Source organism: Streptomonospora wellingtoniae, assembly GCF_031845375.1.
Taxonomy (GTDB): domain Bacteria; phylum Actinomycetota; class Actinomycetes; order Streptosporangiales; family Streptosporangiaceae; genus Streptomonospora; species Streptomonospora wellingtoniae.
This window is the reverse complement of record NZ_JAVREK010000023.1, coordinates 57,672-114,481: the sequence shown is the minus strand read 5'-3', so window position 1 is coordinate 114,481 and position 56,810 is coordinate 57,672. Positions and strand designations below refer to the sequence as shown.

The window sequence follows — 56,810 nt, the reverse complement described above, 5'->3', positions numbered from 1 at the left end:
TGGGCCCAAGGCCGCCTGACCCCGCTGGTGGAACGGGCCGTGGAGGTCGAGCTGGTGTCGGTGGCCACCGCCACCCGCCTGGAGGCCTTCGACGACTCCGACTGGTGCGACCAGCTGCACCGCGCCCGCACCCTGGGCACCTACGAGGCCGGGCGCATCACCGGCTATGCCGCCGACATCGCCACCGAACTCATCAGCCTGCTGGCCGTGGCCACCGTCGTCACCGTGCTGCACCCCGTGCTGCTGCCGCTGCTGGTGCTGACCGTGGCCCCCGTCGGCTGGGCCGCGATCCGCTCGGCCCGCATGCGCTATGAGCGGATGCGGGCGCTGAGCACCTCCAACCGGCTGCTGTACATGTACACCCACGCTATGACCGAACGCGACAGTGCCGCCGAGCTGCGCGCCTATGCGATGCGGCCCATGCTGCTGGCCGAGTTCTCCCGCATCTCCGACCATGTGCGCGATTCGCTGTTGGCGGTGGTGGGCGACCAGACCCGCACCCGCGCCCTGGGCGACGTGCTGGGCGGCATCGCGACCCTGGCCACCTACACTGCCCTGATCGCACTCCTTTTGGCCGGACTCATGCCGCTGGCGGTGGCCGGCGCCGCCTACGTGGCCCTGGGCCAGGGCAAGGCCGCCCTGGACCGGCTGATGAGCGCCATCAACTCCTGCTATGAGTCCGGGCTGTATCTGTCCGACCTGCTGGAGGCCTTCACCGAGGCCCGCCGCCGCACCCCGCCCGCCACCAGCGGCACAACCCCAGGGCCGCTGCAGGAGCTGCGCGTGCAGGGCGTGGACTTCGCCTACCCCGGCGCGGCCACCAACGCGCTCACCGACGTCAGCATCACCGTCGAACGCGGCCAGGTGGTGGCCCTGGTCGGCGAGAACGGCTCGGGCAAGTCCACCCTGGCCACCCTCATCTCCGGGCTCTACTCCCCGGATGCCGGGGCCATCCGCTGGAACGGCACCGCCATCACCGACCTCGACCAGGAGCAACTGCACGCCCGGATCGGGCTGATCCGCCAGCAGTACCAGCAGTGGCCCTTCTCCGCCGAACGCAACATCACCATGGCCGCCGCCGAGGCCACCGATGCGGGCCGGCTGGAACGGGCGCTGCGCCTGTCCGGCGCCGACGCGGTGGTCCACGAACTCGGCCACGGGCTGGCCACCCCGCTGGACACCCGGTTCAAAGACGGCGAGGACCTCTCCGGCGGGCAGCGCCAGCGCATCGCCGCCGCCCGCGGCCTCTACCCCCACGCCGACCTGGTGATCGCCGATGAGCCCACCGCCGCGCTGGACGCCCGCGCCGAGGAGCGGCTGTTCGCCACGTTCCAGGCCGCCGCGCAGGGGGCGGCGGTCCTGCTGATCACCCACCGGCTGGCCAGCACCCGCACCGCCGACTGGATCTACGTGCTCGACCACGGCCGCGTGGTCGAGCAGGGCACCCACACCGATCTGATCTCCCGCGGCGGGCTGTATGCGGAGCTGTACGGCATCCAAGCCGCCGCCTACAACGGGGGCCCGGTCTCGCCGGTCCGAGCGACGGGAGATTCGTAGGCGGGCCAACGAGCCGTTCAAAGGAACCGGTCATCCACGGGAGAAAGCACCACCGGAATGCTGATCATCCGAGATAGGGGTACTCCCCGCGCAGGTACAGGCCGATCTGCTGGCGCATACTCGTGTGGATGTCGAAGTCGTCCAGGTGATCCGGCAGAACCCACTCGACCCCATCAGACTCGTCGTTGACGCGCGGTGCGCCACCGATGGGGTGGCCGATGTAGGCGACTTCGAACTGCTGGCGAATCTCGCCGTCGGTGTAGGCAACGATGTGCCGGGGATCGGAGAAAACACCGAGGAAGCCCGTGACCTCCGCTATGACGCCGGTCTCCTCTTCGCACTCACGTATGGCGCACTGGGCCGGGGACTCGCCGATGTCCTGGGCACCGCCCGGCAGCGCCCACTGACCGGTATCGCGGCGGCGCTGGAGCAGGATCGCGCCCCGGTCGTCGGCCACCAGCAGGTTGCTGGCGGGAATGAGCGTATTCGCCTTCGGCGCGCTCGGGTCGTGGTAGTACTCGGTCCTGCCCATACCGTGGCGCTCCTCCCGCTCTGGGGAAATTCGACCTTCAATGGGATCAATGGAGGGCGGGCCATGCGCTCGTTGTCGAGCGGCCGTGTTGCGCAACCTCGGTGTGTGCTCCGGCATTGGAAACACTTCCAAAGGTGACTTCGATCATTCTATTGACGGGATCCTTGCACAATGCGAGATTCGTAGTCGTGCAACGCATGCAACACTAGTCAGGAGGAGACCATGGCCCTGCAGTTCATCGGCAAGGACCCGCAGTCCGGTAAGGACGGGTCGCCGGCGGTGTTCGTCGACCAAGCGAACGGTGACCTGGTGGTCCAGGGATGGATCGCCGATAGCCGGACCCGGGCCGACTGCCTGGAAGCCGGTCCCATCCCCGATCATGAGACGGTTGTGCGGATGCCGTCCCGTATGGTCGCGATGATGAGGGAGGCCTGTGATGCAGCCGAACGTGCCGACGTTCATTGACATGCTGGCCGACTGCCATAAGTCGGCACTTCATCTGGAGATGCGGGACGCCTATGCCGTGGCCGACGAAGCCGAGGACTTCGAAGCCTGGAAGCGCGGCCACCGCACCGACTGGGATGACCGGGAGTCCTGGTGGCATCCCTACTACCAGGCCGTCGCCGACGCCGTCGCCCGCGGTGTCTCCGTATGCCGGGCGCGTGTCGTCTCCGAGCCGCTCAGCGACTACATCCGCTACGAGCACTACATCACCGAGGCCAACATCCGCGCCGGTGAGCAGGTGCGCTGGCTGCCGCGCCGCCGGGCCACCGACATCGCCCTGCCCGGCAATGACATCTGGCTGTTCGACGACCGCCTGGTGCGTATCTACCACTTCAGCGGTGACGGGGTGCTCCTCGATCAAGAGGTGAGCGAGGATCCCGACCTCGTGCGTCTGTGCGGCTCGGCCTTCGCCGAGGTGTGGGACCGGGCGGTCCCCCATGGCGAGTACACCGTCGATCCCTCCTGACTGTTCCGACCGCCCCCGATGCCGACTTTCCCGTCCTCCAGCGCGCAGGCCGCCCGCGCCGCCGTCGCCGCACGGCTGCGGGAGCTGCGCCTGGAGGCAGGACTCACCGGTGTCGAGCTGGCGCAGCGCTGCGGCTGGCACAAGGCCAAGTCCTCGCGCATCGAGAACGCGCGGACTCCGCCCTCCGACACCGACATCCGCGCCTGGTGCGCGGCCTGCGGCGCTGAACGGCACACCGAGGACCTCATCGCCTCCTCGCGCAACGCCGAGTCGATGTTCGTGGAATGGCAGCGCAAGCAGCGGACCGGGCTGCGTCGGCTCCAGGACTCCTACGTTGAGCGCTATCGCGAAACGACGCACTTCCGCGTCTACTCACCGGACATCGTCCCCGGTTTCGTCCAGACCCCCGCCTATGCGGCGGCGCTGCTTTCTTCCATCACCGACTTCCGCCGGATTCCCGACGACGTCTCCGAGGCGGTGGCCGCCCGCACCCGGCGCTCGCAGATCATCCACGACGGTCACCGCCGCTTCGCCCTGATCGTCGAGGAGGCGGTGCTCCGCTACCGCATCGCAGACGCCGCGACGATGGCGGGCCAGTTGGGGCACCTGCTGTCGATCATGTCGCTGCCCACGGTGTCTCTCGGGATCATCCCCTTCACCGCACCCCGGCCGATGTGGCCGCTGGAAGCCTGCTACATCTTCGACGACCGGCTCGTGCAGGTGGAGTTGCTGACGACTGACGTGACGCTGCGTGCCCCCACGGAGATCGCGACCTATCTCGCAGCCTTCGCGGAACTGCACAAACTCGCGGTCCACGGGGATGATGCGCGCGATTTGATCACATCGGCCATCGCTTCACTGAAGGACTCCTAGCGCAACTTCATGCAACTTGATTGAGCGCGTCTGGACCGTCTGACTACGTTAGCCGCGCAGCCATCGAGGCGTTTCCCGCTGCGATAGCGCTGCGAACACGGCGACCCCGAAGGAGATGGCGTGAACGCTCAATCCGCTGCGGCCGCAAAGCCCGCGGCACCGTCCACCATGTCCCAGCTGACCGAAGTCATGACTCGGACCCTGCCGCAGGGCGGGATCGACCGCATGACCGATGAACGCATCGAGGAGATCCTCGCCGTTCCCGCGCTCACCGCCCACCTGTAGGCCGCATCCCAACAGAATCCGGGGGTCAGGGAATGGAGACAGGGATGCACGACTGGAACGCGAGGGTCACCCTTTTGTTCAGCGCCGGCGCGCGGCCGCTGAAACCGGCGCCGGAACTAACGCTGGCGGAGCTGCTGCTGGCCAACCGCCTCCCGCCGTCGCTGTTTCAAGCCTACGAAGTGCCCGGCGACGGATCGCTGAAGCCCATTCCCATGACCCTGACCCCCGGGCAGGTCCCCCAGCACCACACGGTCCTTCTGCAGTGCATGCGCAACACCGACATCGACGCGCTGCGCCCCGCTGAGATCGAGACCGTGCGCCATGCCGACGAGCCGACCACGGCGCTGCTGGACTTCCACTACGCCGACGACGGCAAGAGTCCACAACATCGGGCGCACCTCGTCGACGACACCGCCATGCGCGAGATCGTCTTCACCAAGATCGCCGACTTCCTCGCCCGCCATGAGATCCCTGTGCCCCTTGTCGCGGGTATCTCCGGTGGCGGCGACAGCAGCAGCCTCGTGCAGGGTGTGGTCCGCTACACGGCTGAACACGGCCTGGATCCGTCGGCGGTCACCTGCTTCACGCTGGTGATGGATCCGCTCTGGCCGGAGTCCGCGGCTCAGCGGGCCCGTGCGCTGTGTGCCGACGCGGGGTTCGAGCACGTCGTGCTCCATCCCGAAGACACGACAGCGCTCGTGGGGATGAGCGGCTCACCCCGCGCGCTGTGGGCACGCTTCGAGCAGGCCTACGGCGCCGACTCCTCCCACTTCTTCGGCACGTTCTTCGTCAATCTGGTGGGGCGCGCGCTCTGCGCGGAGCGCGCCGCCGGCCACCTGCTGGTGGGATACCAGCGCGAGGACGTGATGGCCGAGTTGCTCTTCCTGCTGATGAACGGCCGTCGGCCGCTGCCGTTCCCACGCCGCCGGACCGGTGAGGTGGAGGTGCTGATGCCGGTGTGGGATGTGCCCAAGAGTCTGCTGGACGCCTGCTATCCCAGTGTCAGCGAGAGCAACTACGCCGAACGGGTCGATTCCACCGCGGTACGGCGCTCGTCCATCTACTACCTGGCGCACTGCCTGGACGCGCTGGTGCCGCAGATGTCGCTCTCTCTGATGAGCGGAATCAAGTCGCTGATGGACGAGACGGGAGGTTGGCAGGAGCTTTCGCACGTGGGCACGACGCCGTTGCTGCATACCGGCTACGCGACCACCCCCGAGCAGTCGGCGATGGTCGAGCTGCTTCTCGAGCACTTTCCGCAATGGCATTCGCCCACCACGCACCCCCAGTAGGCTTGTCGCCGATCACGCAGCGCAACGCAGGAGGCCACACCCATGGGCCAGGCCGCCCAAGCACCGTCCGGCACGCGCGACTTCCTCGCCGATGAACTGCGCCGCCGCAAGTCGGCGATCGCCGCCGTCTCCGATGTCTTCGAACGCTACGGATTCGACCCGCTGGAGACCCCGGCCTTCGAACGGCTCGACGTCGTCACCGGAAAATACGGCGAGGAAGCCGCCAGCCTCCTGTTCAAGATCCTTCGGCGCGGCGTCCACGAGACCAGCGGCCAAGCCGACCTTGCGCTTCGCTACGACCACACCGTGCCGCTGGCACGCGTGATCGGCACCCACGGCTCCAAGCTGCCCTCCCCGTTCAAGCGCTACGCCATCGGCCCCGTGTGGCGGGCCGACCGTCCCCAGGAAGGCCGCTTCCGCGAGTTCGTCCAGTGCGACGTGGACACCGTCGGCTCCCACTCGCCACTGGCCGACGCCGAGATCGTCTACGCCGTCGCCCACGCTCTTGAAGCACTGGGTATCGCCGACTTCCGTTTCCTGGTCAACAGCCGTGAAGCGCTTCGCGGTCTGCTCGAGGTCTACGGCGTCGAGGCCGCGCTGGGCGACGGAGTCCTGGCCACCTTGGACAAACTCGACAAGGTCGGCACCGAAGCCGTCGTCGCCGAACTGGCCGAGCGCGGTGTGTCCGCCGCAACCGCCGAGAGCATGATCGCCGACATCGCGGCCGACAGCCCGGACCGCATCCGCGCCAAGTTGGAGGCCAACCCGCGCGGCAAACAAGGGCTCGCCGAAGTCGACCGGCTACTGGAGTTGACCAGTGGCCTGCAAGGGCGCACCGCCTTCGCCCCGCGCATGGTGCGCGGCCTGGACTACTACACGGGCGCCATCTGGGAGGTCGAGGCCGCCGGCTACCCCGGGGCCGTCGCCGCCGGCGGCCGCTACGACCGGCTGGTCGCCGCGCTCGGCGGGCCGGATGTGCCCGCCGTCGGCGGATCGGTGGGCATCGAACGCATCCTCGCCATGCGCGAGCCGGCGCCAGAAGACGAGCCGGGCCTCGATGTGGCGCTGACCGTGCTCGACGGCGGCGAGGCCGACCTCATGCGGCTGGCCCACGAGCTGCGCCGCAGCGGCCTGCGCGTGGGAACCTATCTGGGCTCCTCCAGCAAACTCGCACGCCAGCTCAAGTGGGCCAACGACCGCAACGCCCGCCTCGCCGTCATCCGCGGCGCCGGCGAACAGGCGGCCGGTGAGATGGCAGTGCGCGACATGGCCTCCGGTGAGCAGCAGCGGGTGCCCGACGCGGACGCGGTTGCCGGCATCCAGCGTCTCCTTCGAGGCTGACCCCTCCGACGTGCCGGGCCCGCCCTTGGGCGGCCCGTTCTCTCCACCGGTGCGCGGGCTCCCCCGCAACAGCTCCTATTTGCCCGGTCGGACGGCGCCCATGAACCGTGGGCCGTAGAAGTCGTCGCGCACGGGCTGGATTCGCACGCTCTGACCGGTGGAGGGTGCGTTGACCATTTCCCCGTCGCCGATGTACATCGTGACGTGGCTGGGGGCGGGGCCGGGCGAGCCGACGTCGGTGGTGTCGTAGAACAGCAGGTCGCCCGGCTTTAGTTCGCTGCGGTCCACGCGGGTACCGGCCCCGTACTGGTCGGTGGTCACCCGGGGGATGTCCACTCCGGCGGCCTGCCAGGCGCGCATGACCAGCCCGGAGCAGTCGAACCCGCCTGGCCCGACTCCGCCCCACACGTAGGGCTTGCCGACTTGGTCCAGCGCCCAGGCCACCGCGGCCTGGCCCTGGTCGCTGGCAGGGTCGCCGCCGAGGTCGGGGGCGGCCTGGTCGAACCGGTCGATGGCCACCAGCACGTCGGCGACGTATCGGTCGCTGTGGTTGTAGCGGAACAAGGCCGACGACAATTCCTCCCGATCGGTGAAGTTGGTGCCAGAATCCCCGCCGCTGAAGCACAGCTCCCGACCGGAGGCCAGGGCGGAGTCGTCGGCGTTGTGCGGGTCGGCGACCCCGTCGTTGTTGCCGTCGGCGCCGTAGTCGTCCCACCCGGAGGGAAGGTGCTGGTTGGGGCCGACCGCGCGGTCGTAGGTGGTGTCGCGGTCCCAGCGCCCGTGGTCGGTGTCGTAGTGCGGGGTGGTGTTGCCGCCGGTGCCGGAGCCGTCGAGGCGGGGGCCGATGATGGGCGGGGTGATGTCGCCGTTGGCGTCGATGTCGTGCCCGGCGGCGAGGTCGGATTCGATCTGGCCGATGCCGGCGAGGATCTGCCAGCGCATCCCGTCGCATTTGCCGGTGGCGGCAAGTTCGGCGGCCGCGCTGGTGTAGGCCTGCAGCAGCCGGTCGGGTATCCCGTCGACGTGGGCGGGGGCCTGGGAGGGGCTGCCGGTGGCGATGGCGCCCAGCAGCACGGGCAGGGCGATCAGGGCGGCGACGGCGGCGATGAGGAGCTTGAGCACCCGGCTCTCCCTACGTCTGGGCGGCGGGGCGGTGCAGGTCGGTGAGGCTGCGGTGCGGGCCGTCGCGGAGGGGCCGCCAGACGGGCTCGGCGGGTCCGGGATCGAGGAGTTGGGCCGCGGTGGTCAGCCACACCGGTACGTGGGGGGCCGGCTCCTCGGCGAGGCGCTCGGCCAGGTTGGTCTCGCGGGTGGCGGCGGTGGTGGTGAGGAGCAGCGGGGTGGTGATGCGGGTGGCCTCGGCCAGGTGCTCATAGCCCGGCAGCTTGGCCGCGACCCGGGCGAGGGGTTCGGTGCCGGTGTCGTACTCGAGGAAGGCGTCGACGGCTCCGCCGGGGTGGCGGTAGCGCAGGAAGGCGTCGGGGCGGATGTAGGTGCCCCATTCCTGGGCGCAGCGGGCCTCGTCCCACCAGATCTCCAGGCGGTGCCCCTCGTCGGTGCGGGCGGCCAGGGTGGCGGCGACCAGGACCTCGCGCACGCCGATGTGGTGGTGCAGCCGGGCCGAGTGGGCCAGTGCGAGGGCGCGCTCAGCCCGCGGCGCGAGCTCGGCGGCGGGCTGGTCGCGGTGGCGGGCGAGCAGGTGCACCCCGGCCGAGGCCAGCACCCAGCACCAGGGGGCCGACCCGGGGGCGGTGTGGGGGCGGAAGCGCTCCAGCACGCCCAGGCGGTGCAGGGTGAGCAGCCGGGTGCGGGCCCGCCGGGAGGAACGGCGGCCGAAGAACAGGGCGGCCACCTGTTGGGTGGTGAGCAGACGCTGATCGTGGAGGGCCTGTAGGAGGGTGTAGTCGCGGGGGGTGAGGCGGTGGGCCAGCGCGGTGAGCAGGCCCGGGCTCAGGCGGGGCGGCACGGGAGGGCTCCTCCTTCCTCTGCTGGTGTCGCGCGGGGGTCACAGGCGGGTGCGGACGTCGGGCAGGGCCGGGGCGTGCTGCGCCGCGGGCGGGTGCGGGGTGTGGTGGCGGGCGGCCTTGCGCACCGCGGTGGCCCTCCCGGGCACCGGCGGGGGCAGGGGGCGGGTGCGCAGCGTGGCGACGGGGCGCTCAACGGCGCCGACCAGCAGGCGGGCGGCCACCTGGTACTCGCCGAGGTGGGTGAGGTCGTGGGCGCCCAGCCCGGGCAGGGTGTGGGCCTCCAGGGCTGCGGCGTCCTCCGGTGAGCAGGTGAAGTAGATCTTGGAGCGGGCGTTGGCGGCCAGCGCCTTGCGCAGCTCGGTAGGGAGCTGGCCCAGTTCCTGGTGGGCCAGGGTCAGCGAGAGGCGATAGCCCCGGGCTTCGGCGAGCATGTCGGCCAGCGAGCCGGGCTGGAGCAGGAAGTTGTGGGCCTCGTCGATGAAAGCGCCCACATCCGGGCGCTCATGCTCGGGCTTGCTGACGCGGGCGGTGACGGTCTGCCAGGTGGCGGCCAACCCCAGTGCTCCGACGAGGGAGCTGGTGTCTTCGCCGAGGACGCCCTTGGGCAGGCGCAGCAGCACGAGCCGGCCGGTGTCGAACGCTGAGGCGAGGTCGACGGTGGAGGGTCCGGAGGCGATGACCTGGCGCACCCAGGGCCGCAGCAGAGCGGTGCGCAGTTTGTTGAGGACGGGGCCGGTGGCCGCGGCCCGGGCGCCCGAGGAGAGCTGTTCGTACCAGTCCCAGAACCCGGCCAGGACCGGGTCGCGCACGCGGGCGGTGATGGACCGGCGGTAGTTCTCGTCGGTGAGTAGCGGCGGGATCTCCCCCAGGGTGAGAGTGGGGTCGCCGGTGCGGGCGAGGGTGAGGGTGGCCGCGCGCAGGATGTCGTCGGTGCGCGGTCCCCACGAGTGGGCATAGATCCGGCGGAAGATGCCCACGACGGTGTCGGAGACGAAGTCCGCGTCGGCGCCGTGCAGGAGGTTGAGGCGCGGGGGCGGGGCATTGTCGTCGGGGTCGAACAGGATGGTCTTGTCGGCGGCGTGTTCGGGCAGGCGGGCGAGGATGTCGGTGATCAGGTCGCCGCGGGGGTCGATGACCAGGGCGGCCCGGCCCGCCTTGGCGTCTTGCAGGGCGAGGTTGGCGAGCAGGGTGGATTTGCCTTTGCCGGTGGCGCCGATGATGTGGGTGTGCTGACGGGCCTCGGGTACGCCGAGGGCGACGGGCCGGGTGGGGCCAGCGTCGGCGTCGCCTACCACCCGGGCGGGCTCGGCCTCGCCCGTGGGCACGGCGGGCACCGGGGGGATGCTGCGGGCACCGGCCCGTGCCAGCCCGGGCACCGCCGCGTCGGTGGGCAGGTGGGCCAGGGCGGCCAGTTCCAGGGTGCTGAGCAGGTAGCCGCGGGCCAAATAGCGCCGGTGGGCCCACACCCGTGGGGCCCACATGCGCCCCATAAGGAGGCCGCGGCGCAGGTGGTTGGGCCCGGAGAAGACCGCCAGGGCGCCGGCCACGGCTGCGGCGCGCCCGCGCATCCGCTCACCGGCCTCGGAGTCGGAGAGGGTGGTAGCCAGGTGGTAGGAGACCTGGCAGGCCAGCCGCGGGGACTGGGCCTTGGTCAAGATCGCGCGGACGTTCTCGCTCACGTCGGGCGGCAGCACGCCGCGCCGCCCCGACCGTCCGGGGTCGAACGCGTCGGCCCACAACGCGGTGTGTGCGCCGCGCAGGCGGGCCGCGACGGCACGGGCGCGGGCCAGCCGCGGCCCGGTGACGGGGCGGGCGCACACGCGCACACACACGTACTGCCCGGGTTCCAGACCGGAGAGGGCGCCCAGCAGCCCGCGCAGCGGGTCCTCATGGAAGCGGGTGCGCAGCGGGTATTCATCGCCGCGGGCCAGGCGCATCCACCCGCCCGTCGCCTTCTGCCCAGCGGGGACCGCGGGGGCAGCGGGGCGGGTGGTGGTGGTCGCCCCGGGCCAGGCCGCGGCGGCCGCGCGGGCCACCAGCCCGGGCGGGATGGTGCCGGGCACCCACACGCGGATGCTGATCCCGGCCGCTGCGGCGGTGTATTCCCAAGCCAGGTGAGGTTGGGCGAGCATCCGGGACCAGCGGGGGCGCAGCAGCCCGGGCATCTGGGACCAGAACGCCTCGGCCCCCTCCAGGGTGGCGGTGGGCGGCGGGTGGATCTCCACCAGGCGGGCGCCCTGGGCGGCCAGGCGGTAGCGGAGCCACCGCAGGACGGCCACCGCCACCAGGGCCGCCGCACCCGTGGCGGCGGCCAGCCCGATGGCGGGGCCGGCGTGGGCAATTGCCGTGTCGATCCCGGAGGTCCTCATGCCCCGTCCTCCTCTGGGCCGGCCGCGCGGCCCGAGGGCGCGGCCGTGAACTCTGGGGAAGTTGTGATCAGGGCGTCCTCGTGCGGGGCGGCCAGGGCGTGCACCCCCACCCGCTGGTGGCCGGCCAACAGCAGCGCGTCCCCGCGCGGGGCCGCGGCCACGATCTGGCGCTCGCCGTGGGAAAGTTGAAAGGCCGAGGTCACCGCGTCGAGGTTCTGCGGGGCCTGGCGCAGCAGGACCTGGGTGGCGGCGTTGGCCGCTACCGCCCGTCCCATGTCGGTGGCCAGCACGTCGCCCACGTCCTGGGTGATCAGGGTCAGCCCGGCGGCGTGTTTGCGGGCGGCTTTGGCCATGCGCTGCAGGTACTTCGCGGCCACCGGGTTCTGCAGCAGCAGCCACGCCTCGTCGACCGTCACCAGCCGCGGGCGCACGTGGGCGGTGTCGGTGATGCGGCGCCAGAGGCGGTCGAGGACCAGCAGCATGCCCACGTCAGAGGCTTCCTCGGGCAGGTGGCGCAGCGAGCACACCACCAGGTGGCCCGCGAGCGGCAGGCTGGTGGGGCCGTCGAACAGGGCCTTGTAGGCGCCGTGGGTGTAGGGGTGCAGCCGGTCGGCCAACCGCGCCCCCTCGGCCTCGCCTTGTTCACGCAGGGCGTGGGCGAGGTCAGCCAGAACCGGGGGCTTCCGTGCCCAGGTGCGGGTATCGGCGGTGATGCCGGCGCCGGTGTAGGCGGCGAGGATGGCCTTGTCGAGCACGGCTGCGGTGGTCGCGTCCAGGTCGCCGACCATGGTGGCGATGAGGGTGTGGATGAACAGGGCGCGGCGCGTCAGCCCCTGGTCCGCCTCCTGGTCGCCGTCTCCTTCTGCGGCGGGGGCGGGCAGGTCGAAGGGGTTGATCCGCCCGGCGGGGGTGCCCACCGCCACTCGGGTGCCGCCCACCGCTTCGGCCAGGGCGGCGTATTCGTCCTCGGGGTCGATGACGGCGGCCTCGATGCCGGCTATGAGCGAGCGCAGGAGTTCGAGCTTGGCGAGGTAGGACTTTCCGGCCCCCGACCGGGCGAGGATCACCATGTTGTGGTTGTCGATTCCGGGGGTGAAGCGGTCCCACAGCACCAGCCCGGCCGAGTGGGTGTTGGTGCCCCACACCACCGTCGTCTGCCCCAACTCGGCGGTGTCCAGATCCGGGGAGGTGATCGGCAGCAGGGCGGCCACGGCGTCGGTGTCCATGCTGCGGGCCTGACCCAGGGCGTCGGTGCCCAGCGGCAGGGTGGAGATCCACCCCGCCAGGGGGCGGAAGGTGGCCGGTGCGGTGTCGATCAGCAGCGACGCGGCTAGCGACCGCAGGTGGTCGGTCTCGGCCGCCAGTTCGGGCGCGGTGTCGGCGTAGACGGTGATGTAGAGCGCGAGGCGGAACAGTTTGCCGCGGCCGGTGGCCAGGCGCTCGGCCAGCGCGGCGGCGTCTTCGGCGGCCGTCCCGGCTTGGACGTCCTCGACCCGGCCGTGGGCGGTCTCGTGGCGCCAGGCCGACTCCAGCCGGGCGCGGCGCCGCCGCAACCGGTGGGCGGCCACCTCGGGGGCGACGGGTTCGATGTGGGCGGCCACCGCGCAGCGGCCCGGGTAGCCCAGCAGGGGGTCGGCCCACCCGGCGCTGACATCGCGCGGGTAGCCGGTGACGATGAGGGTCTGGGCCCAGGTGTCCTCGACGATGAGGCGGCGCGGGGTGGTCGCGATGGCGGGCCCGCCCAGGCGGGTGGAGCCGCCGGGGCGGGCCAGGCGTTGCAGCAACCTCAACGTTCCTCCTCCTCGGTAGCGGTGGATTCGGGTGCCGCGGGTTCGGCAGGGTCCGTGGCCGGGTGGAGGCTGTCGTGCAGGTAAGCCCAGGCCGCCTCCCCGTCGCACACGCGGGCGCGCAGGCCCAGGGCGGCCAGTTGGGTGACCACGTCCTCGGCGCGTTCCCGCAGCCCGCCGGCGGCGGTGGTGGTGAGCACGAGCAGCAGGTGGCGCTGCAGCAGGTCGCGTCCGGCCTGCAACTCGGCGAGCCAGGCGGCGTGGTCGAGCGCGGCCTGCTCCAGGTCGGGGTGGGCCAGCGCCGGAGCCCGCTCCTGCAAGAGGTGTATGAGCGGGGTGAGGTCGTGGCGGCGGGCGCGCACCAGGATCTGGGCGGGCTCGGTCAGGGTGTGCAGGATGCCGGCGAAGGCGCCGACGGCCGCGTCCTGCTCCCCGGTCGAGGCGAGGGCGAGGTTGAGGGTGGAGCATTCCACCATCACCGCCTGCCGATCGCCCAGGTCGAGGGTGCCGTCGTCGCCGATTGCGCGGGCGGGCAGCCGCAGCGGCGCCAGCGCGGGCTGGCGCGGGGCGGTTGGTGCCCAGGCCGGCAGCGGGCGGATGCCGCCGGGCGCGCCCACACGGCGTTTGGGGGCGCGCAGCCACCGCACTCCGGCCCAGGCCAGGGCGTCCAGGCTCATGCCGTCGCGGCGCCCGGCAACCACCGCCACCCCCGCCCCTACCAGCGGGGCAAGGGCCAGGCCCAGGGCCCACAGCGGCAGATACGGGCGCAGCAGGCCCACCGCCGCCCACGCCGCAAGAACCAGCGGGGCCAGCAGCAGGAGTTGGCGGGCACTGAGCCCAGCGATGATCGGATCGGGTTTGTCGATGTCGGCGGGGATCTGTGTGCGCCACCGCGTTCCGGTCTCACTCGTGCTCATCGGGCGTCGTCCTTTCACCGGAAGACTGACCGCGGTTTCGGTTGGGGCCGCCGCGGGGGTTGGGTGCGGGGCGCGCGGGTGCGTCCGGGCGCGGCTGCTCCGACGGGCGGCTGGACTCCCTGCGGGGCGCAGGCTCTGTGGGCGGAGTGGGGCGCTGGGGATTAGCGAACAGCGGTCGCTGGCCGCGGCCGGGGCGCCGGGGCTCCTGCTCCAGCGGGGTGGGGGCCGCGTCCCTCCACCGCTGGGCGATGCGCCGACTCGGGAGGTTGGGCGGGGGCTCGGCGGCGCGCGGCCGCCCCGACTGCGGTGATCGCCGGCCGGTAGGGCGGGTACGCGGAGTGGGGAACAGGGCTTGCTGGCCCGCCCCAGGCTGCGGGGCCGGGCGTTCCCGGGCGGGGGCCGCGTCGGGATCGCGCAGCCGCTGGGTGGCGCGCCGCCCGGGCACGCGGGTGGGCGGCGGGGTGGGCAGTACGCCCTGGCGCCAGCGCCGCGGACGGGCGAACAGCGACATCTGCCGGCCTTCGGACGGCTCGGGTGGGGCCACACGACCTCCCTGGGTGGTTGCGTCAGAAGGAGAAACACCGTCCCGACCGCTGCCGGCACGGATGGGGCGGGTGCGCGGCCCAGGTGACGGCCGCGAGCGCCCGCCCGCGGCCGGACCGGCCGATCCGCTGCTGGAGGAGCCGGATGTGCGGGGGCCCGCACCGGCGCGCCGACCGGCCCTGCCGCCTCCGGTCGAGCCACCGCCGCCGGGGGCCGCACCGGACCGGGTGCCTGCCCCGCCGGGTCCGCGCCCCACCGGGCTCGCCCCACCACCGCCACGTCGGGTCGCACCCGCCGCCGCGGCGCCGCGGCCCGGCAGGACCTTGCGGAAGACCAGCGCCATCACCGCGGTGCGCACCGCCGCCGCCAACGGGGAGGACCCGGGATTGTCGCGCCAGACCAGCCGCATGATCCAAAACGGCACCCGGATCTGGATGTAGAGCACCGTCAGCAGCAGCGACAGGTTGACCAGCCAGTCCTCGTTGCTCTCGTCGATGACGTGGATCTCGCCCTGGAAGGCGACACGCACCAGCGCCGTAAACGCCAGCGACTGGGCGATCGGCATCGCCAGCACCCCGGCCATGCACCGCCACCACAGCGCGGCCAGCCGCTGGGTGTGGGGCAGGGCGTGGAAGGCCAGCAGCAAGGGGGCGGCGATGATGAGGGTGATGGTCGCGGCGATGCGCACCGCCTCCATCACGCACCACACCACCAGCAGCACCACCACGACCACCAGCATCAGAACGACGAAGATGGTCGCGTCCATCAGCAGGGTGTCCAGCCGGTCGCGGAAGCGGGTGGCGGCACGGCCGGCATCGACCCCTATGGCGGAGATGCCGGCGGCGATGCCGTTGGCGCCGCGGATCATCTCGGTGGCGATCCACAAGGACGTGTGGGCGGCCACGAACCCCACAACGAGCCGCGGCAGGATCTCGCGGGCCGAGTAGCGCTGCTGCAGGCTCTGGTGGCCTGTCACGATCACGCCGCCGGCCAGGATCGCCAGCACATACAGCACGCTGGTCGCCTGCAGGGTCGCCTCCCACACAGACTCCACACCGCCGGAGGGCAGCGGGGTGTGGAAGGCGCGCGAGCCCAACCAGCCCATCAGCGGGTCCAGCGCCCCGGTGACCAGGTCGAAGAACCAGTTGGAGACATGGCAGGAGACTTCCAGGGCGCCGCAGTCGGTGAGCTCCTCCGGCAGGTGCGCGTCCGATCCGCCGCCGTCACCGCCACCGCCCGAACCTCCGCCATCGGGTTCCTCGGGTGGCGGGGGCGCCGGCGAGGGCTCGGGCGAGGGGCTGGGCTCAGGGCTGGGCGGCGGGGACGGTTCGGCACCGGGCTCGGGTTCGGGCGGGCGCGGCTGGACCGGATGCAGCACGGGGGCTCACCCGCCCCCGGCGTCGCCCACGATGAACTCGAGCACGTCGAGCAGCACCGTGGCCAAAAGCGCGATCACATAGCCCAGCGCGGCGCCCATCAGCGAGCGGCGGGCCTTATCGACCTCGCCCGGGTCGCCCCCGGCCAACAGCCACCGCAGCCCGCCGACGGTCAGCAGCAGGGTCGCCAACGCGGCCAGCAGCGCGATGATGACCTCGCGGATGCGGCCGATGACGTTGACCAGCTCGTCGGTGCCCTGGCCACCACCTCCCTGGGCCAGCGCCTGGGCGGCGGGCACCGCCAGCAGTGCTGCGGCCGTGCAGCCGATGACGGCGAGACGCCGGAGGCGGCGCCCGCGGCGGCGGGGGCGGGTTCGGGTCCGGGTCACATTGCACCTCCGCAGAAACGGTGAGGGGCGGGTGAGGTGGGTCCGGCGCCGCCCGTGCGGGCCTCCTCCCTTCTACGAAGCGGGATCGGGCGGGCGTGTCCTGTCAGGGCAAACAGAGCAGCAACCCCGGTGGGCGGCGCCGAACTCACTTCAGAAACCTCGCCACCGCCGCCCGCAGAATCGACACCCCGGGGACGGACGGGGCGATACGCGGCGTCAGGACAGGGCAGGGGCTTCAGGCGGGCCGCCGCCGGGTGCGGGGGTGCTGATGCGGGTGCCGATGTCGCCGGCCTCGATGGCGGCGACCAGCCGGGCCTCGGCGCGGTGGCGGCGCTTGTGCACGGTCTTGTAGCCCAGGCCGAGGTCGGCGGCGAACTGGTGCAGGGTGGTGGCGGCCAAGCGAGTCTCGCCGATCAGCTGCGCCTCCGCCGGTGTGATCACCCCGGCGGCCACGGCGTCGGCCAGCACCAGGTCGGGATGGCCCCACGGCGGCCGCGGCGCGGCCGACTCGCACAGCTGGTCGCCCACGCGGGGCTGGCGGTCCTCGCGGTGGCGGGCGCGGATCCCGGCGCGCTGGGCGCGGCACCGCAGCCGCCACACCAACCGGGTCCACGACAGGTCGACCGCGCCGACGGCGGTGACGAACGCGGCTAGGATCTCGGCTTCGACGTCGGCGGCCGCCGCCTCATCGAGGCCGCGGGTCGCACGCCGGGCCGCGGCGCGCAGCCCGGGCATGGCCAACCCGATCGCGGCCACCATCCACTCCTCGTCGGCGCGGGCGCGGGCGATGACGCGGCGCCAGGTCCGGTCGCGGTCGCGGTGACTGGTGGCCGGCTCCAGCAGCCACGTCCGGACCCGGTGCAGGTCCATGGTTGTGGGTGGGACGCATCCGCCTGCGTCCGGACTCTCGGACGCGATCTCGGGGAACAGCCACAGCTCCTCGGCCAGGCGGGCGAAGGCGTGCTCGGCCGCGCGCAGCGGCGCGGAAGCAGACGTCGGGACGGGGACGGTGTCCATGGCAGCGGACCTTTCGCATCGCGGTTTCGTTGACCACGACCCACCGCAAGAGATCCGGCGGACACACCGCCGACACGACGCGAACCACCGGGCGACACCCCACCCACCCGCCGCGGACAGACTGGCGACACACCTCACTCAGGTCCCGGCGGGGTACTCGCATCCCAAGGATGCTGAACTGCGCTGACACCGCCGGGCTGGTCATGGGATCCCTAAGCCGGCCACCCGTGGAAAATCTTCGCGCGAAGGGCGGACAGAGTCCGGCCACGGTCCCGGACCGCGCGAACGCCGCGACGGGGGGCCTCAGACGCGGAGGCATCCGGCCACGGGCGCCGCGTCGCCGAGCGTCCGCCCCGTATCTCGCTTCGCGGACGATGCAATGACCCGCCCTCGGGGCGGCATGTCCGCCGCGTCGCCGAATGCTCCTCGCTGGGGCGTCCGGACACGCGACGGCGCTGCGCCCCGCCCGCAATCGGACGCTCCAACGACGGCGCAGAGGACAGCGAGGAGACCTCACGTGTCCGGACGAATGGGCGGAGCCACCGGTCCGGTGGCCGGTGGCTCCGCCACGGTCAGGCGGCCCCAGCAGGGCGGCGGTGGCATGAGGACCGTCCCGGAACGGGGCGAAGGCTGCCATGAACGTCTTCGGCCCCGTCCCGCTCGCCGACCTGAGTCGTTTCGGGCGAGGACGCGCCTCAGCCCGTCGGACCCGGCGCCGAGGCGTAGTAGCGCCGGGACGGCGGCACCAGCAGCAGGGCGAACAGGATCAGGCCCGGCGCCAGGCCCACCACCGCCAGCATCACCGTTCCCGATGAGACCGCCGCGCAGGCCGCCCCCGCCCCCGCCAGAACGACGAAGGCGGCCAGACTGCCCCACGGCACCGCCGAGGACCGCCGGCCCCCGATCCCGCCGATGACGAAATACAGCACCGCCGCCGCGAGCATGGCCAGCGCCCCCATACCGATCTCGTTGGAGACCCGCTCGGCCTCAGCGCCCATACCCGAGTCGAAGCGGGCGCCCAGCGCGGCGAGCCCGAAGGCGAGCGCAAACAGCACAGTGAAGCCGCCGAAGACGAAGGCGCAGATGCGGGCGGCGATCACCGCGCCGGGCTGGCCGGACTTGGCGGGCCGGGGCGCATAGGGGTGAGCGGGGCCGAGGCCGTAGGGCGCCGGGTAGCCGCCTCCGGCCGCCGGATAGGCCGGGCCGACAGGAAAACCGCCGCCCGGGGGGTGGGGGTGCCCCGCTGACGGGCCGGGCGGGTACCAGCCGCCCGGCGGGGGCTGCTGGTGGCCCGGCCCGTACTGCTGCCCCGGGCCGCTGGGAGCCGGCGGCGGACCCGAGGGGCGGGCGGGGCCGTGGTCGGGGGTGTGCACAGGGGGATTCCTCCGTTGGGCGTTCGCGCAATCGGACCAACGTATCGGGGCGCGCCGAGGGACACGAGCACGGTCGGCAACCGGCGCGCCAGCGGCACTTCGCCGAGGCAATAGGGGCGCGGGCAGACCGGCTCCGCGCCCAGACCAGTCTGCGGAACTCCGCCGCCGCGGGCGACACCCTGGCCGCGGGGGTGACAGATCGCCGACACTTCGCGGACACAGCGGTGACACACCCGGCGCGCATCGGGCGCATTTCATGTCGGTACCGTCTGCTGGACCGCTTGCTTGAGCAGCAGGTCCACGGCGGCCTCGATCTCCTCAGCCAGGATCTGCACCCGCCGCCCGAGTCCGTCGCGCCAGGACAGCACCCCGCCGCGGCACCACACCGTCGCCTGGGGCGTGGAGACCACCGACACCCGCGGATCGGCCACCCCATAGACCCGGCGCTGCCCCCGCGCCCGCAACGCGCGAGCCAGCGTCCGCGCGCTGGACGCCGCGTCCGGCGATGCGGACACCGTGGCGGTAGGCGGCGGTGCCGCACCCCGCGGTCGGGGCGTCGGGGCCGCCGCGTGCGCGCCGCGCGCGGTCCGATCCGGGGCGGGGGTGCGGCGCAGCAGTCCCATCACCGCCGACCACCTCCCGTAGCGAAGCGCGCCCACACGGCGACCCACCCATCGGCCGGGGCCCACCCCCAGTCGTCGGCCACCGCGGCCACCAGCGCCAGACCGCGGCCGTGCTCGGCCTCAAGTGCGGGGCAGCGGGGCGCGGGCACCGTCGCCTTTGACCGCCGGCTCCACACCTGCACCACGTGCGCGGTCGCGGTCTCTTCCACGGCGAGCATCGCGACCATGTCGCCAGCGCGGCGGGGCCTGGGCGCATGCTGCAGGGCGTTGGTCAGAAGTTCGTCGGCGGCTAGGACGACGTCGTCGATACGGTCGGCGGGTGCGAGCGTGTGGGCGATCCAACCCCGAGCCGCAGGCACCTCCGCGGGTTCGGTAGAGAACACCGGGCGGCGCTGCGTTCGCCGCCGGGCGGTCGTCGGCGGCGGTGTCGGGCAGTACGGCATGGCGGCTGATCCTCCTCGCGTTGTGCTGTTGATGCGGCCGCCATCCAGGCGCACCTTCTATGCGCTGGTCAACGTGTTCCCCTGAGTTTTCTCCGCACCCGTCGGCCGTCCCCGGAAGCAGCGGTCGGAAAGGCTCGGACGTAGACGGGTCGGGCCCGCCCACAGCTCCTCGCGCGACGGCGGCGGGCCCCGCGGAGTAGGGATGGCAGAGGGCTGCGATGCCCGCACGTGAGGCCCCCACGCGACGGGCGGCCGTGCTTCGGGATGGCCCTGGAGGAGCACGGCCAGACGCGCGTCGACCCCCGCCCCGGACGCAGATGCAGGGCGGGAAGTGGAGCTGACGCAACCGAAAAGAGTCCACTGCTAAGGAGGTCCACCTGGGCAACGACGGCCGTCGTCAGCAGCGCCTGCTACACACGACAGCGTCGCTTCCCCACCACAACCGCCCCGAGGAGAACACCCCCATGCCGACCGAGTTCCACCGGCCCGGGCTCCCCGACGACCTCGCCCACCCCGACCTCCTGTGGGCCCGCGCCGGCATGCTCGCAGTGGTCTGCGCCGCCATCGGCGGACACTGGACCGGGTTCTACGGCGTCGACGCCTCCGGCCTGCACCACGACGACGGCGGCGGCAACTGGTGGCGGCTCTGCCGCGTCGGCACCGAGCACACCGTGCTGGTCGGTTTCGACCACGAGGGCAGCCACACCTACGACCTCGACCCCCACCCCATCGACCTGCTGGCCGGCGGCCCCGACTGGCTGCCGTGGTCGTGGCTGGCCGGCATGGAGGAGGCCTACCCGATCGGGCTGGTCTACTGGTGGGACGGCGCCGCGTGGGCACGCGCCCCCTACCCCGCCGACGTGGGTGACGACGGGCTCGGCCTGCTACTCAAGGATGTCGCCGACGCTGAGCGGGCCCTGGACCAGGCCGAAGACCTCCTGGAGGAAGCGGGACCGGCCGCCGAGGGCGAGGGGCGGCCGCTTGCGCACCTTCTGGAGCACGCCTCCCAGCACCGGCTCGACGCCGCCGCTCTGCGCACCGGCCTGGCACCGTGGTCCGAGCACAGGCTCGACCTCGCCGCAGCCGAGCACACCGCCCGGCGACTGGGGCTGGCCCCCGCAACGCGGCCCCAGCCGGTGCTGCCCGCCGGCGAGGGGCCGCCGCCCGACCGCCGCGTCCCCGCGATCAGCGGCCGCCAGTGGGGACGACTGGTCGCCGCCGCGATGCGCGAAGAGGTGGAGATGGACCGGCCCGCCCCCGAGCCCACACCGCTGCTCGACGTCGTCGTGGAGGCGGTGCGTGAGCAGGCCCGCCGCAACGGGGGCAGCGCGCGCCTCACCGTGCACGCGGCCGGGCGCGCCATGAGCATGGGCTCCGACGACGACTCCAACGCGCTCTCCCGACAGATCCTGGAGCGCTCCTGGGCGGTACTGCCCTCCCGGCCCGGCCGCATGCCCGGCCTGTTCGAACTGCGCCGCCAGGAGGCCCACCCCGCACAGGGGAGCTGGTCATTCCTGCGGGTGCAAGCCAGTCGGGAGGGTGTGGACATCGAGCGGGTCTACGACCACTGGCCGAGCTGGTGGCAACCGTCCTACGGCGACGACGTCGCACCCATCGGCGACCTGCGCGAGGAGATGGCGCGGCGCGCACCGCAGTGGCACCCAACCTGGGCGCGCCTACTCCACGACGACATCCCCTACAACCCGCCCCAGCTCCCAAACTGATCCCACCCGACCGCACCGGCACACCGGCGCCGTGCTCGTGGAGACCGGGCGGATCCCCGCGGGCAGGCCCGCCCGCGGGTCACCCAGCGGCGGTTCGAATAGACCCGAGCCGGAGGGCCTAGCAAAACCCATCGGGCAGATCGCGAAGGAACGCGCGCCACTCCTCGGCAGGAAAGGAGAGGCGGCCCGCCTCGCGGTGCTGGCTGTCGCGGACCTCGGCCGTCTGCGCGCTTTCGCGGACCTCCACGCAGTTGGCCCCGTTGGCGCTGTAGGTGCTCGTGTGCCAGTCGGTGATCATGGGAGGTTCCTCAAAGCGTCCAAGGAGAGTGGGCCCGGAAGTGATGCCGCCAGAGCCGACGTGAACCACGACGCGATCCGGTCATGAGTGTCGGTGTCGTGGACAACGTTACCGTCGGCGTGATCGCTGACGACCGCCCGTTCCCCGGATGCCAGAGTGAAGATCATCAGCGGCGCCGTGGGCACCAGCAGCGCGGTGCCCTCGGGAACGAGATGGACGGCGACGCGCCCGGTGCCAGCCCATTTCAGCAGGTGGCCGACCTGGCTTCGGCGCACCCCGTCTGCAACCCCGGATACGGCCGAGACGGGAAAAACCGCAGTGACCCGGAGATCTTCGAGTTCCATCAGGCGCCCGCACCGCAGGTGCACCAGCCGGTCGATCTCCTCGCTCTTGGCCAAGGGGTGGCCCGCCTGGAACAGGGCGCGGGCGTACTCCTCGCACTGAAGGTAGCCGGGAACCAGGGCCGGCGTGGCGATGGACAACTGCCGGGCGCCGCGTTCGATGGCCTCCAGGTCGCGCGCCCATTCGGGCAGGGCGGATCCGGTCGCCGAGCGGCGCCAGGCCGACAGAAGCTCCCCGTTGGCCCCCAAGTGCGCGTCCAGGCGCTCGGCGTTGTCCCGCTTGGGCAGCGACCCTCCGTTCTCCCAGCGGTTGACGCTGGAATGGGCGGTGCCGCTGCGCGTGGCGAGTTGGATCTGCGTCAGCCCTGCCAACTCCCGCAATCGCGTGAGGGTTTCCGAGAAGGGGGTGGACACCATTCCCGCACCGTACCAACAGAATCCCATTTCTGTACGGCTAATACCAGAAACTCTTTCGACGCTATGGGATTACCGGGCTTCGTCGCGAACCTGGATCCGCGACCGCGTGACACCCGCGAACCGGAGGCCAGCCCATGAGCAGCACCCTTGTTCCCCGCCCCAATCCTCGCCACCCCTGCCCGGAGCTGCGGGACGAGTACGGCCCGCGCGGCTGGATGTTCTTTCGCACCAACGGTTCCTGCGGCACGTCGCGTCTGCACGCGGTGTTCTGCCGGTCTCTTCCCGCGGCGTGCGCCCATCTCATCGGGTTCCATGAGCACGTGGCGGCCGCCTGGGACGAAATCGCCGCAGGGGTGGCCGAACAGGCCGAAGCGGTTGAGGGGCACGCGAAGACGTGCGACCGGTGTGCCCGGGCCCTGGACAACGCCAAGCGCCACGCCGAACTCGCCGGATGAGACACCTGTCTGCCGCCCCGACGCATCCCGGCTTCTCGCCTGAGGTCCGAGCCGGCCCCGCCGGGCTCCGGTACCCGTCCCCGTATCGGAGCCGTCCCAGGAGGCGGACAGTGCTCGGCGAGTCGCGATCGCCCGAGCCCGACGCGTGCCGACCCTCGAGGCCACCGCCGATCTGTTCAACATTGCGCTGGAGATAGCGACAACCCGTCATGACCTGGTGAAACAGTCCGATGAATCCTCGCGGGCGGCATAGTTTGGTGGAATGCTTCCCGATCACCGCCCCCTGCGCATCGGATCCCGCACTTCGGCCATGGCCGTCTCCATGGCCCGCACCGCGGCCGAGGCGATCACCGACGCTGCCGATGTCCCCGTCGACCTCGTCGGCATCCGCACCACCGGCGACCAGTGGAAGGGCGACCTGGCAGAAATCGGCGGCAAAGGCGCTTTTCTCAAGCAGATCGAGCAGGCGCTCGTGGCCGGTGAGATCGACATCGCCGTCCATGCCATGAAAGACGTTCCCGGCGACGTCGACGCCCCCGAGGACATCGGTTTCGCGGCTTATCTGGCCCGCACCGACGTACGCGACGTCCTCATAGCCCGCCCCGGCTTCCCGTGCACCTCGCTTGCCCGGATGCCGCCCGGGACGAGGATCGGCACCTCGGCGGTGCGCCGCAGGGCCCAACTCCTTCAGCACCGCCCGGATGTGCGGGTGGGACGGGTGCGCGGCAACGCTGACGAGCGCATCGCCCGCATGGACGAACATGCCGAGGTCGACGCGCTCGTCCTCAACCGCTCCGGTCTCGACCACGTCGGCCTGGCCGGCCGCGTCAGCGACGTGCTGCCCACCGAGGTGATGTGTCCACCCGTGGGGGCCGGCGTCGTCGGGCTCCAATGCCGCACGGCCGACACCGCGATTCGGGACCTGCTGCGCCTGGTCGACGACCCGCAGACGCGCATCCACGTCACGGCCGAGCGGGCGATGCTGCGCGCCCTACGGGGCCACTGCAATTCCCCGATCGCGGGCCACGCCCGCAGCGCCGACCGGCAACTCGACCTGGTCGGGATGGTGTTCACCTCCGACGGCGCCGGCTTCCTCTCCACCCACCACCGGGCGGCGGCCGACAATCCCGCGGCGCTGGGGGCCGGCGTGGCCGCGGACCTACTGGAGAAGGGCGCCCGCGCGATCATCGACGCCTCTGCATACTGACGGCGGCCCCGGTCACCCCGTCCGGTCAGCCGGGACCGCTCGCGCGCCTGATGCGCTCACCCACGAGACGCTCGGCCACCGCGAGCGGATACCAGCAGGCTGCTCGCACCTCCGACTCCTGGATAGGCCCCGCATCGGCCGTCGTGGTGAAGGCGCAACCGATGTCGAGGTGGTAGTGGGCTCCCGCAGCATCATCGACGTCCACGTGATCTTCCGCCGCGCCCACGTGATCCTGCTGCTGGAGCGGCAGGGCACCGGATACTGCGACGGCATGCTGCAACTGCCATCCGGACACCTCGAAGAAGGCGAGCCGATCCCCAACGGCGCGGCCAGGGAAGCCCAAGAAGAGGTCGGCGTAAACGTCAGCCCCGCCGACCTGTCCCTGGCCGCCGTCGTCCACCACCACCAGCGACCGGACCTCGCCCGCGTCGGCATCTTCCTACTGGCCGAGGAGTGGGCCGGTGAACCGGTCGTCGCCGAGCCGGAGAAGGCCGGCAAGCTCGTATGGGCGGATCCGCGCGTGCTGCCATCGACCACGATCGCCTACCCGGCCGAGGGCCTTCGCGCATGGTTGGACGGCGACCGTCTCTCCTTGCACGGATGGCCGAACTGCTAAAGGGGTTGCACGATGGGTAATTTGCCGGCCCTGCACCCTTGTCGGTCGGGCCCTGCATAGCGCCTTATGGCTTCGCGCGTCAGCTGCGGTTCGCCGACGAGGACGCGTTATCGAGTCCGCTGGTGCGGGAGGGGAGGTCAGGGCGTGCTTGGGTCGCGGGGGGTCCGACCGGGCGGGGCGCCTCGACGCTGGAGTGCGGGACGGTTCTGCCGGAGCGTGACGGGTGCTCCGCATTGCTCCAGCGGGACCGGAGGAGCCATGGATTCCCGGGCAGCCGGAAGGCGCCCGATGGGCCGCTGACCTGCGAAATCGACACGGTCGCGCGAAAAGAGCACCGACGGAGCAACATGGCCGTCGACACTGGCAAAGTCGGGGGATCATTAGGTCTCTGACCTGGGAAAACGAGTAGGCCGCCCGGGGCTCGAACCCGGAACCTACTGATTAAAAGTCAGCAGCTCTGCCAATTGAGCTAACGGCCCGCGACGAGTATACCGGCCTGAGCCCGTGGATGCTGCACCGCAGCAGGGACGGCTTGTAGCACGCTGAGCTGCACAGACAGCTACTCGCGTTCGCCGCAGCGTCGGTCGCCGCCTCCACCGGCCCGCACGCCGTCGGCCGGATCCGGACCCCGAACAGGGTCTCCAAGCGAACCCGGTGCGGGGCCGCCGACCTGCCGCTCCTCGACATACGAGCAACGAGAGAGCATCCGGCCGCCTGCAAGCCGGATCTCCACCATCCCCACCACCCCCGCTGTCGAGGGGAACCGCCCCCGCCCGGACGCGGGCGGCGAGGGACACCTTGATCGATCTCATTCTGATTGCGCACATGTACTCCCGTTGGCGTGCGCGTCACCTCCTGCGGGATTACGCGGCGACCGGCGCCAGTCGTCATCGTGGAGGAAGCCAACCGCTCATCGGAGATCTCACGTCCCCACGTCCGGATTCCACAGTTTCGACCTCACGACGCTCCTCTCGACCGTCATGCCGGCACTGCGCGAGTTGAAGCGGATCGCGAACACGAGCGGGTACTTGCGGACCACGGTCGTCAATCTCTGCGTTCACTGCACAACGCAACTTCGGAGCACGAACAGACATGAAATCGATCGAAATGGAACCAACGAAAATGTCGATGGGACGCCGCAAATTCCTCACTCGCGGGGCTGCACTTGGCGCTAGCGCTGGATTGGCCGCGCCGGTCCTTGCGTCATGCACCAGCGAGCAAGAAGATTCGGACATCTCGCTCCGCGACCAAGACCTGTCATTCATCGGTACGGAAGAGACCTTCTCGACTCCCGAGTTGATCAGACTGAACTCCATCAACGAGGATCATATAGCGTTCCTCGAGGGCATAGGTCTTTCCAATTTGGGCCGGCGCCGCATCGGTGATATGGACAAAGGGGGGCTCAACGTTCAGATCCTCTCCGCGCATACGCCGTCCGTGCAGAATGTTCCGGGGCAAGAGGGCATCGACTTTGCCCATCGTCTTAACCGGAAGCTTGTAGAAGGGCCAATGGCGAGCCATCCGGGCCGATTCCAGGCTTTCGCAACCCTGCCCTTGCAGAGCCCGGATGCGGCAGCGGACGAACTGGAACGCTCGGTTCGGGGAGACGGCTTCTTGGGCGCACTGACCAACGGACACATCGGGAAGAAATTCCTCGATCATCCGGAATTTGAGCCCGTGCTAGCGCGTGCCGAATCCCTCAATGTGCCGATCTACTTGCATCCCGGCTATCCGGCCGACGACATCTACCAGATCTACTACAGCACGACACGGTCGGAATACACGAGCGAGTACCAGGACTACATTTTCAGTGGGTCCGGATATGGCTGGCACCAGGAGGTTCTGACCCAATGCATCCGAATGATTGCATACGGGGTTTTCGACAGATTCCCCAATCTGCAGATCATCATCGGCCACATGGGCGAAGGTCTTCCGTTCTACTACAAGCGGATCGCCGGAGACATGGGCGAGCCGACCGAAGACTCGCTCAAGAAGCCCTTCGAGCAGTACTTCCAGGACAACTTCTGGTTCACAACCAGCGCGTTCTTCCAGGATGAACTGCTCCACCTCCTACTGAAGTACATCAGTGTGGATCGAGTGATGTTCGCAACCGACTACCCCTTCGCAGGCATCAAAGAAGGGACCGACTGGTTCCGAGCAGTCGATCTTCCGCGTGAAGACAAGGAAAAGATCGCGTTCCGCAATGCCGAGAAACTGTTCGGCATCAAGGTCTGACGCGTGCTCTCTGTCGAGGGAGCGGCGCCGACGGTCCGGGCGCGGTCGTTCAGACGGGTATCGGCGGTTCCCCGGTGTAGGCCTCGTGGAGCAGGCACGCGAGGTCGGTGCCGACCGCGAGCCGGTATCCGCCGAGGCGGCTGACGGGGACGGCGGGGGTCCAGGAGTTCATCACCACCGCCGAAAGCTCCCCGGCGAGTTCGGAGCCGCGGATCTCGCGGGTCTGCTGAGGGACTCCGAGGGCGTGCAGCCTGCGGGTCAGGATCTGCATGGTCACCCCGGCCAGGACGCGGGCCCGGGGCCAGATGAGCGATTCGCCGTCCCAGAAAGCCAGGTTCCAGATGGTCGCCTCGCTGAACCGCCCGGAGCGGTCGTGGAAGGCGGCGTCATCGAATCCGCGGGCTTTGGCCTGGCGGAGATAGTAGGTCTTGGCGATCTCCCCGACGTGCTTGAGGTGCGGGAGGTGGCGCTCATGGAGCACGGCGTCGAGCGCGAGCGGTCCTGCGGGCGGCTGCGCGGAGTCGGTCACCTTGATCAGCACGTCGATCGCGCCAGGCCCCCCGGCGGGGGCGAACCCGGGGCGCGAGGTCAGAAAGCAGGCCAGCGACACGTCCGGCGGGGCGGTGTCCAGCGCCGCGCGAAGGAGGCCGCGGACCCGGTCCCGGGGCAGGGCGTCGCCGAACAGCTCCTCGCTGGCGGCGCGCAACCGCTCCAGGTGCAGGTCCAGCCCTTTGACGGCGGAGCCGCGCACTTGCATGGAGGTGAAGTGGGCGTAGCCGGCGAAGGCCAGCGGGGCGAGGTCGCCGGCGGTGGCGGGCTTACCGTTGAGATGGGTGATCGAGACGGTCATGTCGGTGAAAGTAGGTGTTGACACCGGTGTCAAAGGCAAACGCGGCGGACGCGGGGCGGCTGCGGGTCGGCGACCTTTCCGCGCGTACGGGCGTGAGCCCGCGACTGCTCCGCTACTACGAGAACCAAGGGCTTCTCTCGGCCGAGCGGTCTGCGACCGGGCAGCGGCTGTTCGCGCCGGCTGCCGCCGAGCACGTCCGCTACATCCGGATGCTGCTGGCTGCGGGGTTGCCGACCCGGGTCATCGGTGAGCTGCTCGGCTGCATCCACGACCCCGGGCGCCTCGAACCGTGCGCGGTCCCCGTGCTCGTCGAGCACCTGCGCGAGCACGATGAGCGGATCGCCGAACTGCTGGGGACCCACGAGGCGCTGCAGGGTCTGATCGATTCCTCCGCGCCGCCCGCGGGCTGAGCCGAAGCCCTAGCCCGGCCGATCCAGCACCAGACCATCCGCCCACACATAGCAGGGCGGACGTCACCCGGTTCGGCACGAGCCATGTCCTCAGCGCTGGTCCGTGCGCCTCACCGCGTTGTCGGGTGTCGCGACCCGGCCGTGCCCGCGATCTGCCGAGAGCCTCCTCACCTGCGGATGCGATAACGCAGGTGCACAGCAGTAGGCGTGTCGGCCGCATCGACCGGTTCGAGGGCGACGTTGAGCTCCCCGAGGTTGTCGAACAGGCGCAGGCCGCGGCCGAAGAGGACAGGCACCAGATGGATCCCGATCTCGTCGACAAGACCGGCGGTCAGGAACTGCTGGATCAGCGCGGCCCCGCCCATGACCGCGACGTCGTGATCCCCGGCAGCATTCCGCGCCTTCTCTCGGGCGCTTTCGATGCCGTCGGTGACGAATGTGTAGACGCCCTCAGCGGGGGAGTCTGCGGGCGCCTCGTGCGTGACGACGAACACCGGCCTGCGGGCCGCTCCCGTAGGTCCGTCCGCACCCCAGAAGCGCACCGAGTCGTCGTAGGTGCGGCGTCCGGCGATGAGAGCACCCAGCGTGGCGCCGGACTCGGACAGGAACTCCCGATTGCGCTCGTCCTGCCCGAACGCCCATTCGTGCAGTTTCTCGCCGCCTCGGCCCAACAGTTCCTCAGGGGTGCGGTGCGCGGCCGCGACGAAACCGTCCAGTGACATGCTGATGTCAGCGATGGTCTTGCCCATGTCGACTCCTCGGCATCGTAGGCACCGTCGGCGGCGCCAGCTTTCGAGCGTATGAGCAACCGAAACGCGAATCCCATCCGGCTGCTGTCGGCACCACCGCCCGCAGCGGCGGAGCGGGGGCTGTGAGCGGGGGCTATTCCCCGCGCAGCGGCCCCTCCGCGTGCCGGGCAGCGGCGGTGGCGACCGGTTGCCTCAGGATGGTGCGGAGCTTCTCGGGGGCGACCCTGCGGAAGTCGCTGAGGTAGATCTCGTGGTGCGTGCCGGCTACACGCAGGCCGTGGTCCGGGATGAACCCCTGGTGCATCCGCGCCAGCACATCGGCCTCGTCCTCGAATGACCCGACGTGCAGCGTCTGCACGCACCGACCCTCGGACAGCGACTCCAGGCGGAGGTCGCCGAGGCGCGCCGGTCGGTTCCCGGTCCCGGCCCGCTCGACGGCCGCGGCGAACATGTCCCGGTCGATCCAGTCCGGGACCATGATCATCAGCGTCCATTCCCACCGGGACTTGTCACGCGAGGTCGTGAACGTGTCCATGTCCTCGGCCCACCACAGACCCTCAAGAGGCATGACGACGTAGTCGCGTCCGAGGTCTTGCTTGCTGGCGAACTTCAGCTTGTAGGCCACCGGGTAGAGCGCTTCGACCGCCTCGGCGAAGTCGGGCGAGGTGTTGGGGTCGCCGTGGCCGCCGACCATGAGGTACTGCCTGGGGGGTATGTCCAGGACCCGAAAACGGCCGCGTTGCGCCTGGTAGGAGTCGAGGCTCTTCTTGAAGTCGGTCTTAGTCGTCATCGGGCACCTGGACTCGGGCGGCGAGCCACGACCTTTCGGCTTTCAGGAGGTTCAGCGAGTAGGAGAACACCTCGCGGGCCGGCGGCAGGAGGGGGCTCTGCGCCCGCTCGGCCTCCTCGACGACCGCGATGCGTTCCTCGACCCGCCCGAGCCTGATACGCAGCGCTTCGGCGTACTCCCGCTCGGAGAGGCGTAAGAATATCCCAGCGGCGAGCCGCGCCCTCCCCGCCCGGGAGGGTGCGACCTGCGCCTCACCGAAGCCCAGCGCCCTGTACGCATCTTCCGACGGAGGACACCCGGATGCACAATCCCGATCACGGTCCCACCCGCCCCTCGGGTCCGCCGCCGGCTCCCGGCAGTCCGGGGCAGCAGTCCGGTCCAGGTCACCAGCAGCCTTCGCCGGACGGTTGGCCGCCGGCCGCCCCGCCGGGCGGCGGCTCGCACCCCCCGCCCGGCGGTCCTTTCATCGGCCCGGGCCATCCGGCAGCCGGCCCCGGGCACCCCGCGCCCCATGCCGCCACTCCCGGGTATCCCTATGCGCCCCGGCCCGCCCAATCAGGCCAGCCCGGCGCGGTGATCGCCGCCCGCATCTGCGCTTTCGTTTTCGGTGGCTTCACGGCGCTGACGGCGCTCGTCTTCGGGCTCGCCGCGCTGGGCGCCCGCTTCGACTCGGGCATGGGCGCTGACGCCGAGCGCGTCTCCAACGAGATCGGAATCGGAGCACTGGCCATGTTCGCCGCGGCGGTGCTGTATTTCGTCATCGGCGGGATCGGGGGCCGGCGCTCCTCGGCGGTGCCGTGGGGCAGTCTGGCCGCCTTCGCCGTACTGGCGGTTGCGGGGGCGGCCTGCCTGGCCGTCTCGCCCGGTACGACGATGCTGGCCCTGCTGGGCCTGGTCCCGGGCCTCGTCCTGTTCACCCTGCTTCTGGTGCCGCCGTCCCGCCGCTACTACGCCTGCGCATCGGCCCCGATCAACTGAGCCCCAACCGCGCGAGGTCAGGTTCACACGCGAGCGCGATGGGGCCGAAGTCCGGGGAGCCTTGCTGTACTACCGGGTCGGCGACCGGGACGAGTCGCGCGAGTACTACCGGCGCACCCTCGAGTCCAGCAGGAGCAGGCGGGAACTGGTCGCCGAGGCCGCCTACCGGCTCGGCGAGATGGCCAGCGAGGACGGCGACACCGACCAGGCCGTGCGGTACCTGGAGCGGGCGCGGGACACGGGGGACGCCGTCTTCGCCCGCCAGGCCCTTCAGTTGTTGGCCGGCTGAGCCGATGACGGAGGTCACGGCGACCGGTGCGACACGATGCGTCGACTCCGTTGAGGCGCCGCCCCCGCTCCAGCGCATCGGCATCGGCGAGCGCCGAGGCGGCGGCTGTGCAAACATCAGCAATCGGGACGGGCCGCCAGGCGCAGCGCTTCGAACCGGATCCCGCTCCCTCGTTGCTCAATCCCGGGACTGTCTACTCTTCGACGCATGTCTGAAAGTGCCGGCCAACTTCCCCTGGACTTCCACGCCGTATCCCAACCGCAGCCCTCCGCTGCGGTGCAGGGACTGCGGTGCGTCGCCGACTGGCTCACCCCGGACGCCTGCCAAGCCCTGCTCTCGAACATCGACGCCGAGGAGTGGTCGGCACAGCTGAAGCGGCGGGTGCAGCACTACGGCCGCCGCTACGACTACGGCCGCCGCAGCGCGGCAGGCGATCAGCGGGCACCCGCACCGCCGCTTCCGGCATGGGCCCGCGAGGCGGCCGCCCGCCTCGTGCGTGAAGGGCTGATGGACCAAGAGGCGGAGCAGGTGATCGTCAACGAGTACCAGCCGGGTCAGGGGATCAGCGCCCACGTCGACTGCCTGCCCTGCTTCGGTCCGGTCATCGCCGCGATCTCGCTGGGTTCCACCTGCCTCATGGACTTCACCGATCCCGAGGGCGGCGCGAAGCTGGCAGTGCCGCTGGCACCCGGCAGCCTGCTGGTCATGACCGGCCCGGCCCGCCATACGTGGCGCCATGCCATCGCCGCGCGCAAGAGCGATCCCGGAACAACCGGACGTGTACCACGCGGCCGGCGAGTGTCAGTGACCTTCCGTACCCTGCTGCACCCCCGGCCAGTAGCCCGGCCGATCCCGGCGTTTCTCGCTCACGATGAACGGCACCGAGGTAGCGCCGCACGGTCCTGCGGTCCAAGCACAGCCCGGCGGCGATGGCGCCGACCCATTCCCTTCTCCGCCATCCCGCCGGGCGGCCCGCGCTGTCCACTCCGCGGTGGACAAGCTGCACACACGGTTGTTGGCCGTTCGGACAAGCGGCCAGTGGTGCCAAGTTGCCTAGTCTGAGCGCCACTGTCGCTCTCGACTGAGGAGATGATCGTGGAGGCCGCCCCGCCAGCACCCGAGACCGCGCCGGGGACAAGCGCCCGTGGCGCGGAGCTCTCGGATCGGCGCCTGCTGGTTATCGGCGGCGACGACCTCTGCGACGCCGTCGCCTCCCACATCCACGCCTGGGGGCGGCCGGTCCGCCGGATGCACGGCCCATCCAACCGGGACGTCCAGGTGGCGCTGGCCGATGACGCCGACGCGGTCGCGGTGGTCTCCCGCGACGACATCCGGGCCCTGCGCTACGCCCTGCTGGTGGAGCACACCCGGCCGGGGATCCCGTTGCTGGTCACGATCTTCGACAGGACCGTGGCGGACGAGGTGGTTCGTTCCGTTCCGAACTGCACGGTGATCGCTATGACGGACGCGCTGGTTCCGGCGCTGCTCGGCCCGTGCGTCGCCGAGGACATCGTGAGCCTGAGCCGAGGGACCGAGGGGGACGCCGAAGGGTACGTCACCGTGCGTAACACGGCGAGCGGGCCGCGCGTCGAGCACGTCCCCCGAGCCGCGGTCAGGTGCCGACGACGGGTGCGCGACGCGATCCGCGCACAGCTGCGACCGCTGGAGGGCACCACGCGCGCCCTGCTGGCGGGCCTGCTCGGGCTCGCGGCCGTGTTCGCGCTCGACTCCGCGCTGGGGGCGGTGGTGCTCGGGGAACCCGTGGTCACCGCGGCATGGCACGCCGCCAACACACTGACCACGGTGGACTCGCCCGCGGCGGCAGCGAGTGCGCCCGCGTGGTACCACGCCCTGTCGACGGTGACCCTGCTGTGCGTACTGGCGTTCTCCGCGTTGTTCACCGCGGGGCTCGTGGACCGAATGACCTCCCTGCGCCTGACCGGGATGGTGGGGACACGTGCGGTGCCCCGGAGCGGGCACGTCGTCGTGGTGGGCCTCGGCCAGGTCGGGCTCCGGCTGTGCCAGGAGCTGCAACGGCTCGGCCTCGGCGTGGTCGCGGTTGAACGCGACCGGCACGCCGCGTGCCTGCCGTTGGCCAGGTCGGCCGGAATCCCGGTCGTCTCCGGCCGTGGTGGGGACCGGTTTCTGCTGCAGAGACTCGGGGTGCCGAACGCCCAGGCGATCGTGGCGGTCTCGTCGGACCCGCTGGAGAACGTGGCGGTGGCGGTGGCGGCCCGCGCGGTTGCGCCGGACCGGCGGATCGTGATCCGGGCCGGGGGTGAGGACGACGTCGTGGCCGAGTCCCGCTCTCTGTTCCGGATCGCCACGGTCTGCGACGTCAACCAGATCGGGGGCTCGTTCATCGCCGCGACCGCGCTCGGACAGGGGCCGCTCACCACCTTCACCGCCGACGGCCGACTGTACGCGCTGCTCGACGACGGCACCGTACGCGACACAGATCGGTGGCGCCGCGCACCGGCGCCAGACCCCGCCGCGCGCTGACCGCATGGAGTCCAGCCGCCTCCGGAGTCACCCTCACCGAGATTGTCGGATAGGCGCAGGCCGCTGCCGAAGGCGACCGACCACACCTGTCCCGGTCGCTGCGGTACCGGGTCTGCCCCGCGGCACTGCGGCTTCGGTTCGATGCCGCCTCCGCGGCGCCACGTGCACGCCAGCAGTGAGCACCTGGACTTCGTGCGCCAGGAGAACGCGGTCGGCCGCGACACCGCCGTGGTCGCCTACACCCCCTCCTCATGGGCGCCTACGCCCGGGGCGACAGGGAGCCCAGCCACGCCCATGACCACCCCGGAAACGGCACGGCCTGGCGGCCCTCGACGATGTCGCCTCCCAGGCGGGCGCGACGCGCAACCAGGTGGTGCTGTCCCGAATGATCGACCACGACCCGCCGATCACCTGCTGGTCGGCGTCAGCAAGGTCGCCCACGCGGACGAAGCGGTGGAGGCCGCCGACCTGCGCCGCACCTTGGACGCGACGGCATAAATCCCTCTGCCCGCATTGCCTTGCGGGCACTGAAAGCACCACCCCGCCGCCCCATACCATGGAAGCCATCAGCCGCAACCGCTGAGCGGTCCGGCCCCCAACCGCCAGAGACCGGCGAAGCTTCCTGAAACCGAAGGTGACAGGGTTGTCATGGCGGGTGAGCGCGGCGCAGACTGAAGCCAGGTGAGCTGGTACGGGCCGATCGTCTGCCTCCGGCCCGACGCGGGAGGGCTGCCCGATGGACACCACGTTGCAGATCCACGTCCGCGCTGACGGCTACGGCGATAACCGGGCCGAACTGGTCGCCATGCTACGCAACGAACTCCTGCAGCTTGACGTAGACGAGATCCGCCCTCTTCGCGGTGAACAGCTTCCAGCCGGCGCTCGTGCCGAGTGGGGGATCGACCTCTCCGGGCTCGCGGTGGTCGCCGAGACCTCGTTCGAAATGCTGAGCAGGCTCGTGGGCAGCCTGCGGGCGTGGCGGGAACGTGCCGATCCCCGCCCCGCCATCCGACTGGAGATCGACGGAGACGTCGTCGAGATCTCCGACGTCTCGGCCGAGCAGGCCGAGCAGGCGCTTCGGTTCTTCGTGCACCGGCATGCGGACGTACGGGAATAGACATGAGCGGGGCACGCAAAGCGCTCATTATCGCCCAGGACGTCTACGACGACCCCGGACTCACCGAGCTGCGCTCGCCGGCCCAGGACGCCCTCGCATTGGCAGAGGTTCTGCGCGATCCCGACGTCGGTGCGTTCGACGTCGCCGTAGTGCAGAACGAACCCTCCCCGGTGGTCGCACACCGGGTTGAAGAGTTCTTCGCCGAAGGGCGGCGCGAGGACGCCCTGCTCGTGCACTTCTCCTGCCACGGCTTGAAGAACCTGTCCGGAGAGCTGTTCTTCGCGGCCCGCGACACAGTGCCCCGGCTGGTGCGTTCAACCGCCGTCTCGGCCTACTTCGTGCGCAAGTGCATGAGTGTCTGCCGCGCCCGCAACACCGTCCTGCTGCTCGACTGCTGTTTCGGCGGTGCGTTCCTCGAAGGCATGGGGCTGCGCAGCGCCGGTGACGCCCACGTCCTCGACTCCTTCTCCGCTCAGGAAATGGGAAGCGGGCGCGGTTGGGCGGTGGTGACCGCGTCCAACGCCATCGAGTACGCCTTCGAAGGGGACCGTCTGGCCCAGGACGCCCCGCACGCCCCGTCCGTGTTCACCAGCGCTCTAGTCTCCGGGCTGTCCACCGGCGAGGCCGATCTCAACGAGGACGGCCGCGTCTCCCTTGACGAGTTGTACGACTACCTCTACGACCGGATCCGCAGCGAGAACCCTCACCAGACCCCAAGCTGTAGCGTGCACATGCAAGGCGACGTCTACCTCGCACGCAGCGACCGGCGCCACCACGCCCTGAACCAGCTGTCCGAGCCGCTGCGCCGTGCCCTGCTCAGCTCGGATCAGTCCGCTCAGCAGTGGGGCGTGGTCCAGCTCGAAGCAGCGGTGACCGGTGCAGATATCGTGGCGGCCGCGGCCGCCCATGCAGCCCTTTTCTGGCTGACCCGCCAGCCCTCGCACCCCGCCGGCGCGGCAGCGCACCGCATTCTCGAGGCGGCGCTGATCACACCCGTCCCGGCTGCCCTGGACTTGGGCTGCATCGCTCAGGGCGCACCCAGCCCGAGCCGACTGCTGCACCTCGTCGGCCCTCCCCTGGCGCTCGACTGCAAGGCCCGCCCGCGCACGGATGCCGTCGGTGTCCAGCGGATGCCGGAAACCGGCGATCTGGTGATCACGCTCAGCACCTCAAACGCCGGGCCGGTCGAGTCCTCGATCGTCCTGTCCAGTCCCCTCGGCGACGTCGACGTCCCAGTAACCGCTGAGGTCCTCCCCGCGTCACCGCCCGAGGCCGAGCGGTCCGAGGCGCCCGGGCCCGTCGCACAGGAGTGGCGGTCCGCAACCGCACCTCCGCTTGCCGATGCCCGCATCGACGGAAGAGGCGACCGGCCGCACCCGAAGATGAGGCGCCGCGTGCTCGCTCGCCTGATCGACCTCGTGCTCGTATTCATCGTCGGATGGGCGCTCCTGATCGCCGCTCTGCTGTTGGCTGAGTCCTCCGGCGTGGGCATCACCGAAGACAGCGCATTCTTCAACGCCTGGATGCTGCTCGCGATCTTCGGCTGGGGGCTGCTCATCTTCCTCTATGACGCGCTGCTGCTCGGGAGGTGGGCGAGCACGATCGGCATGGCCGCCGTGGGGCTGCGTGTCGTCGACGCATCCGGCGGCGGCCGAATTCGCCGACGCCAAGCCTTCATCCGCGCGGCGGTGTTCGGGCTCCCGCAATCGATTCCGGTGCTGGGGCAGTTCTTCATCCTGATCGGCTATTTGGCGTCGACACCCGATGGCAGGAACCGGCCGCTGGAGGACGTCGCCGCCTCGACGCTGGTCGGACACGCCCCCTGGGGGCGCGCCTCCGACTGATGCCTTGGTCGGAGGCGGGCGACCGGGTCTCCAGCGGGGCACTGCTCCCCTGCCGCGCCCTCCATCGACGTCGTCCGCCTCGCCTCCTCCGAGCGCCACCGGTACGACCCGGTTCCGCTCCCCAGGCGCAGGCGTGCGGAGCTGGTCACCGGCCCGGGCCGACCTGTGGGTACGTTGGCGGTGTGGGGGCGGGTGGGTCGCTTCCGGGGGGAGGGTCCTCTAGTGAGCAACCTGGAGGCGGCACCGCGCGAGGTGGCCTGTTCTTCCCCGGCCGCGTCGGACGCCGACGACCTGCCGCTCGTGCGCGTGCTGGAGCCGCGGGCGGTCCCCCTGGGCGGCCCCAGGGCGATGCGGGTGCGGCGAACGCTGCCCCAGCGCGCCCAGTCCCTGATCGGAGCCTGGTGCTTCGTCGACCACTACGGACCGGACGACGTCTCCGCGAACGTCGGGATGCGGGTGCCCGGCCATCCCCACACCGGGTTGCAGACCGTGTCGTGGCTGTTCAGCGGCGAGGTCGAGCACCGCGACACGACCGGCGTGCACGCCATCGTGCGCCCCGGCGAGGTCAATCTGATGACGGCCGGGAGCGGCATCGCCCACTCCGAGTACTCCACGCCCCAAGCCACGGTCCTGCACGGTGCGCAGCTGTGGGTGGCGCTTCCCGACCCCCACCGGTTCACCGCCCCGGGGTTCGAGCACTACGCGCCGCCGCCGGTCGAGCAGGACGGCGCCCGCGCGCTCGTGTTCCTGGGCTCCCTGCTCGGGCACACGTCGCCGGTGCCCGCATTCTCCCCATTGGTGGGCGCCGAGATCACCCTGCGGCCGGGGCAGCGGCTTGAGCTGGAGGTGGACCCGGCTTTCGAGCACGGGGTGCTGGTCGACACCGGAGCGCTCTCCGTCGCCGGTACCGCCGCGGCCTCCGGGCAGCTCGCCTACCGCCCGCCCGGGGACGACACGCTGTCGCTGCACGCCTCCGACCGCGGGGCCGCACGCGTGCTGCTGCTGGGCGGACGGCCGCTGGACGAGCGGATCGTGATGTGGTGGAACTTCGTGGGCCGCACCCATGAGGAGATCGTGGCCTTCCGGGAGCAGTGGCAGTCCGAGCGCGCCGACGACGGTGCCGCATCCGACGGGTCCGGCCGACCCGGTCGGCCCGGCCGGTTCGGACCGTTCCCCGAGCAGTGGGAGACGACGCTTGCGGCGCCCGAGCTGCCGAACGCCCGGCTCCGCCCGCGCGAGTGACCCGGACGGACCGGGCCCGCAGCTCCGCAGCGCCGCCGCCCGCTGACCTCCCGCACGCTCCTGCCGGTCCGTGCCCGCTCTCCCTGAGGCGCCTACCAGGCCTGCCGCAGGAGCTCGGTGACCTCGTCGGCGTCCGCCTCCCGCGGGTTGGGGTAAGGGGCGGCGGCGACCCGTTCGGCGGCTGCGCGCAGGCCGTCGCTGGGCACGCCCAGCTCTCCGAGAGTGGTCGGCCCTTCGTGGCTGCGCGCCAGCCGCGCCACGGCGGCGACCGGGTCGCCCCCGGCGATCCGCGCGAGCCGCTCCCCGGTGCGCGGCACAGCGGGCAGGTTGAAGCCCATCACGTGCGGCAGCAGCAGCGCGTGGAGCTCGGCGTGCGGCAGGTCGAAGGTGCCGCCGAGGACGTGCGCCAGCTGGTGGTGGAGCCCCATCCTGGTCTGCGCGAGGCAGAGGCCGGCGAGCCAGGCCGACGACTGGAGGCGCTCGCGGGCGGCGATGTCGTCGGGGTCGGCCAGCACGACCGGCAGTGTGGTGAGGACGCCGTCGACGGACTCCGCGGCCAGCCCGTCGCTTGCGGCGGTGGCGTCACGCGCCCACAGCGCCTCGATCGCGTGCGCCAAGGCGTTCAAGGCGCTGGTCAGAGTGAGGCCCTTCGGCAGGGTGAGGGTGAGCTCGGCGTCGTAGACGACGGTGCCGGGTGCCAGCGCCGGGTCGCGGCGCGTTGTCTTCACGCCGTTCTCGGTCTCGCCGAGGTTCGGGGTCACCTCGGACCCCGCGTAGGTGGTCGGCACGGCGATCTGCGGCAGAGCGGTCCTGCCGGAAAGCGCCTTGGCCAACCCGATCGCGGAACCGCCGCCGATGGCGACGACGCAGTCGGCCCCCGCTCGCTCGGCCGCGGCCACAGCCTCACGGGTCACCTCCACAGGCGTGTGGACGACCGGCCCGTCGAAGCGCGCGGCCAAGCTGGAGCCCAGCGCCGCCGCAAGCTCATCGGCCGGGCCCCGGGAGGATCGGGTCGAGACGAGCAGCACGCGCTCGGCGCCGAGCCGCTCGGTCTCCGCCGGAATCTCGTGGCGGGCGCCGAGGCCCGCCAGCACCCGGCGGGGAAGGGTCTGGTGCACCGTCACTCCGCTGGGCGCGCCGTCAGGCATGGTTCCTCCCCTTCACGCTCAGCGCGGAACCCGGCACCGAGCTCCGCCGATCTTGTAGCTATCGTATAGGGAAATCGCTTTCCTTCACGATAGCTACAAGATCGGCGGTGAGGGGCCGCCCGAGCGAGCAGCGGGACCCTAGCGCGTGGGCCGCGTGGGCCGCTTGGCCGGCAGGCCGCGCCGGGCCGCATGGCGGCGAAGCGCGGCGAACAGGCGCGCGGGCTCGGGGGTGTCGAGCCCCGGCAGCACGACGGGGCGGCCGGCACGCACCCACAGCTTGAGATCGCCGGTCCCGCCGTTGCGAGGCGAGTGCCGCAGCGCGGTGATGTCGGCCAGGGCAACGGCGCGCAGCCGCCGCCCGGCCCGCAGGACCAGGCCCCGCTCGAAGAGGTAGACGCCCCTGCGGCCGCGCAGTACGGCGGCCGTCCACAGCGCGGAGGGAAGGACCGGCAGCAGCAGCGCCACCCGCGCCAGCCGCGGCACCTCGGAGGTCATGGACGCGAACGACGACTCGGCCGCGACGAGTACGGCCGCCGCGGTCGCTCCGGCGGCGGCCACGTAGACCGCGGCGCGCCGGTGGTCCACCTCGCCGTGGGAGTGCGCGCTGACGGGCTCGCCCAGGCCGTGGTCGCGGGCGGCGCCGACGACGCTCGCGGGCATCGCCGCGCCCGGACCGTCGTCAGGCGAAACGGGAACGGACCGGGAGCCGGCTACTCCGGTGCCAGCGCCGAACGGGGCATGCGGACTGGGCACGGATTCCGGAACACGCTTGCTCACTGGAGGGTCCAATCGTCGCGGCGGCCGGTATGGGGGAGGCCAGTGCGCATGCACGCACGGGATACGGGCGACCGGCGGCCAGCCTAACAACGCACCTCCGATCGGGGCGGGCCCCGCCGCGTCCAGCGTCCGGACCCGGACAGAGACCGGCTCCCCGTGGCCGCGGCGCCCGCCCGCATCGGCCGGGCCGGCGGCACCCCTAGACTCGACGGGGGCGCCGGACCGCCCGGGCTCCCCGACCGCCGGACCTCCCGGACCGCCGGTCGGGCGAAGCGGCGAAGCAGCGGCGTCCGGAGTCGGCCGTGGAAAGGCGGGGGAATTGCCGGGCGGAACGCAGGGCGCCACTGAGGCCGGAGACGTGCCGGAGCGCACGGCGCTGCGCGCCGACTGCTCGTCGTGCTTCGGATTGTGCTGCGCCGCGCTGCCGTTCTCGGCCTCTGCAGACTTCCCGGTGGACAAGGCGGCCGGGCAGGCCTGCTCCAACCTGGGTCCCGACTACGGCTGCACCATCCACGAGCGGCTGCGAGACGAGGGGTACCGCGGCTGCACCGTCTTCGACTGCTTCGGAGCCGGCCAGCAGGTATCGCGGGTCACCTTCGAAGGGCGGTCCTGGCGCGACGAGCCCGGCATCGCGCGCTCCGTGTTCGACGCCTTCGGCGTCATGCGGCAGCTGCACGAGCTGCTGTGGTACCTGGACGAGGCCCGTTCGCTGCCGACCTCGGGGCCGCTCGTCGCCGAGCTCCGCGCCCTTCAGCAGGAGACCGCGGGGCTGACCCGGGTCGGCGCCGCACAGCTGCGCGACGCCGAGCCGGATGCGCTGCGGGAGCGGGCCCGGCCCCTGCTGCGCCGCGCGAGCGAGCTCGCGCGGGCGCGGGAACCACGCCGCGGCCGCGACAGGGCGGGCGCGGACCTGGTCGGCGCCGACCTGCGGAAGGCCCGTCTGCGCGGCGCGGAGCTGCGCGGGGCCCTGCTCATCGCCGCCGACCTGCGCGGCGCCGACCTGCGCCGGGCCGACCTCATCGGCGCAGACCTGCGGGACGCCCGCCTCGGCGGCGCCGACCTCACGGGCGCGCTGTTCCTCACCCAGCCCCAGGCCAACGCCGCCCGCGGCGACGCCGCCACCCGACTGCCCGACGCCTTGGAGCGACCGGGCCACTGGTAGGCCGCGCCCGGCGGTCCGGCGGCCCTGCCGCGTGTGCACCATCGGTGCCACGCGCGCACCGCATGCACGCCGCACGCATGCACGCACACCGCACGCCCGCCCGCAGCTCCGCCTCCGCGCGGAGCTGGACCTCCGCGCGGAGCTCCGCGCGTGCGCGCGCCGGGTGCCTCAGCGTCGCAGCTCGCCGTCGACGCGGCGGGGAAGCGGGTCCTGCGGCGCATCCCGCAGCTCGTCGGGCAGCAGCGCCTGCGGCGTGTTCTGCCAGGCCATCGGGCGGAGGAAGCGCCGGATCGAGTGGACGCCGACCGAGGTGTGCAGAGCGCTGGTGGTCGCCGGCCAGGGCCCGCCGTGGTTCATCCCCCACGCCACGGCGACCCCGGTGGGGTAGCCGTTGTAGACGATGCGCCCCGCCTTCGCGCGCAGCACCGGCTCCAGCTCGGCAGCGAGCGCCTCCTCCGCGTCCTCGGCGATCAGGGTGGCCGTGAGCGAGCCCGGCACCGCCTCCAGCGCAACTGCCAGTTCGGCCTGGTCGCGGTAGGTGACCAGCAGCGTGGCGGGACCGAAGCACTCCTCGGCGGTCTGCGCGGTGAGGTCGGCGGCCGCGACGGACATCAGCCGGACCGGCGCGCCCCAGCCCTGCGCCCCGGGCGCGGTCCCCTCGGCGAGCAGGCGCACCCCGCCCGCCTCGGCGAGCCGGCGGGCGCCGGACTCGTAGCCGCCGCGCACCTGCTCGCTGAGCAGCACGCCCGGCGCCAGCTGCGCCGCGGCGCCCGCCATGCGCTCGGCGACCGCGAGGCCCGCGTCGTCGTCGGGCAGGAACACCAGGCCCGGCTTGGTGCAGAACTGGCCGGCACCCAGGGTGAACGACGCCGTCACGCCGTCGGCGACCTCCTGGGGGCGGGCGGCGGCCGCTCCGGGGGTGACCACGAGCGGGTTGACGCTGCCCAGTTCGCCGTAGAAGGGGATGGGGTCCGGCCGGGTCGAGGCGATGTCGAACAGCGCCCGCCCGCCGCTCAGCGACCCGGTGAACCCGACCGCGCGCACCGCGGGGTGGGCCACCAGCGCCGCCCCGGCCTCGGTGCCGTGCACGAGCCCCACCGTGCCGTCGGGCGCGCCGGCGGCCGCTGCCCCCCGCTGCAGCGCCGCGAAGCAGCGCTCGGAGGTGGCGGGGTGGGCGGGGTGCGCCTTGGCCAGCACCGGGCAGCCGGCCGCCAGCGCCGCCGCGGTGTCGCCGCCCGGCACGGAGAACGCCAGCGGGAAGTTGCTCGCGCCGAACACCGCGACCGGCCCCAGCGGCACCAGCATGCGGCGCAGGTCGGGTCGCGGCCCCATGGGGGTCTCGCCGGGGCTGTCGAGGGTGGCCTCGACGTAGGAGCCTTCCTCGACGGAGTCGGCGAACAGCTCCAGCTGGAAGCGGGTACGGGTCAGCTCGCCGTTGAGGCGGGCCGTGCCCAGCGCCGTCTCGCGGTCCGCGAGGCCGACCACGGTTTCGCGGTCGGCCTCCAGCTCGGCCGCCATGGCGCGCAGCATCCGGGCCCGCCCGGACCGCCCGAGGGCCGCGAGGCCGTCGGCGGCCCCGGCCGCCGCCCGGCAGGCGGCGTCCAGCCGCGCCTCGCTCGTCTCGGCGGCGACCGTCTCGACGGCGGCGCCGGTCCGCGGGTCGATGCTCACGATGTCGGTCATGGGTTCCCTTCTTCCTCAGCATGAAGCAGCGATCCGCCCTCGGTGGGTTCGAGGGGTTGCATGTGGATGCCTTCCACCTGTCGATCGGTCGGCGGCGGCCCGAGGCCCCGGGGACGTCCCGGCGCCCGAGTACGAGCCGGGCGCCGGCCGTCGGGCCTGCGGGCGGTGCAAGCGCCCGCACCTCGGCCGCGCCGTTCGCTACCAGCGCGGCAGGCGGGGGGCCGTCCAGTCGGGGTGCACGGCCCGCATGGCGCCGACGTCGTCGCGGTCCCGCACGTCGCTGTCGGTCCACCTGCGGTGCAGGTCGGCCAGCGCGTCGGTGTCCAGCTCGATCCCCAGCCCGGGTGCGTCGGAGACCGCCACCGCACCGCCCTCGAAGGTGTGCGGCCGGGTGACGACGTCCTCTTGCTGCCAGGGGCGGTGGGTGTCGCAGGCGTGGTGCAGGTCGGGGACGACGGCAGCGACGTGGGTCATCGCGGCGAGGCTGATGCCCAGGTGGGTGTTGGAGTGCATGGACACCCCGACGCCGTAGGTGCGGCACAGCGCGGCCAGGTCGAGCGTGGCGCGCAGCCCGCCCCAGAAGTGGTGGTCGGAGAGCACGACCTGCACGGCGTTGCGGGAGAACGCCTCAGGCACCTCGTCGAACCCGGTGACGCACATGTTGGTGGCCAGCGGCATCCCCGTGCGCTCGTGTATGCGCGCCATGGCGCCGACCCCGGCGACGGGGTCCTCCAGGTACTCCAGCACCCCTGTCAGCTCCCGGGCCACGCGCTCGCCGGTCTCGGCCGACCAGGCGCCGTTGGGGTCCAGGCGCAGCGGCATGTCGGGGAACGCCTCGCGCAGCGCGCGTACGGCCGCGATCTCCTGGTCGGGGTCGAACACGCCGCCCTTGAGCTTGATGGAGCCGAAACCGTAGCGGTCCGCGAACAGCCGCGCCTGCTCCACGACTCCCTCCGGGTCGAGCGCGCCGCCCCACGCGTCGGGGCCGGCGCCGGGATGGGCCGCCCACTTGTAGAAGAGGTAGGCGCTGTAGTCGACGCGGTCGCGCACCCGGCCGCCGAGCAGGGCGTGCACGGGGACGCCCAGGAGGCGGCCCCAGGCGTCGAGGCAGGCCACCTCGAACACCGCGAACACGCTGGCTTTGAGCTTGGCCAGATCGCGCTTGCCGCGCAGGCCGGCGGCGTGGGTGCCGGCCTCGGCGAACGCGGTCTCGTCGGTGCCCAGGACCTCGTCCACGACCGAGCGCAGCGCGCCGGGGCGCGACACGTCGGCGCCGGCCAGGTGCGGTGCGACCTTTCGGATCGCGGTGAGGTAGTCGGTGTCGCCGTAGGTCTCGCCGAGCCCGACGCCGCCCGCCTCGGTCTCGATCTCCACGATCGTGCGCGGGGTGGTCGGCTGGTGCACACCCTGCAGGTTCAGCAGCGGCGGGTCACAGATGAGGATCGGGGTGACCCGCACCTCGCGGATGCGGCCGGCGGTGGGTTCAGGCATCGTGGTCCTTCGCTGTTCGCGGTGTCATCCGGCGAGGCCGAGCCCGGCGGCGAGCAGCCGCTCGGCTTCGTCGAGGTGTTCGGGGGCGGGCTCGGCCAGCGGGGCCCGCACCGGGCCGACGTCGGCGCCGATCTCAGCGGCGCGCAGTCGGCAAGCGGCCTTGACCAGGGACACCGCGTAGCCGGTTCCCTTGTCGCGCAGGCTCACCCAGGGGATGAAGAAGCCGTCGAGCAGCCGGTCGACCGCAGCGGTGTCGCCCGCCGCCAGGGCCCGGAAGAACGCGGTGGCGATCTCGGGTGCGAAGGCGTGCACGGCCGACGAGTAGGCGGGGATGCCGGTAGCGGAGTAGGCCCGCGCCTGCAGCTCGGCCGTGGGCACACCGTTGAAGAACAGGAAGTCGTCGGGCGCGGCGCGCACCAGGCGCTGCATCCGGTCCAGGTCGCCGTGACCGTCCTTGAGTCCGATGATGTTGGGCACCTCGGCCAGCTCGGCCACGCTTTGGGGGGTGAAGGCGACCTGGTTGCGCTGGTAGGCGATGAGCGGCAGCCGGGTGGCGGCCGCGACCGCCCGGGTGTGCTCGACCAGGCCCGACTGCGGCCCTTTCATCAGATACGGCGGCAGCAGCAGGAGTGCGTCGGCCCCCGCGCGCTCGGCGGCCGCGGCGAAGTCGGCGGCCAGCCGCATGCCGTACCCGGCGCCCGCGACGACGGGCACCCGGCCTGCGGCGCGCTGCACGGCGGTGCGCACCGCGGCCTCGTAGTCGTCCAGGCCCAGGCTGAAGAACTCGCCGGTGCCGCAGGCGGCGAAAACCGCGCCGGGCCCGCTCGCGATCTGGTGGTCCAGGTAGGCGGCCGACACGCCTTCGGCGAAGCCGCCTTCGGCGTCGAACGGGGTCAGCGGGAACGCCAGGACGGCGCGCTCCATCCCGTCGGCGAGGCGTTCGGCGACCTCGCGGACGTGGTCGGGGCGGCTCTCGCTGCGGAGTGTCCCTGCAGCTGCACGCAATCTATCTCCGTATGTAGACGATGTTCTCGTATGCAGATAAAGATTATTCGGCGGAACACGCCGCGTCAACGGAGCCTCAGCCGGACATGACGCGTCCCACCCCCTGAGGAGCGGCCGCGCCGCCCGCTTCTCCCTTGTACACGGATATGGATATAGTCCAGATACGCGGACACCGTGCAGGGATTGCGAACAGGAGCGACACCGGGAGGTCGTGGTGGCAGACGATGCGGACGACCGCAGCGTGCGTGAGGTCAAGTCCGCCGCGCGCACCGTGGAACTGCTGGAGGCCCTCAGCGCTCTCGACCGGCCGGCCACGCTGCGCGTCCTGGCCGAGCGCATGGGGGTTCCGCGCAGCAGCCTGTACGCACTGCTGCAGACCCTGGTCGGACGCGGCTGGGTGCGCACCGACACCACCGGTTCGCTGTACTCGATCGGCATCCGCGCCCTGCTCGCCGGCACCGGCTACATCGACGCCGACCCCCGCGGGGCCATGGTGAGCCCGTACCTGGACTCGCTGTCCGAGCGCCTGGGCGAGACCGTGCACTTCGCCCGCCTGGACGGCGCCGACGTCATCTACCTCGCCACCCGCGAGTCGCGGCACTACCTGCGCCCCTTCAGCCGCGTCGGGCGCAGGCTGCCCGCGCACAGCACCTCGCTGGGCAAGGCGCTGCTGGCCGAGCGCACCGACGCCGAGGTCGACGCGCTGCTCCCGGCCGAGCTGACCGCGGTCACCTCGGGGACGATCACCGACCGCGGGGCCCTGTTCGAGGAGCTCGCCGCCATCCGCGAGCGCGGCTACTCCACGGACGACGGCGAGAACGTGGTCGGGCTGCGCTGCATCGGGATCGCGCTGGGCTACGACCGGCCCGCTCAGGACGCCGTCAGCTGTTCGATCCCCGCCGCACGCTACTCCGCCGAGATCGCCGATACCGCGGTCGAAGCGCTGACCGGGGTCCGAGCCACGCTGGAGCGCTCCGGGCACTGGTAGGCGGCCTCGGGCCGCGAGCACGCGGCGCCCCGTTCCGACGGCGGCGGGCCGACGGCGGCCCAGCGCGTATCCGCGGCCGGCCCGCCGTGCGCTCATGCTCCCGCCGGCAACCCGCGCCGCCCCGCCGCCCGGCCGCTCCCGAAGCGCCTACCCCGCGATCCGATGCGTCCCGGCACTCGCGGCGGTATCGATTCCACCGCCACGACCTGCACTGGAACCGACACTGGTGGTTCAACGGATAGGCCGTGACGCGGTGATTCCGGATAGTTACCCCCGTGCCCGCATACAGCATGCAGGCGCGCATCCGGACATCCCCGGAACCGACAGCGGCCGAGCCGGCGACCCCCAACCCCCTGACCCCCAACCCCGCCCCGCTCCGCGCCGCCGATCCCCCTGGAACTGACGGCGAACCGCGCCCGCGGCCCCCGCGAAGCGCGCGGCGCTCCCGTCGCGAGGCAAAGGAAGCATTCCCCATGTTCGCAACGAACGCCCCCGCCGAGCAGCCCGAGGCGGCCCCGCACGGCACCGCGTCCCCGTCCCGCGGCCCCCTGAACACCGCCGGCCGGATCGCCGCCGCCCTGGTGCTGACCCTCGGCGGAACCGTCGCCGTGAGCGCACCGGCCCACGCCGAAGAGATCGGCCCCGATCCCTCGGAGGACAGCATCGAGGCGACCACCGGACCGTTCGACACCGACGACGAGGACGTCTCCTCGCTGGTGAGCGGTTTCGGCGGCGGCACGATCTACTACCCCACCGACGACAGCTACACCTACGGCGGCGTGGTCGTCGCCCCGGGCTACACCGCCAGCTCCTCCTCGATGTCCTGGCTCGGCCCGCGGCTCGCCTCGCAAGGTTTCGTGGTCTTCACCATCGACACCAACTCCCGCTACGACCAGCCCTCCAGCCGGGGACGCCAGATCGGCGCCGCACTGGACTACCTGGCCGACAGCAGCGACGTGAGCGACATCGTCGACGGCGACCGCATGGCCGCCATGGGCCACTCCATGGGCGGCGGCGGGACGCTGGAGATCGCCGAGGACCGCCCCGAGCTGAAGGCGGCCATCCCGCTGACCGCGTGGAACCTGGACAAGACCTGGGGCAGTGTCAGCGTGCCGACCCTGGTCGTGGGCGCGGAGAACGACTCCGTCGCCTCGGTGAACTCGCACTCCATCCCGTTCTACGAGAGCCTGCCGAGCTCGCCCGGCAAGGCCTACCTGGAGCTTGAGGGCGCCTCGCACTTCGCGCCGAACCTGTCGAACACGACCATCGCGAAGTACAGCATCTCCTGGCTGAAGCTGTACGTGGACGGCGACCAGCGCTACGAGCAGTTCCTCTGCCCGCCTCCGGACAGCGGCGGCCTGTTCTCGGACATCTCCGACTACCGCGAGACCAACTGCTAGGGCTTCACCTTCCGACGTGCCCGACGCCTGGTCGGGGCGGCGCCGCGCCCTTCCGGGCGGCGCCCCGGGCGGGCACGGAGCGGGACGCACCAGGGCTGATGGCGGTCGCACACAGCGGCCGCCATCGGCGTGTGCGGGCACCGGCCGCGACGGCATCCGGACACACACTGAAAAGGCGCCGCCGATCGCCGCAATCCGCCGTTGCACCGACCGGATAACCGATATGGTTCCGATTGCCGCGTCCCCTTTGCCAGTCCCCCTGCTCAGTGAGAGAGGCGCTCCCGTGTCCGAAATGGTTCGGCTGACCTGCCCGATGGGCCGTAAACGGGCGGAGCTATGGAGCGGCGCGGTCCTGGCGCTGGCCGGCGCGGGGGGTGCCGCGGCGGCGTACGCCGGGCTCTGGGGCCTGCCGGAGCAGGGAGCGCTGCACTGGGGGGCCGCGGCGCTGGGCGTGGCGGTACTGGCCGCCGGGCTGGGGCTGCTGGCCGACGGCCTCCGGCTGCGGGTGCCGGTGCTGGAGGTCGAGGACGGGGAGTTCCGCTATACGCGCGGGCGCTACATCGTGCGCATCCCGTTCGCCGACGTCGGCTCCTACTACGTGCTGCGGGGGCGTACCCGGTCGCTGGGCCTGTGCGACGTCACCGGCCGCCCGCGCCAGTTCCCCTCGGTCCAGGGGCGCCGCGCCAGCCGCCCCTACCTGCCGCTGACGGGGCTGACCTCACCGGACAAGGTCGACGCGTTCATGAGCACAGCAGGTATCCCGCCGCGCAGCGACCGCTCGCTCACGTCGGGGCGCTGACCCGGCGCATACCCGGTTCCGCCGAAGGGCCGCACGGCCCCGGTTGCATCCTGGGGCACCGCAGAGGCACGGCAGGCCGGACGCACCGCCCCCGGACAAGCAGGGCGGGCCGCGCCCGGACGGACGCGGCCCGCTCGCTGCCGGAGATGCGGAACCCGCTGCCGCGGTTCCACGCGACCTGCGCGGACTAGGAGAAGTCCAGGTCCTTGGCGTCGTCGCCCATGATCTCCTTGAGGTAGTCGGGGTTGTCGGCCAGCCAGGCCTTGGCCCCCTCGGTCTCCTCGCCCTCGTGCTCGGCGATGACCGTCTCCTCCAGGGTGCCGATCTGCTCGTCGGAGAGCTGGAAGTCGCTCAGCCACTTGCTGACGTCCGGGTGGTCCTCGGAGAAGCCCTTGCGAGCGATGACGTTCATCGTCTCGGCTTCGCCCATCGCGCCCTCGGGGTCCTCAAGGTCCTTGAGGTCCTGCTCGGCGTAGATGAGGTGCGGACGCCACAGCGTCACGACGATCGGCTCCTCCTCCTCGGTCGCCGTACGCAGCTCCTCCAGCATCGCCGGAGTCGAGGACTTGACCAGCTTGTACTCGTCCTCGAGGCCGTAGGTCGGCATCGCCTCCTCCTCGGTGGTCTGCACCAGACCCGAGCCGGACTCGATACCGATGATCTCGCCGTTGAACTGGTCGGCGTTGCCCTTGAGGTCCTCGATGGAGTTGACGTCCTCCATGTAGGACGGGACCGTCAGGGTGAGCTTGGCGTTCTCGTTCCAGGCACCCAGGTCCTCGACCTTGTCCCCGTACTTGTCCATGTAGTCGCCGTGGGTGTTGGGCAGCCACGTGTCCATGAACAGGTCGATGTCGCCGTCGGCGGTCCCCTGGAACACCGGGGCCACGTCGACGTTCTTCAGCTCGACCGTGTAGCCCTTCTCCTCCAGGACCGCCTTCCACAGGTGCGTGACGGCGATGTCCTCTTCCCAGGGGATGAGGCCGATGGTGATGGTCTTGTCACCGCCGCCGCCCTCGCCCTCCGAGGGGCCCGTGGACACGCCGCCCTCGCCGCCTCCGCCGCAGGCGCTCGCGACGAGCGCCAGCGACGCGGCCGCGGCACCTACTCCGATCAGCTTCGTGAAGCGCGTTGTCTCGCTCACGGTTCCTCCTCCTTGTGTGCGGGTGATTCCAGGGAACCCCGCCGATGCGGGCGGCGGCGGGGCGGGATGGGAGACTCAGGCGGACGCGCGCTGCGCCCTGGCCGCGGGCGAGTAGCGGGTGACCGCCCCCGTCAGCCGGTCCAGGAAGATGGCCAGGATGACCACGGCGATACCCCCCTCGAAGCCCACCGGGATGTCGCCCTGCGCGATACCCGTGTAGACGTCGTTGCCGAGTCCGCCCGCGCCGACCATGCCGGCGATGACGACCATCGACAGGCTGAGCATGATGATCTGGTTGATACCGGCCATGATCGTGGCCAGCGCCAGCGGGAGCTGGATGCGGCGCAGGATCTGCCAGTCCGGGGCGCCGAACGCCTCGCCAGCCTCGACCAGCTCCTTGTCGACCTGGCGGATGCCCAGCTCGGTCAGCCGCACACCGGGGGGCATCGCGAAGATGACCGTCGCGATGACGCCCGGCACGGTGCCGATGCTGAAGAACGCGATCGCCGGAAGCAGGTAGACGAACGCGGGCAGGGTCTGCATGAAGTCCAGCACCGGCTTGACCGCGGTGCTGACGTGGCGGTTCTGGGCTGCCAGCACGCCGATGGGTAGCGAGACCACGACCGCGACCAAGGTCGCCACCAGGATCAGCGCGAGGCTACTCATCGCGTTCTCCCAGCTATCCATGCTGATGATCAGCAGGAAGCCGAGGATGCTGAAGATGCAGACGCCCCAGCCCGCCACGGCGTAGGCCAGAACGGACAGCAGGGCCGCGACGATCAGGGACAGCTGCACGCCGACAACGAAGTGCAGGAGCAGGATCACCAGGAGGCAGAACGGCCACACGACGGCCGTCACGTGCTGGGGGCGCTCCTTGGCCGCGGTGAAACTGATGGCCACCAGCGCGGCGAGCAGCAGCAGCGCCAGGACGAGCGGCGGATAGACGTACTCGGCGCCGAACAGGTTCATCGCCCACAGGAACAGCGGCGCGGGCAGCGTGGTGATCACCGCGGACACCAGTCCGGCCGCCAGCTCCGCGACGTAGAACCCGGCCCAGACCGCCACGGCGATCAAGGTCGGCCTGCGGTGCTTGTGGGCCAGCAGTCCGCCGGCGACGAACGCGGCCGCCAGCAGGGTGAACTGGGTTGCCGAAGGGATCGTGAACATCGTCGAGAGCGTGGTGACGCAGGCCTCGATGATCATCTCGACGAACTCGAAGAACGCACCGAGGCTCACCCGAAGCCAGTCGATGACGGCCTCGAAGGTGGTGCCGACCGGAACGCGCGGCACGGGGACGGCGTAGGAAATCAGGCTCATCGCCGGCTCCCTTCGGTGGCCGGGGCGTCGTCGCCGGGTTCGGCCCCGGAGTAGTCAGCGCCGGACTCGGATGCGGACTCCGCGAAGTGGGAGGACTCGTCCTCGGCGGACGCGGTCTCGGCCGCCTCGTCCGCCCCGCTCTCGTCGCCCGCGTCGGGGGTGGCCAGCGCGGCCAGCAGGGTGCCGCGGGGGATGACGCCGACCAGCCGCTCGTCGTCGTCGATCACGGCCAGCGGGTAGGAGCTCTCCGCGGCCTGGACGAACATGTCGGCGACCGCGGTGTCAGGGGAGACCCGCTCGGCCGAGCCGACGAGCCCGCTCAGGTCCTTGACGTTGTCGCGCACCGCTTCGGCGATCGCGCTCTCGCCCACGACGCCCATGAGCCTGCGGTCGCGCTGGACCACGAACGCCCACTGGGTCTGGTTGTCGCGCATGGTCCGCAGCGCCGTGCGGGGGCCTTGGCCCGGGTCGATGACCGGGATGGGCTTCTCCATGACCGAGGAGGCCGTGAGCACGCGAGTGCGGTCGACGTCCTCAATGAAGTTGGCGACGTAGTCGTTGGCCGGGTCGTTGAGGATCTCCTCGGCCTTGCCGATCTGGGCCACGCGCCCGTCGCGCAGCACGCAGATGCGGTCGCCCAGGCGCATCGCCTCGTTGAGGTCGTGGGTGATGAAGACGATGGTCTTGCCCAGGGAAGCCTGCAGCTCCAGCAGCTGGGTCTGCATGTCGCGCCGGATCAGCGGGTCGAGGGCGCTGAAGGCCTCGTCCATCAGGATGATCTCGGTGTCGGCGGCCAGCGCCCGCGCCAGGCCGACGCGCTGCTGCATACCGCCGGACAGCTGGCCCGGGACCTTCAGCTCCCAACCGTCGAGGCCGACCATCGCCAGCGCCTCGCGCGCCTTGGTCTCGCGTTCGGCGCGGGGCACACCGCGGACCTCCAGGCCGTAGGCCGCGTTCTCCAGCACCGAGCGGTGCGGGAACAGCGCGAAGTGCTGGAACACCATGCTGACCTTCTCGCTGCGCAGCTTGCGCAGCTCCGACTTGCCCAGCTTGGTGATGTCGGTCCCGTCGATCTCGACGGTTCCCGAGGTGTGCGGCAGCAGGCCGTTGAGCATCCGGATCAGCGTGGACTTGCCGGAGCCCGACAGCCCCATGACCACGAAGATCTCGCCGGGCTGCACCTCGAAAGAGACGTCGATGACCGCGGCGGTGACGTTCAGCGACGTGATCTCGTCGCGGGGCCGGCCGTCCGCCAGCAGCTCGACCGCCTTGGTCGGGCGCCTGCCGAATATCTTGTATAGCTTGTCTGCACGTACTGCTGGCACGGTCTCCTCTTTGCCTCTGTCCAGTGGCACATCCGAGGGCCGCCCGTGAAGGCGCCCCTCCGCGCGCCTCGGCGATGCGGGGCGGACTTACTTTCTGTTACCGAACGTTTCGGTCCGCACCCCCGCAACAGCCCTCCCCCGATCGGGGCGCCCGACACGCGTGCCATGTCCTGGCCGCTCTTTAAGTCCCATTTATGGTGATAGGAACCCTACCGACGAAGTGCGAAGACTTGCCGCCAGCATCGTCACGGAGAGATAACACGTTTACGGTTGTGCACTACCCGGAAAGCGGACGTGCGCACCACACTTGGATCCCGCGGTACCTCCACAATGTGATCTACGCCACACTTCGGATCAAGGTGACCGCGATCACTCTTCGGTCGTCTTGGCAGCTCAAAACGGCTACGCTCAGGACGCCCGCGTGTGAGTACCGTGATTCTCCGCTCAACGCCGGTGCACCCTCCGTCCACAGGCCCCGAACCTCTCCAGGGTCGGGCCGGAGGGCGTCGCGTAAAGTCGAAAGAGTGACGCACTCACGCACAGTCGGCTTCCTCACCGTCGCGGCGATGCTGGCCGCGATGTGGGTGTTCGAGATCGTCGACACCGTCCTGGGCGGAGCGCTCGACACCGTGTTCGGGCTGCGGTCGTGGACCTTCGACAACGCCTGGAGCGTGCTCACCGCCCCCTTCATGCACGCCGGCTTCGCACACCTGATCAGCAACTCGATCCCGTTCCTGGTGCTCGGCGCGCTCGTGGCCATCGGCGGCCTCGGGCGTTTCGCGTGGACCACCCTGATCGTGATGGCGGCCAGCGGGATCGGCGTCTGGCTGCTCAGCCCGCAGGACACACTGACCGTCGGCGCCAGCGGCCTGGTGTTCGGCTATTTCGGCTACACGGTGCTGCGCGGCATCGTGGAACGGCGCACCGTCGACATCGTCATCATGATCTGCGTGGTCCTGTTCTACGGCACGCTCATCTTCGGCGTGCTGCCCCAGCAGACGGGGATCTCCTGGCAGGCCCACCTGTTCGGCTTTCTGGGCGGGCTGCTCGCCGCCTACTTCCTTCCTCGGCGCCAGAGCCGGCGCGAGCTCAACGGCGGCTATGGAAGGCGGCCCGGGTCCGGGCCGGGGCCCGGGGGGTACGGCGGGTACGGAGCACCACTGCGCTGAGAGCCTGTGCCGGGGCGCGGGCGAAGGCGCCGCGGGCGCGAGGACTCGGGGCGCAGGGGGAACCGCGGCGTCGGAGGGTCGGATCGCCCGCGGGCGCGGCGCCGGAACGCCGGCCGGCACGGATCCGGATCGGTACGTCGGAACACGCAGGCGACGTTTGAGTCGGAGCGCACTCCAACCCCTAGCATCACGCTCATGACCACACAGAAGACGCCGCAGCGCCCGATCGGCTCGGGCTTTACCGACCGGACCACCGCGAAGGAGGTCCTGGAGGGGATCGACCTCCGCGGCAAGCTCGCCGTCGTCACTGGCGGCTACTCCGGCCTCGGACTGGAGACCACCCGCGCGTTCGCCGAAGCGGGCACCCACGTCGTGGTCCCGGCCCGCCGCCCCGCGGCCGCCGAGGAGGCCCTCGCCGGGATCGGCGGGTCAGCCGACGGGCGGACCGAGGGGCAGGCCGGCGGGTCTGCCGGGGGCGCCGGGGGCGTCGAGGTGGACGCGCTCGACCTCGGCGACCTGGACAGCGTCCGCGCGTTCGCCGACCGGTTCCTGGCCACGGGGCGCGGCATCGACATCATGATCGACAACGCCGGGATCATGGCGTGCCCGGAGACCCGCGTCGGACCGGGCTGGGAGGCGCAGTTCGCCACCAACCACCTCGGCCACTTCGCCCTGGTCAACCGGCTCTGGCCCGCCATCGCCTCCGGCGACGGGGCCCGCGTCGTCTCGGTCTCCTCCCGCGGCCACCACCGCTCCCCCATCCGCTGGGACGACGTGCAGTTCGAGCGGTCCTACGACAAGTGGGAGGCCTACGGACAGGCCAAGACCGCCAACGTACTGTTCGCCGTCCACCTCGACGCGCTGGGCCGGGAGTCGGGCGTACGCGCGTTCTCTCTTCACCCGGGCGGCATCCTGACTCCGCTGCAGCGCCACCTCCCCAAGGAGGAGATGGTGGCCGCAGGCTGGATCGACGAGCAGGGCAACCCGCTCAACCCGTCCTTCAAGACCCCCGAGCAGGGCGCGGCCACCCAGGTGTGGGCGGCGACCTCGCCGCAGCTCGCGGGCATGGGCGCGGTGTACTGCGAGGACTGCGACATCGCCGAGATGGTCGAGACCGGGGACGCGGGCAGTCCGTCGGCGGTGCGCACCTACGCCGTCGACCCCGAGCAGGCCGCCCGGCTGTGGATGCTGTCGGCCGAGCTGACGGGCGTGGACGCGTTCGCGAAGTAGGAAGCGGGGGCGGCGGGCGAGGGGCAGCGTGCAGAGGGAGTCAGGACGCAAGGAGGTTCGGGCGGGGAGCTTGACCGCCGACTACGCCTGCGCGGCGCCGCCCTCGCCCGTCCCCCAGCGGAAGTTCTTGTACGACCGCGAGGGGGTCGGACCCCTCTGGTCCTGGTACCGCGACCCGTACTGGGCGGAACCGTAGGGGTACTCCGCCGGAGAGGTCAGCCGGAACATGCACAGCTGCCCGATGCGCATACCGGGGTAGAGCTTCATCGGCAGCGTCGCCACGTTCGACAGCTCCAGGGTCACGTGCCCGGAGAAGCCGGGATCGATGAACCCGGCTGTGGAGTGCGTGAGCAGCCCCAGCCGGCCGAGCGAGCTCTTGCCCTCCAGGCGGCTCGCAATGTCGTCGGGCAGCGCGACGACCTCGTAGGTCGACGCCAGCACGAACTCTCCCGGATGCAGGATGAACGGCTCGTCTCCGTCCGGTTCCACCAAGCGCGTGAGGTCGGGCTGCTCCACGGCGGGGTCGATGTGCGGGTACTTGTGGTTCTCGAACACTCGGAAGTACCGGTCGAGCCGCACGTCCACACTCGACGGCTGGACGAGCCCGGGGGCGTACGGGTCGATCTTGACCCGCCCGGACTCGATTTCAGACCTGATGTCGCGATCGGAGAGCAGCACCCTCCAGAACCTACCGCCTCCCACCGGCCGACCGCCGCCACGCGCTCCGGTTACCCGGTCCCCGCCGACATCCGGTAAGCTGTCGTGAGTCGGCGGAGGATCGCAGTCCCTGCATCGACGCGGATGTAGTTCAATGGCAGAACTTCAGCTTCCCAAGCTGATAACGCGGGTTCGATCCCCGTCATCCGCTCTGTACGAAAAAAAGCCCTGACCTGCGATATCAAATCGAACAGGCAGGGCTTTTCTGCTGCCGAGGGTGCACGCGAGGGTGCACCACCTCGCCGCGGCCGCCCGCTGTGCAGACTCCATCCCGTCATCCGCCCTGTCGGCGAGGGTGCACACCGGACACGAGCGCGGGCGTCCTTGAGCAATCGGTCGCCGGGCTACCCGCTACCGGTAGAAAGCCGCCTCCCGCAGGTCATGCTCCCGGCGCCGATGCTCTTCGGCCTTCGCGGGATCTCCGGCCGCCTCGGCGATGTCAGCCAACTCTTTGTGGGCGGCCACTTGGCAACCGATCTGCTCCAGTTCCTCAAGCATGGAGAGCGCCAACTGCGCATTGCGGTGCGCCCCCGCCAGGTCACCCCACATGCGCTGCAGTTCCGCCATGTCCAAGTGACTGTGCGCACGGTCGTCCGCAACATCGGGGCCCTCGATGATCGCGAGCGTTTCGAAAGCGGCCGTCAGCTCGCGAAGGGCCGCCGCTGAATCCCCTGCCTCCGCTGCGTGTAGCGCCCGGCGCCGGCGGACCAGCGCCTGGCCGGACCAGTCGTCGGCACGCAGTCCGGACTGCGCCAAGTCGAGAGTGGAGTCAGCCGCGGCCCGGTCGCCTCGCCGGTTATGCAGTTCGGCCAGCTTCAGCGTCGCCCCCAGCCGGCGGTGTGAGGCTTCGATCTCGGTGTAGATCGCGATCGCGCTGCGCAGATACTCTTCTTCCGCCGTTTGATCGCCACCGTTGCTCTGGTAATCGGCCAGCAACATCTCACCGTTGGCTGTGCAGTACCTGCATGCCATATGCACGCTGTAGGCATGCGCCCGCCGGGCGAACTCCCGAGCGTGGTCGTAGGCGCCCTCGTGCCACTGCATCCGAGCCAGCGAGGTGAGCACTTTCGACCCGCAGTGCAGGTCTCCGGCTTCGGTAAGCATCTCCAGGGCCTGTTCCAGGGTGCTGCGGGCACGGTCGAGGTCATGATTGCGGCGCAGGTCCTCGCTCCACTGCATAAGTAGGTGTCCCGAATCCTTAGGCGCGGTGCCGCGGATCCGCCACGCGTAGAGGCGCTCCAGCAGCCACCGTGGGAGCCGGCCGTCGCGCCCTGTGGCCGAGGAAGAGTCCTTCGTCAATTCGGCGACCGCCAAGTATAGCTTCAGGTCCAGGCTGAGCAGGGCTTGCCGACGGGCGATGCGTAGCTCGTCCCGGGCTTCGCGCGGTGTCGCCACCACCTGGGCGAATCGCGCCAGGCTCAGCTGGAGGTGGGCCCTGGCCCGCAGGTCACGCACCGGCCGCATGGCAGCCAGCGAGCGTGTGCAAAGGTGTACGCCGGTGCCAGCCAGTCCGCGCATCTTGAGGTAGGGGGTGATCGCGGTCGGTAGGCACCAAGCCCACGGCATGACTCTCCGCTCGACCGCGCGCTCGGCGGCTAGCAGCAACCCTTCCCGATCCCGATCGAGCGCGGCGTAGGTTTCGCGTTCGACAGTCGCGGCCAGACCGCAGTAGGCGTGCGCCAGGCGCGCAAACGCCTGCTCGGCCTGCACCGCAGTGTCGATCCGGGCCGACCGCTCCAG

Annotated in this window: 53 protein-coding genes and 2 tRNA genes (2 of these 55 cut by a window edge); 27 read left to right on the top strand and 28 right to left on the bottom strand. The window is 71.4% G+C overall.

Translation table 11 applies throughout. The features are described 5' to 3' along the window. Positions 1-1,557, top strand: partial view of an ABC transporter ATP-binding protein gene (locus RM446_RS19620; RefSeq protein WP_311546828.1) — the 3' portion only. Its footprint begins 384 nt before the window's first position; only the last 1,557 of its 1,941 coding nucleotides appear in the window; the start codon falls outside the window, past its left edge; the stop codon is at positions 1,555-1,557. Positions 1,558-1,621: 64 nt separating this feature from the next. On the opposite strand, the gene RM446_RS19615 is transcribed toward RM446_RS19620, so the two are convergent. Beyond that, entirely contained in the window at positions 1,622-2,089 is a 468-nt protein-coding gene (locus RM446_RS19615) for an NUDIX domain-containing protein (protein WP_311546827.1), read from the bottom strand. A 222-nt stretch (positions 2,090-2,311) separates the two neighbouring features. Here RM446_RS19615 and RM446_RS19610 point away from each other — a divergent pair, with 222 nt between their 5' ends. The 6 genes from RM446_RS19610 (at position 2,312) to hisS (ending at position 6,850) form a co-directional block, all read left to right on the top strand. Next, on the top strand, positions 2,312-2,554 hold the full coding sequence (locus tag RM446_RS19610) for a hypothetical protein (RefSeq protein WP_311546826.1): 243 nt from the start codon (positions 2,312-2,314) through the stop codon (positions 2,552-2,554). Then, complete coding sequence (locus tag RM446_RS19605) at positions 2,526-3,059, top strand: DUF6879 family protein (protein ID WP_311546825.1); 534 nt, start codon at positions 2,526-2,528, stop codon at positions 3,057-3,059. The genes RM446_RS19610 and RM446_RS19605 overlap by 29 nt, the downstream gene beginning before the upstream one ends. 18 nt (positions 3,060-3,077) lie before the next feature. Continuing rightward, a complete protein-coding gene (locus tag RM446_RS19600) occupies positions 3,078-3,932 on the top strand; it encodes a helix-turn-helix domain-containing protein (protein ID WP_311546824.1) in 855 nt (284 codons plus the stop codon). Positions 3,933-4,052: 120 nt separating this feature from the next. Then, entirely contained in the window at positions 4,053-4,217 is a 165-nt protein-coding gene (locus tag RM446_RS19595; protein WP_311546823.1) for a hypothetical protein, read from the top strand. Between the two features lie 44 nt (positions 4,218-4,261). Then, positions 4,262-5,509, top strand: coding sequence for a hypothetical protein (locus RM446_RS19590; RefSeq protein WP_311546822.1), 1,248 nt, complete (start codon positions 4,262-4,264; stop codon positions 5,507-5,509). A gap of 42 nt (positions 5,510-5,551) precedes the next feature. Further along, positions 5,552-6,850, top strand: coding sequence for a histidine--tRNA ligase (hisS, locus tag RM446_RS19585; RefSeq protein ID WP_311546821.1), 1,299 nt, complete (start codon positions 5,552-5,554; stop codon positions 6,848-6,850). Positions 6,851-6,925: 75 nt separating this feature from the next. Here hisS and RM446_RS19580 read toward each other — a convergent pair whose 3' ends face one another. From RM446_RS19580 to RM446_RS19530, 11 genes are all read right to left on the bottom strand, one after another. Continuing rightward, the gene (locus RM446_RS19580; protein WP_311546820.1) at positions 6,926-7,972 is read right to left on the bottom strand and encodes a C40 family peptidase; all 1,047 of its coding nucleotides are present in this window, start codon (positions 7,970-7,972) and stop codon (positions 6,926-6,928) included. A 10-nt stretch (positions 7,973-7,982) separates the two neighbouring features. After that, entirely contained in the window at positions 7,983-8,816 is an 834-nt protein-coding gene (locus tag RM446_RS19575) for a replication-relaxation family protein (RefSeq protein WP_311546819.1), read from the bottom strand. Between the two features lie 39 nt (positions 8,817-8,855). Continuing rightward, on the bottom strand, positions 8,856-11,186 hold the full coding sequence (locus RM446_RS19570) for a type IV secretory system conjugative DNA transfer family protein (RefSeq protein WP_311546818.1): 2,331 nt from the start codon (positions 11,184-11,186) through the stop codon (positions 8,856-8,858). Continuing rightward, positions 11,183-12,976, bottom strand: a complete 1,794-nt coding sequence (locus RM446_RS19565) for a VirB4 family type IV secretion system protein (RefSeq protein WP_311546817.1) — start codon at positions 12,974-12,976, stop codon at positions 11,183-11,185. The genes RM446_RS19570 and RM446_RS19565 overlap by 4 nt, the downstream gene beginning before the upstream one ends. Then, a complete protein-coding gene (locus RM446_RS19560) occupies positions 12,973-13,890 on the bottom strand; it encodes a PrgI family protein (protein ID WP_311546816.1) in 918 nt (305 codons plus the stop codon). Before RM446_RS19560 ends, RM446_RS19565 begins: the two co-directional genes overlap by 4 nt. After that, complete coding sequence (locus RM446_RS19555) at positions 13,877-15,811, bottom strand: hypothetical protein (RefSeq protein ID WP_311546815.1); 1,935 nt, start codon at positions 15,809-15,811, stop codon at positions 13,877-13,879. Before RM446_RS19555 ends, RM446_RS19560 begins: the two co-directional genes overlap by 14 nt. 6 nt (positions 15,812-15,817) lie before the next feature. Continuing rightward, positions 15,818-16,198: a hypothetical protein gene (locus tag RM446_RS19550; protein WP_311546814.1), complete on the bottom strand. Its 381-nt coding sequence runs from the start codon at positions 16,196-16,198 to the stop codon at positions 15,818-15,820. A gap of 216 nt (positions 16,199-16,414) precedes the next feature. Next, entirely contained in the window at positions 16,415-17,215 is an 801-nt protein-coding gene (locus RM446_RS19545) for a hypothetical protein (RefSeq protein ID WP_311546813.1), read from the bottom strand. A 695-nt stretch (positions 17,216-17,910) separates the two neighbouring features. Next, positions 17,911-18,588 carry a hypothetical protein gene (locus RM446_RS19540; protein WP_311546812.1) on the bottom strand — a complete coding sequence of 226 codons (678 nt, stop codon included), beginning with the start codon at positions 18,586-18,588 and terminating at the stop codon, positions 17,911-17,913. 254 nt (positions 18,589-18,842) lie between these two features. After that, a complete protein-coding gene (locus RM446_RS19535) occupies positions 18,843-19,019 on the bottom strand; it encodes a hypothetical protein (protein ID WP_311546811.1) in 177 nt (58 codons plus the stop codon). Between the two features lie 191 nt (positions 19,020-19,210). Next, positions 19,211-19,570, bottom strand: a complete 360-nt coding sequence (locus RM446_RS19530; protein ID WP_398695525.1) for an ATP-binding protein — start codon at positions 19,568-19,570, stop codon at positions 19,211-19,213. Between the two features lie 548 nt (positions 19,571-20,118). On the opposite strand from RM446_RS19530, the gene RM446_RS19525 reads away from it, so the two are divergent. Next, positions 20,119-21,378, top strand: coding sequence for a hypothetical protein (locus RM446_RS19525; protein ID WP_311546809.1), 1,260 nt, complete (start codon positions 20,119-20,121; stop codon positions 21,376-21,378). 118 nt (positions 21,379-21,496) lie between these two features. On the opposite strand, the gene RM446_RS19520 is transcribed toward RM446_RS19525, so the two are convergent. After that, positions 21,497-21,676, bottom strand: a complete 180-nt coding sequence (locus tag RM446_RS19520) for a DUF397 domain-containing protein (RefSeq protein WP_311546808.1) — start codon at positions 21,674-21,676, stop codon at positions 21,497-21,499. Further along, complete coding sequence (locus RM446_RS19515; protein WP_311546807.1) at positions 21,673-22,434, bottom strand: Scr1 family TA system antitoxin-like transcriptional regulator; 762 nt, start codon at positions 22,432-22,434, stop codon at positions 21,673-21,675. The genes RM446_RS19520 and RM446_RS19515 overlap by 4 nt, the downstream gene beginning before the upstream one ends. Positions 22,435-22,568: 134 nt before the next feature. Here RM446_RS19515 and RM446_RS19510 point away from each other — a divergent pair, with 134 nt between their 5' ends. The 3 genes from RM446_RS19510 (at position 22,569) to RM446_RS19500 (ending at position 24,712) form a co-directional block, all read left to right on the top strand. Further along, positions 22,569-22,889, top strand: a complete 321-nt coding sequence (locus RM446_RS19510) for a hypothetical protein (RefSeq protein ID WP_311546806.1) — start codon at positions 22,569-22,571, stop codon at positions 22,887-22,889. A gap of 262 nt (positions 22,890-23,151) precedes the next feature. Then, positions 23,152-24,096 carry a hydroxymethylbilane synthase gene (gene hemC / locus RM446_RS19505; protein WP_311546805.1) on the top strand — a complete coding sequence of 315 codons (945 nt, stop codon included), beginning with the start codon at positions 23,152-23,154 and terminating at the stop codon, positions 24,094-24,096. Positions 24,097-24,271: 175 nt separating this feature from the next. Further along, entirely contained in the window at positions 24,272-24,712 is a 441-nt protein-coding gene (locus RM446_RS19500) for an NUDIX hydrolase (protein WP_311546804.1), read from the top strand. A 406-nt stretch (positions 24,713-25,118) separates the two neighbouring features. Here RM446_RS19500 and RM446_RS19495 read toward each other — a convergent pair. Then, positions 25,119-25,191 (bottom strand) — tRNA-Lys (locus RM446_RS19495). 613 nt (positions 25,192-25,804) lie between these two features. Between RM446_RS19495 and RM446_RS19490 the strand changes: the two genes are divergently transcribed. Next, entirely contained in the window at positions 25,805-26,947 is a 1,143-nt protein-coding gene (locus RM446_RS19490; protein ID WP_311546803.1) for an amidohydrolase family protein, read from the top strand. 49 nt (positions 26,948-26,996) lie between these two features. Here RM446_RS19490 and RM446_RS19485 read toward each other — a convergent pair whose 3' ends face one another. Beyond that, positions 26,997-27,797, bottom strand: a complete 801-nt coding sequence (locus RM446_RS19485; protein ID WP_311546802.1) for an aminotransferase class IV family protein — start codon at positions 27,795-27,797, stop codon at positions 26,997-26,999. A 26-nt stretch (positions 27,798-27,823) separates the two neighbouring features. On the opposite strand from RM446_RS19485, the gene RM446_RS19480 reads away from it, so the two are divergent. Next, positions 27,824-28,207, top strand: coding sequence for a MerR family transcriptional regulator (locus RM446_RS19480; RefSeq protein WP_311546801.1), 384 nt, complete (start codon positions 27,824-27,826; stop codon positions 28,205-28,207). Positions 28,208-28,374: 167 nt separating this feature from the next. Here RM446_RS19480 and RM446_RS19475 read toward each other — a convergent pair whose 3' ends face one another. Together RM446_RS19475 and RM446_RS19470 are read right to left on the bottom strand one after the other, a co-directional pair. Beyond that, on the bottom strand, positions 28,375-28,956 hold the full coding sequence (locus tag RM446_RS19475; protein ID WP_311546800.1) for a dihydrofolate reductase family protein: 582 nt from the start codon (positions 28,954-28,956) through the stop codon (positions 28,375-28,377). 133 nt (positions 28,957-29,089) lie between these two features. Then, positions 29,090-29,746 carry a GyrI-like domain-containing protein gene (locus RM446_RS19470; RefSeq protein ID WP_311546799.1) on the bottom strand — a complete coding sequence of 219 codons (657 nt, stop codon included), beginning with the start codon at positions 29,744-29,746 and terminating at the stop codon, positions 29,090-29,092. A 573-nt stretch (positions 29,747-30,319) separates the two neighbouring features. Between RM446_RS19470 and RM446_RS19465 the strand changes: the two genes are divergently transcribed. From RM446_RS19465 to RM446_RS19435, 7 genes are all read left to right on the top strand, one after another. After that, positions 30,320-30,724, top strand: a complete 405-nt coding sequence (locus RM446_RS19465) for a hypothetical protein (protein ID WP_311546798.1) — start codon at positions 30,320-30,322, stop codon at positions 30,722-30,724. A 61-nt stretch (positions 30,725-30,785) separates the two neighbouring features. Further along, on the top strand, positions 30,786-31,013 hold the full coding sequence (locus RM446_RS19460; RefSeq protein WP_311546797.1) for a tetratricopeptide repeat protein: 228 nt from the start codon (positions 30,786-30,788) through the stop codon (positions 31,011-31,013). Positions 31,014-31,220: 207 nt separating this feature from the next. After that, positions 31,221-32,075 (top strand): alpha-ketoglutarate-dependent dioxygenase AlkB, encoded by an 855-nt coding sequence (locus RM446_RS19455; RefSeq protein WP_311546796.1) that lies wholly within the window; start codon positions 31,221-31,223, stop codon positions 32,073-32,075. 33 nt (positions 32,076-32,108) lie between these two features. Beyond that, positions 32,109-33,515, top strand: a complete 1,407-nt coding sequence (locus RM446_RS19450) for an NAD-binding protein (RefSeq protein ID WP_311546795.1) — start codon at positions 32,109-32,111, stop codon at positions 33,513-33,515. 736 nt (positions 33,516-34,251) lie between these two features. Further along, entirely contained in the window at positions 34,252-34,632 is a 381-nt protein-coding gene (locus RM446_RS19445; protein WP_311546794.1) for a hypothetical protein, read from the top strand. Between the two features lie 2 nt (positions 34,633-34,634). Further along, positions 34,635-36,476: a caspase, EACC1-associated type gene (locus RM446_RS19440; RefSeq protein ID WP_311546793.1), complete on the top strand. Its 1,842-nt coding sequence runs from the start codon at positions 34,635-34,637 to the stop codon at positions 36,474-36,476. Positions 36,477-36,698: 222 nt separating this feature from the next. Next, on the top strand, positions 36,699-37,718 hold the full coding sequence (locus tag RM446_RS19435) for a pirin family protein (protein WP_311546792.1): 1,020 nt from the start codon (positions 36,699-36,701) through the stop codon (positions 37,716-37,718). A 92-nt stretch (positions 37,719-37,810) separates the two neighbouring features. Here the strand turns inward: RM446_RS19435 and RM446_RS19430 are convergent, their stop codons facing one another. Together RM446_RS19430 and RM446_RS19425 are read right to left on the bottom strand one after the other, a co-directional pair. Then, on the bottom strand, positions 37,811-38,866 hold the full coding sequence (locus RM446_RS19430; protein ID WP_311546791.1) for a maleylacetate reductase: 1,056 nt from the start codon (positions 38,864-38,866) through the stop codon (positions 37,811-37,813). Positions 38,867-39,004: 138 nt separating this feature from the next. Beyond that, positions 39,005-39,526 (bottom strand): hypothetical protein, encoded by a 522-nt coding sequence (locus tag RM446_RS19425; RefSeq protein WP_311546790.1) that lies wholly within the window; start codon positions 39,524-39,526, stop codon positions 39,005-39,007. 436 nt (positions 39,527-39,962) lie between these two features. Here RM446_RS19425 and RM446_RS19420 point away from each other — a divergent pair, with 436 nt between their 5' ends. Next, positions 39,963-40,805 (top strand): pentapeptide repeat-containing protein, encoded by an 843-nt coding sequence (locus RM446_RS19420; protein WP_311546789.1) that lies wholly within the window; start codon positions 39,963-39,965, stop codon positions 40,803-40,805. Positions 40,806-40,973: 168 nt separating this feature from the next. On the opposite strand, the gene RM446_RS19415 is transcribed toward RM446_RS19420, so the two are convergent. The 3 genes from RM446_RS19415 to RM446_RS19405 form a co-directional block, all read right to left on the bottom strand. Next, positions 40,974-42,488, bottom strand: a complete 1,515-nt coding sequence (locus tag RM446_RS19415; protein WP_311546788.1) for an aldehyde dehydrogenase (NADP(+)) — start codon at positions 42,486-42,488, stop codon at positions 40,974-40,976. 198 nt (positions 42,489-42,686) lie between these two features. Further along, positions 42,687-43,979, bottom strand: a complete 1,293-nt coding sequence (locus RM446_RS19410; RefSeq protein WP_311546787.1) for a glucarate dehydratase family protein — start codon at positions 43,977-43,979, stop codon at positions 42,687-42,689. 24 nt (positions 43,980-44,003) lie between these two features. Next, positions 44,004-44,984, bottom strand: coding sequence for a 5-dehydro-4-deoxyglucarate dehydratase (locus RM446_RS19405; protein ID WP_311546786.1), 981 nt, complete (start codon positions 44,982-44,984; stop codon positions 44,004-44,006). 214 nt (positions 44,985-45,198) lie between these two features. Here RM446_RS19405 and RM446_RS19400 point away from each other — a divergent pair, with 214 nt between their 5' ends. From RM446_RS19400 to RM446_RS19390, 3 genes are all read left to right on the top strand, one after another. Beyond that, complete coding sequence (locus tag RM446_RS19400) at positions 45,199-45,972, top strand: IclR family transcriptional regulator (protein ID WP_311546785.1); 774 nt, start codon at positions 45,199-45,201, stop codon at positions 45,970-45,972. A 473-nt stretch (positions 45,973-46,445) separates the two neighbouring features. Further along, a complete protein-coding gene (locus RM446_RS19395; RefSeq protein ID WP_311546784.1) occupies positions 46,446-47,372 on the top strand; it encodes an alpha/beta hydrolase family protein in 927 nt (308 codons plus the stop codon). Between the two features lie 283 nt (positions 47,373-47,655). Continuing rightward, positions 47,656-48,171, top strand: a complete 516-nt coding sequence (locus RM446_RS19390; RefSeq protein ID WP_398695516.1) for a hypothetical protein — start codon at positions 47,656-47,658, stop codon at positions 48,169-48,171. Between the two features lie 187 nt (positions 48,172-48,358). On the opposite strand, the gene RM446_RS19385 is transcribed toward RM446_RS19390, so the two are convergent. From RM446_RS19385 to RM446_RS19375, 3 genes are all read right to left on the bottom strand, one after another. Beyond that, positions 48,359-49,312, bottom strand: a complete 954-nt coding sequence (locus RM446_RS19385; RefSeq protein WP_311546783.1) for a glycine betaine ABC transporter substrate-binding protein — start codon at positions 49,310-49,312, stop codon at positions 48,359-48,361. 75 nt (positions 49,313-49,387) lie between these two features. Next, positions 49,388-50,629 carry an ABC transporter permease gene (locus RM446_RS19380; protein WP_311546782.1) on the bottom strand — a complete coding sequence of 414 codons (1,242 nt, stop codon included), beginning with the start codon at positions 50,627-50,629 and terminating at the stop codon, positions 49,388-49,390. Continuing rightward, positions 50,626-51,954: a quaternary amine ABC transporter ATP-binding protein gene (locus RM446_RS19375; protein ID WP_311546781.1), complete on the bottom strand. Its 1,329-nt coding sequence runs from the start codon at positions 51,952-51,954 to the stop codon at positions 50,626-50,628. Before RM446_RS19375 ends, RM446_RS19380 begins: the two co-directional genes overlap by 4 nt. Positions 51,955-52,478: 524 nt before the next feature. Between RM446_RS19375 and RM446_RS19370 the strand changes: the two genes are divergently transcribed. Further along, positions 52,479-53,123 carry a rhomboid family intramembrane serine protease gene (locus tag RM446_RS19370; RefSeq protein WP_398695515.1) on the top strand — a complete coding sequence of 215 codons (645 nt, stop codon included), beginning with the start codon at positions 52,479-52,481 and terminating at the stop codon, positions 53,121-53,123. Between the two features lie 195 nt (positions 53,124-53,318). After that, positions 53,319-54,353 carry an SDR family NAD(P)-dependent oxidoreductase gene (locus RM446_RS19365; protein WP_311546780.1) on the top strand — a complete coding sequence of 345 codons (1,035 nt, stop codon included), beginning with the start codon at positions 53,319-53,321 and terminating at the stop codon, positions 54,351-54,353. Between the two features lie 81 nt (positions 54,354-54,434). Here the strand turns inward: RM446_RS19365 and dcd are convergent, their stop codons facing one another. After that, the gene (dcd, locus tag RM446_RS19360) at positions 54,435-55,031 is read right to left on the bottom strand and encodes a dCTP deaminase (RefSeq protein WP_311546779.1); all 597 of its coding nucleotides are present in this window, start codon (positions 55,029-55,031) and stop codon (positions 54,435-54,437) included. 119 nt (positions 55,032-55,150) lie between these two features. Here dcd and RM446_RS19355 point away from each other — a divergent pair. Next, a tRNA-Gly gene (locus tag RM446_RS19355) sits at positions 55,151-55,221 on the top strand. A 200-nt stretch (positions 55,222-55,421) separates the two neighbouring features. Here RM446_RS19355 and RM446_RS19350 read toward each other — a convergent pair. Then, a protein-coding gene (locus RM446_RS19350) for an ATP-binding protein (RefSeq protein WP_311546830.1) crosses the window boundary here: on the bottom strand, positions 55,422-56,810 show its 3' portion. The gene runs 1,242 nt beyond the window's last position; only the last 1,389 of its 2,631 coding nucleotides appear in the window; its start codon lies off the right edge, out of view — the gene reads right to left on this strand; it ends in the stop codon at positions 55,422-55,424.

Excerpts from the sequence above, each read along its gene's own strand:
- RM446_RS19615 (WP_311546827.1), bottom strand. The coding sequence starts at position 2,089 with ATGGGCAGGACCGAGTACTACCACGACCCGAGCGCGCCGAAGGCGAAT.
- RM446_RS19610 (WP_311546826.1), top strand. The coding sequence starts at position 2,312 with ATGGCCCTGCAGTTCATCGGCAAGGACCCGCAGTCCGGTAAGGACGGG.
- RM446_RS19605 (WP_311546825.1), top strand. The coding sequence starts at position 2,526 with ATGCAGCCGAACGTGCCGACGTTCATTGACATGCTGGCCGACTGCCAT.
- RM446_RS19600 (WP_311546824.1), top strand. The coding sequence starts at position 3,078 with ATGCCGACTTTCCCGTCCTCCAGCGCGCAGGCCGCCCGCGCCGCCGTC.
- RM446_RS19590 (WP_311546822.1), top strand. The coding sequence starts at position 4,262 with ATGCACGACTGGAACGCGAGGGTCACCCTTTTGTTCAGCGCCGGCGCG.
- hisS (WP_311546821.1), top strand. The coding sequence starts at position 5,552 with ATGGGCCAGGCCGCCCAAGCACCGTCCGGCACGCGCGACTTCCTCGCC.
- RM446_RS19570 (WP_311546818.1), bottom strand. The coding sequence starts at position 11,186 with ATGAGGACCTCCGGGATCGACACGGCAATTGCCCACGCCGGCCCCGCC.
- RM446_RS19560 (WP_311546816.1), bottom strand. The coding sequence starts at position 13,890 with ATGAGCACGAGTGAGACCGGAACGCGGTGGCGCACACAGATCCCCGCC.
- RM446_RS19545 (WP_311546813.1), bottom strand. The coding sequence starts at position 17,215 with ATGGACACCGTCCCCGTCCCGACGTCTGCTTCCGCGCCGCTGCGCGCG.
- RM446_RS19525 (WP_311546809.1), top strand. The coding sequence starts at position 20,119 with ATGCCGACCGAGTTCCACCGGCCCGGGCTCCCCGACGACCTCGCCCAC.
- RM446_RS19520 (WP_311546808.1), bottom strand. The coding sequence starts at position 21,676 with ATGATCACCGACTGGCACACGAGCACCTACAGCGCCAACGGGGCCAAC.
- RM446_RS19515 (WP_311546807.1), bottom strand. The coding sequence starts at position 22,434 with ATGGTGTCCACCCCCTTCTCGGAAACCCTCACGCGATTGCGGGAGTTG.
- RM446_RS19510 (WP_311546806.1), top strand. The coding sequence starts at position 22,569 with ATGAGCAGCACCCTTGTTCCCCGCCCCAATCCTCGCCACCCCTGCCCG.
- hemC (WP_311546805.1), top strand. The coding sequence starts at position 23,152 with ATGCTTCCCGATCACCGCCCCCTGCGCATCGGATCCCGCACTTCGGCC.
- RM446_RS19490 (WP_311546803.1), top strand. The coding sequence starts at position 25,805 with ATGAAATCGATCGAAATGGAACCAACGAAAATGTCGATGGGACGCCGC.
- RM446_RS19485 (WP_311546802.1), bottom strand. The coding sequence starts at position 27,797 with ATGACCGTCTCGATCACCCATCTCAACGGTAAGCCCGCCACCGCCGGC.
- RM446_RS19475 (WP_311546800.1), bottom strand. The coding sequence starts at position 28,956 with ATGGGCAAGACCATCGCTGACATCAGCATGTCACTGGACGGTTTCGTC.
- RM446_RS19470 (WP_311546799.1), bottom strand. The coding sequence starts at position 29,746 with ATGACGACTAAGACCGACTTCAAGAAGAGCCTCGACTCCTACCAGGCG.
- RM446_RS19455 (WP_311546796.1), top strand. The coding sequence starts at position 31,221 with ATGTCTGAAAGTGCCGGCCAACTTCCCCTGGACTTCCACGCCGTATCC.
- RM446_RS19445 (WP_311546794.1), top strand. The coding sequence starts at position 34,252 with ATGGACACCACGTTGCAGATCCACGTCCGCGCTGACGGCTACGGCGAT.
- RM446_RS19440 (WP_311546793.1), top strand. The coding sequence starts at position 34,635 with ATGAGCGGGGCACGCAAAGCGCTCATTATCGCCCAGGACGTCTACGAC.
- RM446_RS19430 (WP_311546791.1), bottom strand. The coding sequence starts at position 38,866 with ATGCCTGACGGCGCGCCCAGCGGAGTGACGGTGCACCAGACCCTTCCC.
- RM446_RS19425 (WP_311546790.1), bottom strand. The coding sequence starts at position 39,526 with ATGCCCGCGAGCGTCGTCGGCGCCGCCCGCGACCACGGCCTGGGCGAG.
- RM446_RS19415 (WP_311546788.1), bottom strand. The coding sequence starts at position 42,488 with ATGACCGACATCGTGAGCATCGACCCGCGGACCGGCGCCGCCGTCGAG.
- RM446_RS19410 (WP_311546787.1), bottom strand. The coding sequence starts at position 43,979 with ATGCCTGAACCCACCGCCGGCCGCATCCGCGAGGTGCGGGTCACCCCG.
- RM446_RS19395 (WP_311546784.1), top strand. The coding sequence starts at position 46,446 with ATGTTCGCAACGAACGCCCCCGCCGAGCAGCCCGAGGCGGCCCCGCAC.
- RM446_RS19380 (WP_311546782.1), bottom strand. The coding sequence starts at position 50,629 with ATGAGCCTGATTTCCTACGCCGTCCCCGTGCCGCGCGTTCCGGTCGGC.
- RM446_RS19365 (WP_311546780.1), top strand. The coding sequence starts at position 53,319 with ATGACCACACAGAAGACGCCGCAGCGCCCGATCGGCTCGGGCTTTACC.